Raw genomic sequence first — 57671 nt, 5'->3', positions numbered from 1 at the left:
AATTGCTTGGAGGGAAGATTCTGTTTTTATTTTTGATAGGAAGAGTTTCGATCTCTCATATTGAAAAGAAAGTAGAAGAATTGTTTGGAATAAAGGGCAAAGCCATAATTTCTGAATATCCTGAGATAGGGAATGACGTAGATAAGGAAGAAGATGTTAAAATGGCAATCAAGTATCTTTAAAATAGGCGAAAAGCCTATTTTTTTATTTTGCATATTTTTTTGTTTACTGTAAATGCTATATGAGAGAGAAAGGGTGAATGGGATGTGGCAGCTTCTTCATTTTATAAGGCAGTATTTTACTGTGTATATGTTTGCAATTGTCTTCATTGTGGGAATTTATGAGGCTTTTGTGGAGCCGAAATTTTTGAAGAGAAAAGGGCTTGACAGAGATTCAAGGATTTGCAAGGGAATAGGAATTTTTTACATATTGATAGGTGTAATTGCACTTATTCTAAGAATCCTTTTTCCAATGTGAGGGAGTGTTATGGGGATTTTTGATAAATTTTTTAAGAAGAAAGACCAGAAGAAAGAAGAAAAAGGCAGAGCTTCTTCACCAAGTTTAAAAGAAAATCTCAATTACATAAAGGAAAAGCTTAAAGATTGTGATGATGTTATATACAGAGACCTGTGGGTTGGAGAAAATCAGGAGTTTAACTTGGCAGTGGTTTTTATAGATGGGCTTATTGACAAAGCTCTGGTAAATGACCATGTGATTCATTCACTTCTTTTGGATTCGAGGCAAGCAGATCCCTCTATTGAGAAGATAAAAGGGAATCTGTACGAGGTAATAAAAAAGGGGACTATAAGCGGGGGAGATATAAAAGAGGTTAATGATTTAGACAAATGCATTCTTTCGATACTAAGCGGTGACACTGCGCTTTTGTTTGATGGCTCTCCTGATATTGTCATAATATCCAGCAAAGGATGGGAGAAGAGGTCTATCTCCCCGCCAGAGGCTGAAACAGTCATAAGAGGGGCAAGAGATGGCTTTACTGAAACTATAAGGGTAAATACTGCGATGGTTAGGAGGAGGATAAGAGATCCGAATTTAAAAATAAAACAGATACAAATAGGTGAAAGGACTCACACAGATGTCGCTGTGCTTTATATGGAAGATATTGTGGATAAAAATGTTTTGAATAAAGTGATGGAGAGGCTTAAAAATATAAAAATAGACGGCATTTTTGAAAGTGGGTATATAGAGCAGCTCATAGAAGAAGACTGGCATTCGCCTTTTCCGCAGGTTTTGAGTACAGAAAGGCCGGATAAGGTGGCGGCTTCTTTGCTGGAGGGAAGAGTGGCTATTTTGACGGATAACACTCCTTTTGCTTTGATACTTCCAACTACTTTAGCTACCCTTTTCCAGTCTGCAGAGGATTATTACGAGAGGTGGATGATATCATCTTTGCTAAGGGTCTTGAGATTTTTAGCGGCACTGGTGGCCTTAACAGCTCCAGCAGTTTACATAGCTTTTACTGCTTACCATCCCGGCTTAATACCGACAAAGCTAACTCTTTACGTGGCAGCTACTCGTCAGGGCATACCTTTTCCTGCATTTTTTGAGGCTTTGATAATGGAAGCTACTTTTGAGCTTTTAAGAGAGGCGGGAGTTAGACTTCCTGCGCCGATAGGGCAGACAATAGGCATTGTGGGAGGTCTCATCATAGGACAGGCTGCAGTTCAGGCGGGTATTGTGAGTCCGCTTATGGTCATTGTGGTGGCGGTAACAGCTGTGGCGTCTTTTGCTATACCCAGCTATTCAGCAGCAATTGCTTTTAGGATGTTGAGATTTGTTTTTATGATTCTGGCAGCAATCTTTGGGCTTTACGGGATAATGCTCGGGCTTATAATGGTTTTGACGCATCTTGTGGTGTTAAAAAGCTTTGGAGTGCCTTATCTTTCTCCTTTTGTGGAGATACATTTGAGTGACCTTGCGGATACTTTAATACGGGCTCCCCTTATGTATTTTAAGGAGAGGCCTGAGATACTGAACACGCCTGATAAAAGAAAAATGGTAGATTTGAGAGAAGAAAAAATAGAAAGCTTGGAAGAGGACAGGAGAGGGAGAGATGATAAAAAATAACGACAAAATTTCTTCAAATCAAGTGGCAATCTTGCTCTTTACTACAATGGTTGGAGCAGGGATACTGAGCCTTCCTGCAGATGTTTCAAAGGAAGTTGGTCCGAATGGACTTTTAGCTATTTTGGGGGGAGGACTTGCTTCTTTATTCTTCGCAAGGCTGATACTTTGGATTTCTTCTAAATTTCCTACAGAGACTTTTTCTGAATATGCTTCAAAGCTTGTAACAAAGCCTGTGGCAGTTGTATTAAGTATAGTCTTGATATTTTACTTAAGTGTCTTTGTGAGCCTCGATGTGAGAATTTTTGGCGAAGTGCTCAAGATATACTTGCTTCCCAGCACTCCCATTGAGACCATAATAATCACTATGCTTTTTGCTTCTGCGTACCTTGTGAGGTACGGTCTTGAGCCAATTGCGAGGATGTCAGAGATATTGTTTCCCATTATGGTAATACCTCTTTTGCTCCTCTTTTTGCCGGCTTTATCTGATGTGGATTTGACCAACTTTCTTCCCTTTATGAGAGTGTCACTTATGAAGTTTTTAAAAGGAGTTTTTGTAACTACTTATAGTTTTGTAGGTTTTGAGCTTCTTTACATGGTCTTTCCATATGTGATAGATCAAGAGAAACTTAAAAAAAGTGTGAATGCCTCTATAATTTCTACAACGCTTTTTTACATGTATATATGCTTTTTTGTCATAGGGATTTTTGGGTACAAGGAAACGAAAGAACAGCTGTGGCCTTTTTTGACTTTGATTAAATCCATAAACTTTCCAGTGTTTTTCATAGAAAATGTCGAAGGAATTGTGATGGCAATCTGGACATTTACAATTTTTACTTCTATTTATTCTTTTCATTATTTTGCAGTTTTGGTTTTATCAAAGCTCATAAAGGCAAGAGAACACTCGTACCTCGTTCTGCCGCTCATCCCTCCCATGTACTTAATGGCGTTAATTCCTGATTCTATAGTGACTCTCTACAAGTACGCTAATCTTGTATCTCAGTATTTATCTATATTTTTTATATCGTTTTTGCCTATCATCTTAGCTTTTTTTGTAAAACTTAAAGGGCTGGGTGATAAAAAGTGAAGCGCAAAACACTGCTTTTTATTTTACTAATTTTTCTAATTTTTGTTCTAACAGGATGCTGGGACAAAATTGAAATAGAGGACAGAGCTTTTGTGATGGCCATTGGCATAGATTTGTCCAACTCAAATAAAAAGTACGTGGTGACTTTTCAATTCCCCAACGTAGCTCAGCTGGCAAAGGGTTCCGGAGGCGGAGGCAGTGGTGGAAGTGAAAAGCCGAGCTTTGCCGTGTCTGAAGTGGCAGATACGATTTTTTCTGCCTCCCGCCACATAAGTACAAGACTGGACAAAGCCCTGTATCTTGGGCATACTCAGGCAATCATTTTTGGAAAAGAAGTAGTAGAAAACAAAACGAGGTTTCAAGAGGTTTTAGATTCGTTAGACAGAAGTTATGAGTTGAGTAGAAAAGTCTATCTTCTTGTCACACCTGGGAAAGCACAGGATATACTCTTAAAAAAATACGACCTCGAGCCCAATACAGGAGCCTATATAAGGGATATATTTAAGCATTACAACTTGACCTCAATTTTTCCTTCTGTTGACTATAATAAAATTACAAAATCTCTACATGAAACAAATGGAAATGCAATAATTCCCAGAATAGTGGCCGGGAAAAATGAGGTCAAAATTGCAGGTTCAGCTATTATCAAGGATTACAAGCTTGCCGGGTGGATGGAAGATGATGAAAACATGGGCTATATGTTTTTGACAGGCCTTGTAAAAGGTGGAGATGTGACTGTGAGTGTGCCAGCTGATGAAGAAGAAGTAAAAGTGCCTTTTAATGTGTCAAATGTGATAAGAAGAAGAGGAGTTAAAGTGGAGAATGGGAAGATTATTTACAGGGTAAAGTTGGATGTAGAAGGAGATGTGACAGAGTATACTTTTGAAAAGCATGGTGAGATGATAAAAGGAGATATTGTGAATTTAATAGAGAGAGAAACTAGCAGGAAAATAAAAAGTATGGCTTATAAAGCTGTAAATCGATTCCAAAAAGAACTAAAAGTCGACATGTTTGGAATTGGCGATTATATTGAGAAATTTTATCCCTCATTGTGGGATGAAGTTGGGAAAGATTGGGATGAAATATTTCCAGAAATAGAAATAAAAGTGGATGTGACTTCTCATGTGAGAAGAATAGGTCTTTTCAGGTAATACGTATATTTTCTCTGTAGGCTGTCAATACTTAAATTGTAAAGAATACGGTGAGAATTGGGGAGATGACAAGTTAAGATGAAAAAAATAATTGCGGTACTCTTAATTGCGATTATAAGTATTTTAGTAATTTCGGGTAAAACGTCAGAAAATAGGACAAATGTTGATAGCTGGTCAAAAAAGTTAATACGCTTTCATGTGATTGCCAACAGCGATTCTCCTGAAGACCAGGAGTTAAAGCTCAAGGTTAGAGATGCTATTCTCGTTGAGCTAGCTCCTAAGCTTGAAGGTTTAAAGACAAAAGAGGAATCGGAAAGGGTGATAAAGGAAAACCTGGTAAATATAGAAAAAGTGGCTGAAAAAATAATAAAAGAAGAGGGGAAAGATTATAAAGTCAGAGTGGACTACGGGGTTTTTTCTTTTCCAACTAGATATTATGGTGCTTTGACAGTCCCAGCAGGGAAGTATACCGCCCTTAAAGTTGTGATAGGAGAAGGTGAAGGTAAAAATTGGTGGTGTGTGGTTTTCCCGCCCCTTTGCATTGTAGATGCCAAGCACGGCTTTACTGACGAGAAGACGGCAGAAGAGATAATGAAATACCTTGTGAGCGAAGACAAAGAAAAATTTGATAGGAGCAAAGTGAAGTTTAAAATAGCGGAATTGATTGAAAAATATTACTCAAAATTAAAAATGGCTCTGGCGCCTTAAAGGCCTTGAAAAGGGCCTTTTATTTTTTAAGTGAATAATAGTTTTATTACTACAAAAAATATTTACAGACGCAAGAAAGGAGGCAAGAGAAAATTGAGCTTTAGAGTGCGCTTTAAGGTTATAATAGCCATTTTGGTCGTTTTTACGACAGCCGTCTTTGAGTATACAGCTATAAGCATGACCAAAACTGCTATGTCCAATTTGTACTGGGGAAACACAGGAAGTGATGTTGCTAAAGTGCAGGCAAGGCTTAAAGCCTGGGGATATTACGACGGCCCGGTGGACGGTTTTTTTGGCGTTAAGACATGGCTTGCTGTTAGAAAATTTCAGGCCTATAACGGCCTTGCAGTGACAGGCATTGTTGATGACGATACAAAAGTGGCATTGGGGTTTACGACTACTGCACAGGATTTGGCAGCCTATAGAGCTACTTCTTCTGCAGGCATAAGTGATGATGTCTATCTTCTGGCAATGCTCATAAATGGTGAAGCGAGAGGAGAACCCTACATAGGAAAGGTCGCTGTTGGGGCTGTTGTAATGAATAGGGTAAGAGACCCGAGATTTCCCAAAACTATTCCAGGAGTAATTTTTCAGCCTGGGGCTTTTTCTGCTGTAGAAGACGGGCAGATGTGGCTTCCTCCTACTGAGGAAAGCATAAAAGCAGCAATAGATGCCGTATCCGGCTGGGACCCGACAGGAGGAGCTCTCTATTACTACAATGCAGCGAGAGTGACGAATTACTGGATATTTACAAGACCCATATTGACTCAGATAGGACGTCACATATTTGCAAGGTGAGGTGGAGATTATGTTAAAACGATGGTTCACAGCTTTTGTGCTGATTTTGGTTTTAGCTTTGGGAGCCTGGGGCTACAGGCAATATTTAGAAAAAATTTCTTACCACCGGTATCTTCAGGCTCAGTATGACCGATCCTTCTATCAGCTCATTTCAAATGTGGAAAATATAGAAACTTCAATGGGGAAGCTGATGGTGGCCTCTTCTGATAAGACTACTATTTCTATTCTGGACGAAATATGGAGGGAGGCTTTTTCAGGTCAGGAACATTTGAGCCAGTTGCCTATTGGCCAGCCTGAAATAGACAACACATCAAAATTTCTAGTGCAGGTGGGGGATTACGCCTACAGCCTCACAAAAAAAATAGCATCAGGAGGAAAACTTTCAGATAAGGACCTAAAGACTATAACTACTTTGCACAACTATGCGGTTTTTTTGGGCAAGAATCTTCACGACCTCAGCAAGAAGGTACAGGGAGGGTATGAGCTGGGGAATCTGAGAAAACAGGGCACAAAGAAAATGGCCCAGATTGACAGCAAGATTTTAAATGTCAGGATGAACAGCGTAAATCAAACCATGACAAATTTCCCTACATTGATATACGATGGACCCTTTTCAGAAAGCCTTATGAAACTTACTCCTAAAGGGCTTACTGGTCCCGAGATTTCTTATGACAGGGCTTTGCAGATAGCGAGAGAATTTTACGGAAAGAACATAGAGTCTGAAAGTAAGTACAGCCCCAGCAATGGCAAGATAAAGACTTACGGAGTGGAACTGAAACCTTCTGGAAAGCCACCTGTTTACATAAATGTCAGCAGAAAAGGCGGCCATGTCGTATGGATGATGGATGAGAGAAGCCCTTCAAAAGTAAATATTTCAGCTTCTCAGGCTTTAAAACATGCAAAGAAATTTTTGGAAACCCATGGATTTAAAGACATGGAAAGCACCTATTCCATGAAAGCGCCAGGCTCCATTCAGTTTAACTTTGTACCTGTTGAAAATGAAGTCTATCTTTATCCAGATATTGTAAAAGTTAAAGTGGCTTTGGACAACGGAGACATAATAGGATTTGATGCCACAGCCTATTACATGAACCACGTAAAGAGAAAATTAGAAAAGCCAAAGCTCACATTAGAACAGGCAAGAGAAAAGGTCAATAAAAATCTAAAGATAGAGAGCACAAAATTGGCTTTAATTCCACTGGAGGGCGGGAGAGAAGTTTTAGCCTATGAATTTAAAGGAACTTACAGAGGAGATACTTTTTACGTATATATAAATGCTATAAATGGGAACGAGGAAAAGATATTGAAGGTGATAAAAACAGAACATGGGGATTTGACCATGTAGTTAATAACATAAAGGAGGTTTTGATGAGCAAAATAAGTGTGAGGGGTTAAAAAGGAGGGGATAAAAATGGGTAGACGCAGAGGGTTGATGTCAGACCAGCTCAAGTACGAGCTGGCGAAGGAACTCGGCGTTTACGACACAGTCATGAGGGAAGGTTGGGGAAGCGTAACCTCAAGGGACTGCGGTAACTTAGTGAAACTTGCAATTCAGAGAGCAGAGAAGATGCTAGTTGAAAACTACAACAACGGAAAAGTCACCCTCTAAACCCTCGGCCGGGAATGTTTCCCGGCTTTTTATGTAGAAATTTTTTTAAAAAGAAATTAATGTGGTATTATAATTGGCGCACAAATGCTATAATATATATTAGCAATTTTAGTACAGGAGTGAAAAAAGTGTACATCAATATAGACGGGATAAATATTTTCTACAAGAAAGAAGGGCAGGGCAAAAAAGTTTTATTTCTGCACGGATGGGGAGGAAATTCGAATAGCTTTTTACCCGTATTTAATGCTTTGTCAAAGGAATTCGAAGTGTACGCCGTAGATTTTCCGGGCTTTGGAAGGTCTGACTTTCCTGATGGAGATTGGGACGTCACAAGGTATATGGAAATTACATATAAGTTTTTAGAAAGATTAGGGCTTGAAAAGGTCAGTATAATAGCCCATTCATTTGGCGGACGTGTTGCTATAATGCTGGCAGCTCTCCACCCAGAGGTGGTAGATAAACTTGTCTTGGTAAATAGTGCAGGTTTAATTCCCAAAAGGGGATGGAAGTATTACTACAGAGTGTACAGGTTTAAGCTTATAAAAAGCCTGCTTTTGCTTTTGGGCAAAAAGGATGCGGTGGAAAAATTATACGAAAGATATGGTTCAAAGGACTACAAAGAGGCAGGCCGCTTAAGAGGTACTTTTGTTAAAGTGATAAATCAGGACTTAAGGGGATATTTAAAAAAGATAAAGGCACCTACACTTCTCATATGGGGCGATAAGGACAGGGAAACTCCCATTGAATTTGCAAAGATTATGGAAAAAGAAATTCCCGATGCTGGATTGGTGGTTTTTGAAAATGCAGGACACTTTTCTTATTTGGAGAGGCTAAATGATTTTATCATAATCGTAAGCTATTTCTTGAGGTGATAAGAGTGGCAAATTTGATTGGGATAGCTCTTGTAGTTTTATCTTTTATCTTGGTTGTGTTTTTCTACGGAAAGAAGGAGCTTCATATGGCACAGCTGGAAGGCTACAAGATAAAAAATTTTTTCAAGTGGCATTTTAGAAATTATGACAGGTGGGTAAAAGAGTCATTGCTTGCACTTTTGAGTGCGGGTATCGCCTTTATTATGAATATTTTTAGACTTCCTTCAGAAATTATCATTTTAGTACCTATAGCGCTGTTTTTTTATATAACTTACAAAGAAGTTACGACTAAAAAAAAGGCGAAAAAACCCTTGGTCTTTACTGCCAGAGCGACAAGGCTTTTTTTGACTTTCTGGCTTCTTATAGCTTTATCCTTTTACTTTTTGAAGAAGAATTTTCAAGCTCCAGAAGTTTTTTCTGCTGAGGTGCTAATTCTGACGGCTTTGTTGCCAGTTTATATGGCTTTGAGCTTAGTAATTACCTTCCCCTTAGAAAAATTTATTCAGTTTTTATATTATAAATCAGCTCAGCGCAAGATAAGGAATAGAAAAGATTTAATTACAATAGGTATAACTGGGAGCTACGGCAAAACAAGCACAAAGCATTTTATAACAGCTGTTCTTTCAGAAAAATTTTCTGTTTTAATGACTCCGGAAAGTTATAATACGCCTATGGGGGTCACAAAGGTCATCAGAAATGAGCTAAAAGATACCCATCAGATTTTTGTTTGTGAAATGGGGGCGAGACAGAGGGGAGATATAAAAGTTCTAGTAAAGCTTGCGAATCCCAAGATAGGAGTGATTACATCAATAGGGCCTCAGCATTTGGAGACTTTTGGAACGATAGAGAATGTTGCTAAAACTAAGTTTGAACTGGTAGAAGGTTTGCCAGAAGATGGGATTGCTGTACTAAATGGGGATAATTATTACTGCAGGACTTTTGGAGAAAAATTTGCTGTGCGAAAATTATTCTATGGCACAGAAAGTCCAATTGAAAGGAAATATTTTCTGTGGGCTGAGAATATCATTAATACTAGACAAGGCCTCAAGTTTGACGCGGTGACTGAAGATGGGATGAGAATAAAATGTGAGGTACCACTGCTTGGAAGGCACAATGTGAGTAACTTATTGGCTGCGATTTCTGTGGCACTGGCATTAGGACTAAACGAGGAAGAGATAAAAAGAGGCCTTTCCAGAATTGAACCTGTTCCCCACAGGCTTCAGCTTATATCCACTCCTCATGGCGTAACTGTTATTGACGACGCCTTTAACTCAAACCCTGAGGGGGCAAAAGAGGCCCTTGCCTGTCTTAAGGAGATGGATGCAAAGAGGAGGATAATCGTAACTCCAGGAATGGTGGAACTGGGGGAGAAAGAGTATGAAGAGAATAAAAATCTTGGGAAAAACATTGCAGAGGTCTGTGACTATGCAATTTTAGTCGGGAAAAAGAGAAGTAGACCTATTTTTGAAGGGTTGAAGGAAGCCAGTTTTCCCGAAGAAAAAGTGTTTGTTGTGGCTAACTTGGATGAGGCTACAAAAGTTTTACAGACGCTACTTCAACCGGGAGATGTGGTGCTTTTTGAAAATGACTTGCCTGATAATTATGAAGGATGAGGAGGATTTTTATGTTGAAAGTGGCTGTGATGTTTGGAGGAAAATCAGTGGAGCACGAGGTTTCTATAATTACAGGGCTCCAGGTCATTGAGAATATGAACAAGGAAAAGTATGAGCCAATACCGGTATACGTGGGAAGAGACGGGAGATGGTATACTGGCAAAGGCCTTTTGGACATTTCTAATTACAAAGACATACCTTCCCTTTTAAAGAAATGCGAACAGGTTGTGCTGCCTCCTGTGCCAGGGCTTAACAAATTGTATTACTACCCTTTCAGGAAGAAATTCATGTCAAAAGAGTATGATTACATAGACGTAGATGTCATTTTTCCTGCTTTTCACGGAACTCACGGCGAAGATGGCACTATGCAAGGATTATTTCAACTAGCAAATATACCCTATGTGGGGAGCGGAGTAGTAGGCTCAGCGACAGGAATGGATAAGGTGATAATGAAGGATATTTTCAAAGCGAATAATCTTCCCATAGTTAATTACCTGTGGTTTTTGAGAAAAGAATACGAAAAGAACAAAGAAGCTATGCTAGATTTGATTGAGAGCAAGCTAAAATATCCGATGTTTGTCAAGCCGGCTAATTTGGGTTCCAGTATAGGCATAAGCAAGGCCAAAAATAGGGATGAGCTTTTTGACGCTATAGAAATTGCCATTTATTACGACAGAAAGATAATAGTGGAGGAAGCTGTTAAAGATCCCATGGAAGTGAACTGCTCTGTTATGGGCATTGACAGGGATTTGGAGATATCTTTATGCGAAATGCCTGTACCCTGGGAAGAGTTTTTGAGTTACCAGGACAAATACATGAGAAAAGAAAAAGGCGGCAAAGGAAGTACTACGAGGCAGATTCCTGCCCCCATTCCTGAAGAAAAGACTAAAGAAATACAGGAACTGGCTAAAAAAGTGTTTCAAATTTTAGATTGCAGTGGATTAGCTAGAATAGACTTTTTGCTAGAAAAAGAGACCATGAAGGTGTATGTAAATGAAATAAATACAATTCCTGGTTCATTTGCCTTCTACTTGTGGAAACCTTTGGGGATTTCTTTTGAGAAATTGATTGATAGGCTTATTGAGTATGCCGTTGAAAGGCATAAAGAGTATGCCAGAAATATGTATACTTTTGAGACTACTTTGTTGCTTAAGGCGGCCGACAGAGGAACAAAAATGTAAAAATACCCCCTTTTTACTGGGGGTAGATAGTGTAAAATTTCAGTAGTAACGAAGCAGGAAAATATTGTATGATGGCATTGATTACGTACCAACCCATCCAATGATTCTTTTAGGGCACCATTTTTCCAGTATTGCAGGTGCAGGTCCCATAGTCGGACCTATTACAGCTGCTTCCATGTTTGGCTGGCTTCCTGCTTATTTATGGATTGTGATTGGTTTTATCTCATTTGGCCGGTATTTGGTTCAGCTAATCAATTAACTGCAGGTCTAGCATTATTAGGCATAACAGCCTTCATAATGAAGGGATTGAAGAAACCGGCTTGGTTTACTGGTTTACCCATGGTGTTTATGATTGTGACGACTTTGGCAGCATTAATACTGCTAGTCAAGGCTAATCTTAGCGGTCCTACACTTCCATTGGGAATTGTTTCTATAATCCTTATTGTGTTGGCTGTGTGGCTGGTTGTGGAAGCTTACGTAGCGTTAATTAAGAAAAAAACAGAGGAGGAGAAGGCATAAAGTAATTATGAATGATATTAAAAAAAGAGGCGCTAAACGGCGCCTCTTGGTCTTTGGTGAATTTTTTAGCAATACTACAGGATGTGTAAACGTAGATCTGAGAGAAATAAAAGACTTTAGTGTCCACCCATCGGCGGATGACCCTGTAAATTTATCATTAGTATTGAAATATCTTTACAAAAACCACCCAGAAATCGAGGTTGAGGTTGTAGATTCGAGGAATTTTTTCTTTTTTCTTTATCTCCTTAAATACAATATAAAAGGTGGTAAAATTGCCTGGATACTGGATGGTAAAAAAATTTTTGAAGGTATACCCACCATTGAACAACTTGAACAAATTTTGCAGGCGCATTAAAGTATTATTTCAGGTGAAGGAATTTCTACAAAAATGCTGACAGATGATAGTGCAAAATTTAAGAGGAGGTATATATATGGTAACAGCATTAGTTGTAATTTTAGTACTTATTCTGTTATTGCCATTTGTGGTAAAACAAGTAGAACACAATCTGGAATATTTTTTATTTACAATGGGAATTATATCTGTAATTGTGTCAAAACAATTTAGTGTAGAATTGTTTTTCCATATTTTCAAAAATCCACTCATTTACTATATAACTTTGGCAGTTTTGATTGCAGGGCTAATTTTTGCATTATTAAAAGAAAAATTGAAAATAGGTGTTGAAAAAGTTGCAGATAAAATATCTTTGAGGCTTTTCGCATTCATTATAATCGTGATACTTGGGCTCATGTCAAGCATTATTACAGCAATAATTGCCTCTTTGGTTTTGGTTGAAGTCGTAAACTACTTGCCTCTTACTAGAAAAAACAAAATAAATTTGATTGTCATTGCTTGTTTCTCCATAGGCCTTGGTGCTGCTTTAACACCTGTAGGGGAGCCACTGGCTACTATTGTTGTATCCAAGTTACATGCCGACTTTTTTTATCTTGCACGATTAATAGGTATAGAGATAATAATTGCAATTTTAGCTCTTGGATTAATAGGAACATTTTTTGCAAAAAGAGAAAGTGGGATAGGTGAGCCTACAGAAGATGTTGAGGCAGATGAGAATATAAGAGAAGTATTCATTAGAGCTTTTAAAGTATTTGTCTTTATTTTTGCATTAGAGCTACTGGGAACAGGTTTTAAGCCTATAATTGATTTATATATTGTTAAAATGAAAAGTGAGATTTTATACTGGGTAAATACAATTTCTGCAATTGTTGATAATGCTACGCTAGCAGCAGCAGAAATTTCTCCATCAATGACGCCGGAACAGATAAGAGCTATTTTAATGGGAATGCTTATTAGTGGAGGGATGTTAATTCCAGGTAATATTCCAAACATCATTTCAGCGGGTAAATTAAAAATAAAAAGTACAGAATGGGCACGAATTGCTGTTCCTCTAGGTGCAATACTTTTGATAGTGTATTATATTGTATTGTTTGTGATCTAAATAAGTCAAGGAGGATAGTGTAAAATTTCAGTAAGTAATGAAGCAGGAAAATGAGGTATAGATGTAGAAAAAAGGACCTCACCGCGAAAAAATCAAAAATCAAAAATCAAATAATTTGTCTGTTTTAAATTTTTTCTCTTCAGATAAATATTGATTTCAAGCACGTCAACAGAATTGAAATAACTACTCACTTTTATAGGAATTTTCTCAATGAGCTGTTGACACTTTCTACAACATTAGTTATACATTTACGAATATTTCTTTGAAGATGCACAAAACAGAGCTGGTGGTCAGCATAAGGATTAAAGCCTTGACTGTTTCAATTATACCTGGGAAATCATCACTTTTGCCTTCCATGTCGATACCGAGGACTATGTAACAGGCAGCTTTTTTAACTTTGAGCCATCTTTAATTTCACAATAGGAGGCATCAATTAGTAATGCAAAGACTGCCTCAGGCAATTCTCTTTGTTTAAAAAGGTCTAATTCACTTTTAAGGTCATTTTTAATTTTATTGAGTTCATCTTCAGAGTAGGGCAGTTGGAGGTTTTTGAGGGTATTCAAGAGAGAAGATTCTGAGTAGCCGTTAATAACTAGGGACATAAGAAGTTCAGTATATGATTCATCAACCCCCAATGGAGGTTACAAATTAGCGAAGAAGCAAATAAAAGAGGCAGTGAAGAAGGTTAAAACGTCTACAAATGAAAAGATAAATAATATTACCGGTTTTAAATATAGGTAAAGTAATACCAATATACAAAATTTTAAAAGCAATAAAATATGAAAGTGTGATATAAAAAAATAATGGATGGAAACCTAAAAAATATCTTACAGTATCTTGACACTATCAAATTCAGAAAAACACTTGATTTATTCATTTATATAAGGTATAATTTATTTTAAATGAATAAAAAACCAAAATAAAGCATAAAAATAACTATCAAATGAAATGAATACTTTAAATTTACTATTAGTAGACGGTTTCATTTGTGGAGCATACTCTTTGGTTTTTTCAATTCAACAGATAAATATCCCCATACTTTAAATGATATTGTATAACTTACAAATTGCAATAATAATGAAGAAAAAGGGGAAGGGTAACGTAATTGTAATTAGTTGATAATAGAAAAAGCAGTTTTAATTATAAGAATTGTAATCGTTTATCCAGAAGTAAGGGTAAATAAACCAAACAGGAGGAGGTCAAAACAGTTGAAATTAGTAGTAAAAAATGACATAATTTTAATTGGGTGGTGATAAATGTTATTAACTATAAAAAAGGTTAAAGAGCTGTATGATATAAGCAGAATTACATTAATAAACTGGGAAAAGGAAGGATTAATAACCCCCCGTTAGAACACCAAAAGGAAGAAGAAGGTACAAAAAAGAAGATATAGAGAAGTTATTAGGCATGCTGGAAGAAAAACCAAAACCTAAAGTAGTTTTGTATGCAAGAGTGTCCACAAAGAAACAAGAAGAATATCTTAAGAATCAAATTAGAAGGCTTGAAGAATACGCTAATTCCCAAGGATGGCAGTATGAAGTCATATCCGAAATAGCAAGTGGAGTAAATAAAATAAAGAACTAGCAGAAGACTTAATAGCAATAGTAACATCTTTCGCAGTAAGAATTTACGGACAAAGGGGCAAAAAGCATGATAGTGATACAGGCTAAACTCATTTTTCTAAATCAAGAAGACAAACAAATAGTATTAGACTTAATGAGAAGATGGTCATCATGTATGAGATTTGCATACCAAAGGCTTCTAGAAGGTTATGATAGAAAAACATTAAAAAGAGACCTTCAGGGGATGTTTGACTTAAACTCAAGATATGTAGATGATGCAATAATGAAAGCAAGAGGTGTATTAGAATCATCTAGACAATTAGACAACAATCCAAAGAAAGTCATTTTTGGAGGAAGAGACTTATTTAAAAAACTTCAAAATCGCCATATAAATGGGAAGGAATATCAAAAATTAAAAACAAAGTGGCAAGAAAAATGAAAAGGAAATCTATATTCAAGAGGGGATAAGAGCAAAAAAGGAAATCTCAACACAAGGATAAAAGTAAAAGAAAATGGCACTTTCTTAAGGATAAACGTGGGAGAAAGAAAATATGTATATGCAAAAATAGAAGCGGGATGGAGAAAGAATAAAGACAGAGAAGAACTCCTTCAGAAAATTGCGGAATCAAATATACCCTACTCTGTAGAATTAAAACTTAAAAATGGCAATATATACGCCTATTTTGCTATAGAAGAAGAATATCCGAAAATAAAAATAACAACTGACAAAGGAGTCATAGGAATAGATGTAAATGCATATCCAGACAACATATCATGGGCAGAAGTAGATGAAAAAGGTAATTTAATAAGCTATGGGAATATACCAATGCCAGAACTATCAAGTGGCAGTAAAGACAAAAGAGAATACTTCAGATGGCAGTATGCTCATGAGATAGTAAAAATAGCAAAAGAGAAAAGAAAGGCAATAGTGATTGAAGAATTAGACATAAAAGAAAAAGGCAAAAGAGGAGACTTTTCAGGGAGGAAATCAAGAAGGATAAGGCACAGCTTTAGCTATAAATCCCTTCTTTCAAAAATAAAAACTCTGGCAAAAAGAGAAGGGATAGAAGTAATAGAAGTAGACCCTTCTTACACATCAATAATAGGGATGTTAAAATATGCACCGCAGTACATGGTAACAAAAGATATATCAGCAGCCTATGTAATAGCAAGAAGAGGGTTGGGCAAAGAAGAAAAAATACCGAATAACTATATAAACTTTCTCAACACATTGACTGTAGAAGAATTAGAAGAATTAAAAAAGCATGTAAAAAATACTGTCAAAAACAAGTATTTGAAGAAAAGGCACTTAAAAGAGATAAACAGAGCAATAAAATTTTTACAAAGCCTTGAGAGTGAGTCAGGAAAGGTGCTAAGACCTCTGGATGGAACAAGTTTTAGTGCCTATGATTTCTGGCGAGTTCTCAAGGTAGCGGTGGTGACTCCACTCTCTCCTGAGAAGGTAAAAAGAGACTTCTCTACCCTGAAAGGATTGATAATTCAGGGTAAGTGGAGAGACCCGTAAGGGGCGCAAGTTCCTGCTTCTTGGGGCAGGGGCTATGGCTTTCCCAAATACCGCCTGCTGGGGCTGGGAAAGTCTGAAGGGCGGACTATAAATACCCCAGCTGTCTAAACTGTAGATTTTTGTACAGTTTGGGTAACCAGGTGAGTATGTAAAGAGAGAAAACTAAAGTAAGATTTTAGAAATTAAAAAATAATAAAAAAGAGAAAGAAAGGATGGTGTTATTAATGACAGAACTTCAAAAACGAATAAGCTTTATTGGTTTAGTTGCTCTTGGAGCAGCGGGCGTTATAGGAACAAGCTGGATATATACAAACAGTAAGTTTTTTGCAGCATACGGAGCAGGAGGGGAAATTTTTGGATTTGTTGTAGCGACAGTGATTGCTAGTTTAATTGCTTTGGCTTATGCCGAATTGTCTACTGTTTTCCCCAGAGCTGGAGGAGAAGTTGTTTACACGTATGTCGCATTTGGTAAGACAACCTCTTTTATAGCAGGATGGGCGTTAGTAGGCGCTTATTTAGCTTCTCTGGCATTTTATGTGACGGCATCAAGTTTGTTATTGGCATGGATTTTTCCTCAACTTGAACAAGGCCCATATTATGTTATTGCGGGGACTAAAATACATTTACCTGAACTTATAGTAGGTATTGCTATTACATTGTTAGTGTTTTTAGTAAATTATTATGGAGCTCATTTAGCATCAGGGATTCAAATTGTAATGTTTGGAACAATGATTGTACTAGGGTTACTGTTAGTAATTGTAGGATTTACTCACGGTCAAGCATCAAACTTTTGGCCTGCCTGGAGTAAAGATATGAATCCATTCCTTTCGACAATGAGATTTGTTTTACCCGCTATGACATATTTAACAGGGTTTGAGTTAGTTGCTGTACTAGCAGAAGAAGCAAATATGCCCGTAAGGAAAATTGGCATTAGTGTTATCTTATCAGTTGTTTTAGCGGGATTGTTTTATACGATAGTGTTGCTATCTTCTGCGTGGGTTATTCCGTGGCAAGAGACTGCTAAATTAAAATTAGGAACAATAGATGCTTTTAAAGTAGCTGGTTTTCCTGCATTAGGATGGGCGGCATATTTTATTTCTGTCCTAGGATTAGTTACAAGTTTTGTAGGTTTATTTGCAGCAACGCCTAGATTAATCTTGTCTTTGTCACGTGCAGGAGTTCTTCCCCAGACCTTCACTAAAACACATCCTAAATATGGAACACCTGTAAATGCTCTTTACTTAACTCTTGGATTTGCACTTGGTTTAGGATGGCTGGGAAAAGGAGCTATGGTATGGTTTTTAGATATGGGAGGATTTGCTATTGCAATTGCGTGGGTATTGGCTACTCTTAGTTTGATTAAAATAAGAAAAAAATATCCTAATCTTAGAGGTGCTTATAGGACTTCGGCTACTCTCTTACCTTTAATTGGAGGTATAGTAGCAATTATAATTGCAATAGCTACTTTGATTCCAGGAACGCCTTTGTCATTAGCTTGGCCATATGAATATATTGTTTTAGGTGTGTGGGCTATAGTGGGAGTTATACTATATGCTAAAGCTCCAAAAGGTAATGAGGAAGAAGCATTGAAAAATTTGTTAGGTGAGTATTATGAAGCTATAAAAAAGGCTAGTGATTAATTATGGATAAAATTGGGGTTTTCAAAGATACTCCTGCTCCTTTACCTAAAAAGGAATGGAAAAAGTGTCAAGTATGTTTTATCCCATTGTAGGTGCGATAATGGCGGGGCTTATTGCTATTTCTACGCTGATACCCGGCACGGATTTATCCTTAGAGTGGCCCTACGAGTAATATAATCCTAGTAGTATGGATATTAATAGGTGTAATACTTTACATGTATTCACCTCGTGAAGAGGACGAAAAGGCCTTGAAAGAATTGGTAGGAGAAGAATATTATAAAATTGCTGGAGAAAAGGGTGAAAAAATGAGTGATAAAAATTTTAAGGAAATACCTATTTCCACTCCAATCGAAAAGTGGAATTGGGAAGAGGTTAGAAAGATTCCGATAAGAGAAAATAATGAAAAGCTGGTTCCTTTAAGTTTATATCCCGAGAGGATAATAGTGCGCTCAGAGTACTTTCTTCAGGGGATAAAAGGTGCTCTTCCTGAATGTTACGTGAGAGAGAGTGTATATGAAAAATTACTAGAAGCGGCTGATTTATTGCCACCGGGATATAAGTTTGTGATTTTTGATACGTGGAGACCTATTCAGGTGCAGCAATCTCTGTTTGATACTTTAAAGGAACAGTTTAGGAAGCAATATCCTTCTGAATCGGAAGAAGAGATTACTAAAAGAACCTTGACATTTGTTGCATTACCTTCTACAGATCCTACGAGGCCTTCGCCCCACAACACCGGAGGGGCTGTTGACCTGACAATTGCAGATGACAAGGGAAGGCTGCTCAATATGGGAACAGAGTATGACGATCCTACGGAAAAGGCAAGGACTACTTATTTTGAAGAGTTGTTGAAAGAAGGCAAGGAGCTTTCAAAAGAGGAAAGGGAAGCCTTGGAAAATCGCAGGTTACTCTTTAATATCATGACATCAGTGGGTTTTACAAACTATTTAGATGAATGGTGGCACTACGACTACGGCAATCAAAATTGGGCGTGGGTGAGCAAGAAAGAATATGCTCTTTACGGTAGGGCCAAACCTTTCTTTGCTTGGAGAAGCGACATAGAATAAGAAAGGAAGCGGGTTTTAATCCGCTTCCTTTTTAAATATTTTGAATAGCGTACTTGAAAATAAGGGGATTGTATGTTAAAAAATAATAGAAAAGGATTTTTTGAAGGCAAAAAGGGGAGAGGCAGTTGAAAAAGGCCATTATTTCTGTAAAGGGCACTCAGAAGAACGACAGGGAAGAAGTTGACACTATAGAACTTGTTACAGAAGGGAATTTCTATGTCAAGGGCAATACTTTTTACGTGGTGTATGAAGAGAGCGAATTGTCAGGCATGGATGGCACCACTACCACTTTGAAAATAACTAGAGACAAGGTTACCTTGCTCAGATTTGGCACGAACAAGTCCAAAATGGTCTTTGAAAAAAATAAAAGGCATGAGACAGATTATCAGACACCTTATGGCAAAATTCTTTTAGGAGTTCTCTCTACAGACGTGAATGTAAATATGGGGGAGAGTGGAGGAGAGGTAAACATAAAGTATGTTCTCGACCTCAACAATAGAAAGGTAAGCAACAATGAACTATATCTAAAAGTGCGGGAGGTAAATTGAGTTGGAGAATATTGTTCAAAAAGCTAAAGAAGAGATAAAAGATGTTGTTTTAAAAGCATTAAATGAAGCTAAAAAAGAGGGATTGCTCAATTTTGAATCCATTCAAGATGTGGAAGTGGAAGAGCCAAAGGAAAAACAGCATGGGGACCTTGCTACCAATTTTGCAATGGTTATGGCAAGAGAGGCAAAGATGGCTCCTCGTAAAATTGCAGAGATTATAGCTTCAAAAATGAATACTTCTGGTACCTTTATAGAGAAGGTTGAAGTTGCTGGGCCAGGCTTTATCAACTTCTTTTTAAACCAAAATTTTTTGATTGAGACGCTTAAATTGATTCACAAAAGAGGAAAAGATTATGGAAGGGTTAACCTTGGAAAAGGCAAGAAGGTGCAGGTGGAATTTGTTTCTGCTAACCCTACAGGTCCGATGCACATGGGAAATGCTAGAGGGGGAGCGATAGGAGACGTTTTGGCTTCCATACTCGATTACGCGGGGTACAACGTTTCAAGGGAATTTTACATAAACGACGCGGGGAATCAGATAGAGAAGTTTGGATATTCCCTTGAGGCTAGGTATTTGCAACTTCTTGGAATAGATGCAGAGGTGCCAGAAGGGGGTTACCACGGAGAGGACATAATAGACAGAGCGAAAGAATTTTTAGAGATACACGGAGACAAGTATAAGGATGTGCCTTCTGAAGAGAGGAGAAAGGCTTTAATAGAATATGGGCTTAAAAAGAATATAGAGAAGATGAAAGAGGATTTGGTGCTTTACGGAATAGAGTATGACGTGTGGTTTTCTGAGCAGTCCCTTTATGACAGCGGAGAAGTGTATAAAGTGATAGAGGAGCTTACAGAAAAGGGCTATACCTATGAAAAAGATGGAGCATTGTGGTTTAAAATGACCCTTTTTGGCGCTGAGAAAGATGACGTTTTAGTGAGGTCAAATGGAGTTCCAACATATCTTGCCTCTGACATAGCTTATCACAAAAACAAGTTTGTGACGCGCGGATTTGACTGGGTGATAAATGTTTGGGGAGCTGACCACCATGGGCATGTCGCTCCTATGAAAGGGGCTATGAAGGCTTTGGGGATAGACCCCAACAGGCTGGATGTAGTTTTGATGCAGCTTGTCAAGCTTATAGAGGGCGGACAGGTAGTCAGGATGTCTAAAAGGACAGGAAAGATGATCACTTTAAGGGATTTGATAGAGGAAGTAGGTAAAGACGCAGCGAGATTTTTCTTCAATATGAGGTCTCCTGACAGCCCAATAGAGTTTGATTTGGATTTAGCTAAGCAGCAGACGAATGAAAATCCCGTCTTTTACGTGCAGTACGCTCATGCGAGAATCTGTTCTATAATAAGGCAGTTAGAGGAGATGGGGGTTAAGATAGAAAATATAGAAGATGTAGACCTTGGGCTTTTAAAAGAAGAGGAAGAGGTGGATTTGATTAAAAAACTTGCCTATTTTCCTGAAGAAATAACTATAGCTGCGAAGACCTTGGCTCCTCACAGGATTACAAGGTATGTCATAGACGTTGCTTCTCTTTTCCACTCTTTCTACAACAGCCATAGGGTGAAAGGAGCAGAGGAGAATTTAATGAAAGCACGCTTTGCTCTGATTTTAGCTGTAAAGACTGTTCTAAAGAACGCTCTTGACATACTTAAAGTCACTGCTCCTGAAAGAATGTAAAGAAGGCGGTTTTTGCTGCCTTTTTTGTGTTATAATAGGTTTTAGGAGGTGGTCTTTTATGAAAATAAAATGGTTAGGACACGCTTGCTTTAAATTGACTGCCGAAGACGGGACTACAATTGTGACAGACCCTTTTGACGATTCTGTAGGATACCCTATGCCGGATGTGAGGGCAGATATTGTCACTTCTTCTCATTCCCATTTTGACCACAATTACTTTAAAGCTGTAAAAGGGAAATTTGAAATAGTGGACAGGACAGGAGAACACAACATAAAAGGAATAAAAATAAAAGGAATAAGCACTTTCCACGACGAAGAGCAGGGGGCAAAGCGGGGGAAAAACATAGTTTTCATTTTTGAGATTGACGGTGTAAGAGTGTGCCACATGGGAGATTTAGGACATGTCTTGACGGAAAAGCAGGTCAATGAGATAGGGCCTGTGGATGTTTTGCTTATCCCTGTAGGAGGATATTATACCATCGACGCAAAACAGGCGGTAGAAGTGATGAAGCAGTTAAACCCAAAGATTACAATTCCAATGCACTACAAGACGGAGTACATAGATTTTCCAATAGACACAGTAGATAACTTTTTGAAACTTACAAATGGAGAACAAATCCCCTCTTCTGAGCTGGAAGTTAAGAAAGAAGACTTGGAAGGACAGGCAAGAGTTATTGCATTAACTTTCCAAAAATAGATAAAAATTCTTAGAATATTCCCTTAAAGTGCGGGAAACATAATAGTGTAAGGTTCGCGGTGGTTGAGCCAAGGTCATTTAGAGGCGTAAGCCTTAGATGGCCGGCCGAAGATTGATGTTCGGTATTGCGAATGTCAGTCAGAGGGCAGATTGCAATGTGTCTTGATAAAGCTATAAGCTAAAAAGGATGCATTGCAGTCGAGCTAAGACTGCTATGGGTGCCGCAGGTCAAAGTACGCGCCTTTGCAGTGTACTTAGACTGGAGGTCTTATGGAAGGTGCATAAGACTTCTAAGGTATCCATAGCAGTCGAGCATAGGTCAGTACAGGTTGTGAAGTGCTAAAGGGTGCCGAAGGACCTGTACTGGCTGAAGCGAAGACCATCGCGGACCTTACTTTTTTTATGTGATTATACTAGATAATTTCCACCATTTCTTTTATAATATTCCTAGAAAGGTAAATCAATTTCAATTAAGAGGGATATTTTCTTTTATCTGAAAATTTATATTCTAGGGAGAGGGATTTTATGAAAATAGTTAGAATGAAGGATTTGACAAAAAGGTTTGGCAATATTATAGCTTTAGATAATGTAAATTTGGAAATAGAAGAAGGGGAAATTTATGGACTTTTGGGTCCCAATGGTGCAGGAAAGACTACGGCTATAAGCATAATCTGCGGACTGATAAGTTTTGACAGAGGTGAAGTCTATGTTTTTGACAAAGACATACGTAAAGATGCTGAATTCATAAAGAAAAATATAGGTATTGTGCCTCAGGACGTTGCTATATATGGAGATTTAACAGCCTATGAAAATGTAAAGTTTTTTGCAAGCCTTTATGGACTTAAGGGGAAAGAGCTAAAAGAAAATGTAGAGATGGCATTAGAGTTTGTAGGTCTTTCAGATAAAGCGAAAGAAGTACCAAATAAATTTTCAGGTGGTATGAAAAGAAGGCTAAATATTGCCTGTGCCATTGCCTATAGACCTAAATTGATAATAATGGATGAACCTACAGTAGGTATAGACCCTCAATCGAGGAATCACATTTTGGAATCTGTTAAAAAGTTAAATGAAATGGGTAGTACAATTATTTACACAAGTCACTATATGGAGGAAGTAGAGGCTATCTGTACACGGATTTCTATAATGGACCATGGCAAGGTTATAGCTGAAGGAACAAAGGGAGAACTCATTTCAATGGTTACAGATGTGAATACAGTTTATATTGAAATTGGCTCAATTGATGGAATAAAAGAGGAGGAATTGAAAGGAATAAAGGGTGTAAAAGATGTTGAGATAAAAGACAGCACGATAAAGATAACAAGTTTAAAAGATGTGAGCAATTTTGATGATATAATCCATTATTTTATTTCAAAGAATATACCAATACGCAATCTGAGAAATGAAATTCCCGATTTGGAGACAGTTTTCCTCACGTTAACGGGCAGAAAATTGAGGGATTAGAGGTGGTAAAATGAGAATCCTTACTATAATGCTTAAAGAAATAAAGGAAATTCTTTATGACAAGAATGTAATGGCAATTATGATACTATTGCCAATAGTTCTTATTGGAATTTTAGGTTTTGCGTTTTCGTCAACATCAGATATAAAATTAGGGGATATAAAAGTGATATATACAGATGAAGGAGATACGGTACTTTCACAGGGTTTTGATATTTTCATTAAAGAAACTGATAAAATGGGAGTAAAATTTGTAGAAATAAAAGATATCAGCAAAGGAATAAGTGAAATAGAAAAACGCAAATATGATGGTTATGTTTTTTTAAAAGGTAAAGATATAACTTTTTATAAGAATGCACATGGAGATATAAAAACGGAGATTGCAGAAAGTATGATTGACTCTTTTGTTGATACTTTTAAGGGAATGACAGCTATAGCTTCACAAAATCCTGCCTTTCTTAAGAATAGCGGCGATATAAATTTAAATAGAGAATTTATAAATATAACCTCTATTGACAGAAAAGTTAAACAAACATCATTCGATTATTATTCTGTTACAATGCTTACTTTGATAATTTTATACGGTGCTATGAGTGGTGTATTTTCAATAGATATGGAAAGGACAAAAAAGACAGGGCGCAGAATATTAGCTTCTCCTGTTAAGAAATATGAAATATTGATAGGGAAGGTGTTAGGGGTAACTTTTTCTGTTTTTATACAGGCCTTGATTATTATTTTTTTTAGCAAATACATCTTCGGAACTAATTGGGGAAATGATATCATAACTGTTTTTGTGATTATAATTAGTGAGATAATTTTTGTGGTGGGCTTGGGAGTGAGTTTGGGGTTTATTATAAAAAATGGAGCAATGGCACAAGGTTTACTAAACGGTATAATTCCTTTTATAGCCTTTTTAGGTGGGTCATATTATCCTGTAAAAGAGATGGGAAGTCAGTTTATTGAGAGACTTTCAAATTTTTCTCCAATTACATGGACAAATACAGCCATATTTAACGTGATATGGGTAGGTAATTACCAATATGTACCTACAGCCCTCATGGTAAATTTAATTCCTGCAGCTTTTTTCATAGTGTTGTCGGCCTACTTATTCAGAAGGGAGGCTTTTTAAGTGAGAGAGCTATTTTTGGTTATGAACAATACTGTAAAGTTATTTTTTAGAAGGAAAGGGAATATTATTTTATTGATTTCTGGTATTATAATTCCACTTTTCTTTTTGCTTTTTACCTATGGTGGCAGCGGACAGCTTAGAATAGGTGTTGTAGATAAAGATAAAAGTCTGATTTCGGCAGATTTAATTAATTCATTGGAAAAAACGGATAAATTCAAGGTTGTTTTCTTAAAAGAAGATGAGATAAATGATAAAGTATCGAAAGGAAAAGTTGACAGCGCTATAGTGATTCCTCAAAGATTTGAAGAAGAAATTTTGAAGGGAAATCCAAAGGATGTAGAGATTGTATCAATAAAAGGGGAAGAAACCACCTTATTTTTGAAAAGTTATCTTGACCGCAAGATAAATGTTCTTTACAATTTGAGTAAGGCATCCGAAGGAAATAAAGAAAATTTTTATAAGATGTACAACCTTTATAAGAACAGTCCTTTTAGCTTGAAAACATATATTGTTGAAGATATAGGGAAGACGGCAGTGGCAACAACAAGAAGTTTAGGATTTTTTATAATGTTTTTGATGTTTAGTACTTTTAATATTTCTAATTTTATACTTGTGGAGAAGAGAGATAAAACTTTTTACAGAATTTTTGCTTCTCCTTTAAAGCCAAGAACTTATTTAGCGAGCAATTTTTTGGTAAATTTGATTTTGACAGTTTTTCAAATAGCTTTTATACTTGCGTTGATTACCTTTATATTAAACTTAAGCTTCACAAAAGCGACATTTGATGTTTTTTTAGTACTGGTTTCTTTTGGAATAACCTCTATTGGTTTAAGTTCAATGATAGTTGCTTTTTCACCCTCTACAAGTTATTCTAATGTCTTGTCTACTTTAATTATTACACCTACTTGTATGTTAGGGGGAACTTTCTGGCCATTATATTTAATGCCAAAATCATTTCAAAAGCTTTCTGATTTTATACCACAGAAATGGGCAATAGACGCTATAGAAAAAATTCAAATGGGTGGTAGTTTAAGCGATGTTTATATGAATATAATCATACTGTTGGCTTTTGCATTAACCTTTATCCTGTTAGGAATATATAAAATTAAAACTTCTGAAAAAATGGGAGATTTTATCTGATTTATATGTTATAATCAGACAAGGGGGACGGTTCCTTTTGTCTGAATTATTATTTTTGGAGTGGATATAAATGCCTAGAAAGTCAAGAGTTAAAAGCAAGAGTGGATATTATCATGTGATGTTGCGGGGAAATGAAAAGAAAAATATATTTAACAATGATGATGATAAAAAGCGCTTTATAGAAATATTGGCAGAGAAAAAGCTAGACGGGAAGTTTTATTTAACTGCTTTTTGTCTAATGAGTAACCATGTTCATTTGATGATCAAGGAAGGCAATGAAGATTTGTCAAGTTCTATTAAGAGGATTGCAGGAACTTATGTTTCTTATTTTAATAAAAAATACGATAGGACAGGGCATTTATTTCAAGATAGGTTTAGAAGTGAGCCAGTTGAAGATGAGAGTTACGTTATAGCATTAGTAAGATACATTCACCAGAATCCGGTAAAAGCGGGACTAGTGAAAGAAGTTTCTGATTATAAGTGGAGCAGTTATAGCTGTTATCTTAACGATAATGATAAAATGTGTCAAATTGTAGATACAGAGTTGATTTTAGGTATTTTCTCTGATGATAAAAAGAAAGCTATAGAACAGTTTAAGAAATATATGGAGCAGACAGAAGGCACTGAAATTTTTATCGACATTGAGGAAGAAAAAATGAGTACGGAAGAAGCCAAAGAGTTATTTAAAAAAATGGCAATGGAATTTGGGATTAAAGATATAGAAAATCTGGAAATTAAAAAACGTAAAGAATGGCATGACTTAATAAAAAAATACAGAGAAAAAACAGGACTTTCAATTAAAGATATTGCTTCTATTGCTGGGGTGACTAGGTATAGTATACATAAGATTTTGAAAGAAAAAGGCAAAGCCTGACTATATAGCCTGATTAAATTTAAAAGATCAGACGGAAGGAACCGTCCCCTTTGTCTGATTGTCTGGGAAGAAAGGAGAAAGTGTATGGGGCTTTTTGACCAGATAAAATTTCTGCCAAGGGAAGTAAAAATTTTTGTGGCAACAGAGGCATTTTTAGGGATAGGAATGGGTATTTTAGGGTTTGTGCTAAATTTCCACTTTTTAGCTTTGAATATTTCACCTGAAGAGATTGGCGCTTTAAACTCTATAGGCACTTTTGTCATGGGGCTTTTTTCACTGCCAGCAGGATTTATGGCAAGGCATTTTGGGAGGAAAAGGGTATTTATAACGGGGATTGTACTGATAGGATTGGGCTATTTGATGTTTGGAATTGGGACCACCCTTTATGCCTTTTATCCGGCCCAAATAATACAGTTTATAGGGGTTTCACTTTTGGTTTCTACAGAGATACAGCTTCTCTTTTCTTATGCCGGGACAAGTGAAGCAGAGACTTTAAGCTACAGTCTTCTCTTTGCAGTTTTTACCCTCTTCAGCGGGATAGGGACTCTTATGGGGGGATTTATCCCGCAGTTTCTCAAGTATGGTACCACTAAATATCAGTGGTCGATATACATATCTGCCTTGTCTATCTTTTTAGTGGCAATTTTGAGGGGATTATTTTTGCCCTGCCGCAATAACAATAAGCTTAATAGTGCAGAAAAGATTGAGACAAAAAATTTAACAGAGAATTTTAAAGAGCATTTGAACAGCAAAATAATAATTTTGACATTATATCTCTTTTTAATGGGAATGGTATTTTCAGTCGTTATACCTTTTCAGAATGTCATAATAAAATTTACCACAGGGTGGCATGATGAGGCTGTCTCTTACGTTTTGACTGCCAATGGTATAATTCTGTTCTTTGCCTCTATAATAATGCCTTGGCTTATAAATGAGCTGGGAGTAATTAGGTCTTATTACTACGTGTACGCTATAAATATAGGGCTGGCTTTCATTCTTTACTTTAAGATGCTTCCCATTGCTTTTGTGTTAATTTTCCTTTTAAGGAGTGGTAGCTTTACACTTTTTCTCAATATGGTGGACAGCCAAACGATGTCTGCTGTAGAGGAAGATAAGAGAGATTTTTTTGGAGGTGCCAGAACTTTTTTGAGGAGCATAGGAGGGGCTATTGGAAGCTTTATAGCAGGGTATGTAATTCAAAGAGGTAAGAGTACTCTTCCTTTTCTGATTACTTCTTTGGTTCTTTTGATTAGCTTTGTGTACTTCGAATTTTTGGTGAAACCCATTTTTATAAAAGAACTTGAAAAAAAGGAGGAGGGCATGTAGCTATACTAAGTGGCAAGCTACATAATGCCCTCCTCCTACATCTCTAAACTCAGGAACTTGTTCTTTACATATGTCCTTTGCAAAAGGACACCTTGTGTGGAATTTGCAGCCTTTTGGTGGATTTGCAGGGCTGGGTATATCACCCTCCAGTATTATTCTCTCTCTTTTTAGGTCCGGGTCGGGTATTGGCACCGCAGAAAGAAGTGCCTGCGTATAAGGATGCAATGGATGGTCAAAGAGCTCGTCTCTTGATGCCATCTCTACAATGTTGCCCAGATACATTACAGCAACTCTTGTGCTTATGTGTTCCACCACGCTCAAATCGTGAGAGATGAAGAGGTAAGTGAGGCCTTTTTGCTGCTGTAAATCCATCAAAAGGTTTATTATCTGTGCCTGTATTGACACGTCTAAGGAGGAAACAGGCTCGTCTAAGACTATAAATTCAGGGTCTAAAATGAGTGCGCGAGCTATTCCTATTCTCTGCCTTTGACCGCCAGAGAATTCATGGGGATATCTATCTATGTGATATGAAGCCAGTCCGCACATTTCTAATGCTTCTATTACTCTATCTCTTAATTCGTTTTTTGAGACAAGGCCGTGGTCTAATAAGGCTTCTCCTACTGCATCCCCTATTCTAAGCCTGGGATTTAAAGAGCTAAAGGGGTCCTGGAATACCATCTGCATTTTGGGGCGAAGTTTTCTAAGCTCGCTTTTTTTGAGGCTATGTATAGGAATACCTTTAAAAAGAACGTCTCCATCCGTCTTGTCGTAAAGCCTTATTATAGTACGGCCTACAGTGCTCTTCCCACAGCCAGATTCTCCTACAAGGCTTAAGGTTTCCCCTTTATTTATAGTGAAGCTTACTCCATCTACGGCTTTTACGTATCCTATTGTGCGCTGCAAAACTCCTCCTCTTATAGGAAAGTACTTTTTTAAATTTTTTACCTCAATCAAAGGTTCGCTCATTTTTTCCACTCTCCTTCGTACAGCCAGCAGGCTACTTTATGGCCATTTTCGTCAGCGACAAGAGGAGGCATCTTTTTGCGGCATACATCCATCGTGTATTCACATCTGTCGCTGAAATAACAGAAGTCTCCGAGGTCTATAGGGTTAGGCACCTGCCCAGGTATGGTGTACAGCCTTTCTTGCCTTCTTCCAATCACAGGCTTTGCTTTTAAAAGGCCTCTCGTGTATGGGTGTTTGGGGTTTTTGAAAAGCTCTCTCACTGGAGCTTCTTCTATGACTTTCCCTGCGTACATCACCACCACGTAATCCGCCATTTCAGCCACAATTCCTAAATCGTGGGTTATGAGCATGAGAGCCATTTTTTTCTCTTCTTTGAGCCTTCTTAAAAGGTCAAGTATCTGAGCCTGTATGGTAACATCCAGAGCGGTTGTAGGTTCATCAGCGATTAAAAGTTTGGGGTCGCAGCTTATGGCCATTGCTATCATTATGCGCTGCCTCATTCCGCCGCTTAGCTCATGGGGATAGCTTGTCATAATCTGTTCAGCGCGGGGAATTCCAACCTGCTTTATAAGTTCAATAGCTTTGTTCCAGGCTTCCTTTTTTGTCATGTGTTTGTGAAGCATTAAAGGTTCCATCAGCTGGTCTCCTATTGTGAGAACAGGGTTTAATGAGGTCATAGGCTCCTGGAATATCATTCCTATTTCATTTCCTCTGATCCTTCTCATTTCAGCATCGCTTAATTTAAGGATATCTCTCCCATCAAATATTATCTCTCCACCTACGATTTTACCAGGAGGAGATTGGATGAGTCTCATTAGAGAAAGAGCGGTTACACTTTTTCCACACCCTGATTCCCCAACGACGCAGACGGTTTCACCCTCGCGAATTGAAAAGCTGACGTCATTTACTGCTTTTACAACACCTTCTTCGGTGTAGAAGTAGGTTTTAAGATTGCGAAATTCTACAATATTTCTTGCCATTTCAACTCCTCCTAAATCTTTTGTCTTGGGTCAAAAGCGTCCCTCAAAGCGTCGCCTACGAAGTTAATAGCAAGGACAGTAAGCATTATGGCAACGCCTGGCGGAATCCATAGCCACGGGCGCTTTGCAAAGTCTATCATATTATTGGCGGCAGAAAGCATATAACCCCAAGAAGGTGTTGGAGGTACGACTCCTAAGCCTAAAAAGCTCAAAGCAGATTCTGAGATTATAGAACTTGCAACTCCCAGTGTTCCGGCGACAATAACTGTTGGCAGTACGTTGGGGAAAAGGTGTTTTATTATCTTCTTGCTATCTCTTAAACCCAAAACTTCTGTTGCCAGCATGAATTCCTGCTCTTTTAAGCTTAAAATCTGGCTTCTTACAAGCCTTGCAACTCCAACCCATGAGATAATACCCAATATGAACATGACGTAGTATATCCTATGAGCTGGAGGTATCTTCAAATCTGACATTATCGCACCCATCACTATCAATATTGGAAGTCCGGGCATAGCGTATATAATATCTGCAATTCTCATTATTATGACATCAAGCCATCCTCCGTAATATCCGGAGATAGACCCCAAAGTCACGCCAATTAATAGGAGTATCAAAGTAGCGGCTATACCTATTGTGAGAGATATCCTCCCTGCGAGCATAAGCCTTAAAAGGACATCTCTTCCAAGGTTATCTGTTCCAAGCCAGTGCTCTTTACTTGGGGGCTGATTTGCCTTTGTCACATCGGGTACGTCCTGATGCGGCGAAAAATAAGGTCCTATGAAGGCAAATAAAACCATAAAGGTCAGTATTACAAGACCTAAAATAGCGTATTTGTTCCTTATAAAGCGGCGAAAGGCATCTTGCCACAGTGAAGTACCGCCTTTTTTGCGATTTTTTCTATAGTCAAGTGTTGGAGTTAACCTCTCCAAACTTTATCCCTCCTTATTTAAGCCTTACCCTAGGATCGGCTATTCCGTATAATACGTCTGCCAGGATATTTGCCAGGATTGTAAGTACGGTTATTAACATGGTATAGCCTAAGAATAAAGGATAGTCCCTTACGTAAATCGCTTGGAGAACCACTTTACCAATTCCTGGCCAGTTGTATATTCTCTCTGTTATCATTGCACCTGCGAAGAGGCTTGGTATTTCAAGTGTGAAAAGTGTGATTAAAGGCAAAAGTGCATTTCTCAAAGCGTGTTTGAAAATAACAGTCCTTTCCTTTAATCCTTTCGCTCTCGCTGTCCTTATATAATCCTGTTTGATAACCTCTAGCATATTAGCTCTGAAGTAACGGCTCAATCCCCCTACACTTATCAAAGTCAAGGTTGCAACAGGAAGTACCATGTGTTTTGCTACATCCGTTATATGAGCCCATCCAGTGTAGTTTGAACCTGTGGTTATCATGCCACCTACTGGGAACCATCTCAAGTCCACAGCAAAGATTTTGAGGAGAAGTAGTCCCAGGAAGAAAGATGGCAGGGAATATAACATAAAAATTATCAAAGTAGCTATCGTGTCAAAGACAGAGTACTGTCGGACTGCCGAGTATATGCCTATTATTGAGGCGATCAACCATTCAAAAAACATTATGGCAACTCCTAAAAGGAAAGAGTTCCATATAAAGTCGTTTATCACGCTTATGACAGGCTTTTTAAACATTAAAGAGTCTCCCATTTCGCCTCTTAGCATGTTTCCAGCCCATCTTAAATATCTTTCTGGTAAGGGCTTGTCAAGGCCATATAGCGCTCTTAACTGTTCCATTCTCTCCGGAGTCATTTTAGGGTTTTCAAACTGCCTTGTTACGTAATCGCCAGGAGCAAGAGCAAAAATTAAAAATATTATTATGGATGCTCCTATCAATGTCGGAATGCTCTGCAAAAGCCTTCTTATTATAAACTGTGTCATCAAATCCCCTCCTAAAATGCATTGGAAAAGCCCGGCCCTAAGTCCGGGCTTTTCTTACTTAATTTAATACTGGAGAAGTTCTGCCTGATAGAGCGAGTAAGTGAAGTCTCTGAAGGATGAAATCTGGAATCCTACTACTCTCATGTTCTTGGCATTAAGATCATGTCTCTGGTACATGAAGATGTACGGCAGGTCTTCATTGAGCACTTTGTAAAGCTCATGGTAGAGCTCTTTGCGCTTATTCATATCTAGCTCTTCGCGAGCTTTTACAATAAGCTCATCGACCTTTGGATTGGAGTATCCGTTTCTGTTCTGTGACCCTTTGGAGTGGAATATGTTGTATGGATCTGGTTCAGCACTTAATCCCCAAGCCATGAAGTACATGTCAAAAGTCTTTTCTTTGGCTTTCTTAATTTTATCAACTATTAAGTTAAACTCCATGGGTTCTGCTATAAACTCAATACCTAATTGTTTATAGTTTTCAACAGCGATTGGCACTAATGCGTCGTTCACAGGGTTTGGTGTTGACTGCAGGAAGTGAATTGTGAACTTTTCACCATTCTTATAGCGATACCCGTCAGGTCCTAGCTTCCAGCCTGCCTCTTCAAGGAGCTGTTTTGCCTTTTCTGGATCGTAGTTATATGGATTTATTTCATCTTCCGGCGGATATGCCCAGGACACTTTTGACTGAGGAACGTTTCTCACTTCTGCTAGCCCCTGATATACTGCATCAACTATAGCTTTTCTGTTAAGACCGTATGTCAGAGCCTGGCGAACTCTTACATCCTGGAATTTTGGCTGATAGAAGTTAAAAGCGATATACCCATATCCGTTTGTGGGCAACAGTGCATAGTCTACAAATCCCAGGCTTTCGAGGAGCTCTACATTGTCCTTTTTAGCTGTGATGTTGGAAGTTTCATAGTCTGTTTCTCCTGCCTGCAACATCTGAACCGCTGTTTCGTCTGTAGTCGTTTTGAAGATGAGATTCTTTATTTTTGGAGCACCTTTCCAGTAGTGCTCATTTGCTACTAAGCGCACTTCCTGACCAGGTACAAATTTGTCAAATACATATGGACCCGAACCAAGTGGCTTTTGCATTAAAGCCTTTATGCCCTCAAGATTTCCCTTCTTAAAGTCTTTTCCATAGTAGTGCTTTGGAATTACAGGTATACCCAAATCTGACAAGCTAGTTCCCATGAGTTTTTCTAATTGAATTTGTATTGTGTAGTCATCTAAGACCTTTATACCTTCAATTTTATCTGCTTTGCCCTCCTGATACTCCTTAAATCCTATTATACCTGCAGGAGAGAGGTCAATTGGTCCATCGTAAGTTGGGTCTGCTAATACGTAGTAAGTAAATTCTACGTCATGGGCTGTTAAAGGTGTACCGTCACTGAATTGTACCCCTTTTCTTAAGTGGAACGTAACAGTGTTATTGTCCTTGTCCAAATCCCACTTCTCTGCAAGGCCAGGTATATATGTTCCGTCAAAGTTTACTTCTATTAAGCCATCAAATATAGCGCTTAAGACGTAATTGTCATAGGCTGTCTCATAGAAGAGTGGGTTAAATGTTCCTGCTGGCTCATGCAGACCTATTATGAGAGTGTCTGTACGAGATTTTGAAGCTTCTGGTATTTTTGAAGGGTCTTTTGCTTTTGTCCAGTTGTCGCTGTCCTGGACAGAAGCTGTTGGAGTTGTTTGTTCTTGCTTGGGCTGTTCGGATGGTTGTGTCTCCTGTGGTTTGCTGCAAGCAGATAGGACAACTGATAGGGCGAAGACGAGCACCACTAAAAGAGGAAGCCATTTCTTTCTTAGCATCTTCAAAAATCCCCCTTACCTTTAATTTTGTTTTTATTTTGTAGACGATTACTATTATAGCATATTTAATATTAGTTGGCAATATGGCTGTTAAAAATGTAAAACATTTATGAAGAAATTTAATTTTGTGCAACCAAAATTAAAAAATATTAAAAAATTGCAGTAAATTTTAGTGATTTTTAAATTACCTATTTAAATTTTATGCTGTATCACAAAAGTTTAGTACTGTTTATCATAAATTTTTACAAAAAATCAATAAGTCTTCAAAAAAAGTTGTAAATTATGCACACATGGTTAAACGTTTTTATATTTATGAGTGTGAAAATGGTTTTCAAAAAGAGTCCAATTTAAAAATACTAAACAAAAAACAAAGGGAACAAAACAGACAAAAGGGACGGTTCCTTACGACTGAATTTTTCAAGAGGTCTTTTAAATCAGACAAAAAGAACCGTCCCCTTTGTCTGATTCTTATCTGATTTTTTCACTGTTTTTTGGGAAAAACCTATTGAATTGGAGATATTTATTGGTTAATATAATACTATACCAGTAAATAAAGTGATGGTGATGAGTATGACTGATGATTTTGTTCCAGAGATAACTTCTCCCTTAAGGCAGAAAATGGTTTTAGTGCCTGAGATAATACATCAAAAGGCTTCCGGTATAAAGGTGTATGGGAAATTGATAAAATCTTTAGTTTTTACGACAGATGTGGCTTTGATTAAGAACACCAATGCTCATGCCGTTTTGGCTGTATATCCTTTTACACCACAACCTGTAATTACTCATGCTCTCATAATGGCAGCTGACATACCTGTTTTCTGCGGCGTAGGAGGAGGGCTTACACAGGGGAAAAGAGTTATAAATCTGGCTCTTGACGCTGAATTCTCTGGTGCCATGGGTGTTGTTGTAAATGCTCCGACGGCGAATGATATAATAAAAAAGATGAGAGCCACCATCGATATACCGATAGTTGTCACTATAGTGTCTGAGAAGGAAGACATAAAAGGAAGAATAGAGGCGGGCGCTACAATTCTTAATGTGTCGGGAGCACAAAAGACACCTGATATAGTGAAAAAGATAAAAGACATAGATCCTGATATACCAATTATAGCAACTGGTGGTCCTACTGAAGAGACAATTTTGAAGACCATAGAAGCAGGTGCCAATGCAATAACTTATACACCGCCAACAAATGCGGAGATTTTCTCAGAAATAATGGAAAAGTATAGGAAAGAAAGAGAGTGAATCTACATTAATAGGGCTTTTGCCCTTTTCTTTTTTATAAATTTTGTTCTCAAAAAAAGATGTGATATAATTACTTTACAACTTTGCAGGGAAAGGGGAGAGGATTATGCAATATAGAAAATTTGGAAAATTGGATGTGGCAGTGTCTGCATTAGGATTTGGATTGATGAGACTCCCTGTCATTGACAATGACAACAGCAGAATAGATGAGAAAGAAGCCATAAGGATGATAAGATATGCTATTGACAATGGAGTGAATTATCTCGATACTGCCTGGCCTTATCATGGAGGCAACAGCGAGATTGTCACAGGAAAAGCATTGAAAGAGGGATATAGAGAGAGGACTTTTCTTGCGACTAAGCTTCCCACATGGCTGATCAACGAGAAAGAAGACATGGACAAATATCTAAATGAACAGCTTAAAAAGCTTCAGACTGACCATATAGATTTTTACCTTTTACACGCTTTAGATAAAAACAAGTGGGAGAATATGAAAAGAGTTGATGCCTTAGCCTGGGCTGAAAAGAAAAAACAGGAAGGAAAAATAAGATACATAGGTTTTTCATTTCACGACGAGTTTCCTATTTTTAAAGAAATAATAGACTACTATGACAAGTGGGATTTTTGCCAGATACAGTACAATTACATGGACATAGATGTGCAGGCAGGAGAAAAGGGGTTAAAGTATGCTGCATCAAAAGGATTGGGAGTTGTGATAATGGAGCCCATAAGAGGAGGAAGACTTGCCAATCCTCCAAAAGCTGTGCAGGAGATATGGGATACAGCAAAAGTGAAGAGGAGTCCTGCTGAGTGGGCACTCCAGTGGCTTTGGAACCAGCCTGAAGTCTCTGTTGTTTTAAGTGGCATGAGCACTTTTGAGCAGTTGAAAGAAAATATAGAGAGCGCGAACAGGTCTGGGATTGGCACTTTGACTTCTGAAGAGCTGGAGATTGTGGCAAGAGTTAGAAATAAATATAAAGAGCTTTCCCCTATTGCTTGTACAGGATGTAATTACTGCATGCCCTGTCCAAATGGGGTCAACATACCGAGAAATTTCGAGCTTTACAATGAAGCGCATATGTACAATATTTATGAGGCGAATCGCAAAGCCTATGAGGATTTAGGGGATGCAAAGGCTAGTTCTTGTATAGAATGCGGCAATTGTGAGAGCGTATGCCCACAGCACCTTCCGATTATAGAGTATCTTAAAGAGGTTGCCAGCTATTTTGAGGGGTAGGTTTTTGCTACCCCTAAATTTTAGGGTAAAATGCTGTTATAAAAAGCATTATTCCAAGTAGAAGGCATAGAAGGCTTAATGCTAGAATAATAATTAAGTAAAACTTTCTTTCCATTTTTTATCTCTCCCTGACGAAATCTCCCCAATATTATAGACGCGGAGTAACACTATTTGGTTTCATTTTTATGTATTATTTTTTCTCGTGATTGTGAAGTTTTTTCTGTGCAAGTTTACTTTTTACTTTAAAAATGATAAAGGGGAATTTTATATGATTTACAAGAGATTTAACTCTCCGGTAGGTGTTCTTACAGTATTTTCTTCTGGCAAAGGTATATGCAAAATTGAGTTTGAAAATGAAAAATTTCCATTAGAGGATTTTGAAGAGGGAACCGATTTTTATATTGAAGAGTGCATTAAAGAGCTTGACCTGTATTTTCAAAAGAGGCTGAAGAATTTTGATGTGAAGCTGGATTTGCAAGGTACGAAGTTTCAGATGGCTGTGTGGGAGGAGACTTTGAAAATTCCCTATGGATCTGTTGTGACATACGGTGAAATTGCAAGAAGAATTGGGAAACCCAAAGCAGCGAGAGCAGTAGGGCAGGCTCTTAATAAAAATTCTATTCCCATTATAATTCCCTGTCACAGAGTTATTGGAAGCGACGGAAACTTGACAGGTTTTGGAGGGGGGATTGAGATAAAAAAGTTTTTACTTAAGCATGAAGGGGTTAAGATTGGTGGATGATAAGAAGAAGCCAGAGGGAATTGGATAAGAGATCACAATGGCGCAATTGATAATAATTTTGTCAATTGTGCCATTATTTTTCTTGACTTTGTCAGTTTGAAACCCAAAAGGCTTGGGAATACAGGTATTGACAAAAAATGGGCCTGAAATTTGTCACTACATTACTTTCTCATGCTAATTAATTCCATGCCTTCCTCATATGTAATGAAATTTTTTGGTGCTTTTATTTTCATCACCTTCAATATGTCTTCAGCTTCCTCCTCTATCTTTTGTTTAATTAAATATTTCTTCCCATTTATCTCTATCTCCACAAAATTCATTGAACCTATCGCTTCTTTTATTCTATCACTGCTTAATTCTTTCCACTTAGCCCTCAAGCTGTATTCTAAAGTTCTTTCCAGTAAAAATGCTAAATAGCACACAACAAAATGCCCTCTTATCCTTTTTTCCGTCCAGTGAAATATTGGTCTTACCTTAAGACAACTTTTCATTACTCTGAAAGACTGCTCTATCTTCCATAAATCATGATATGCATTCAAAACTTCTGTCACACTCATTTCTTTCTTGCTGGTCTGAATTGCATAAAAACCGTCAAATTTCTCATCTCTCTTTATTGCTTCTTCATCCAGTACATATTCTTCTGATTCGGAAATGCGTCTTAAATATTTCCTTCCTCCTCTCTTTTCTGCTGCCCTTACATTGCCGGGCCTTTCTAAAAGTTCTTTCGCTTTTTCTACTAGCCTTTGCCTGTCTTCTTTATCTTTTTTGGCCCTCTTGCTTGAATAGGTTATTATTAGATTCTCAGGTATCTTGAATATTTCCCCTTCTCCCGTTTTGATAATATTCTCTCTTTCTATGACCTTGAATCTAAACTCTTCACCAAATATTTCTCTGTCAAATCTCCACTTTTTCTCCTCAAGAACTTGATACCCCTCTTCATCAAATACTCTATCTAAAATCTCTTTACTCATGTTTTTCAGTCTGCTTGCCACAATGTAGTCGTATCCCGCTTCTTTTATCAGCTTTAAATTAAGTTTACTGTTAAGACCTTTGTCCGCTACTATTATTACCTGGTCTATGCAAAATTTATCTTTCAGTTTCCTTAAAACCTCTATCATGGTCTTGCTGTCAACAGTGTCTCCAGGAAATAGTTCATATCCAACTGGTCTTCCTTCTTTATCTACAAGCATGCCCATTACCACTTGTACCTCATTTACCTTGTTATCCTTGCTAAATCCAAAATCCCTTAAATCATCTTGCTTAATACTTTCAAAGTAAAATGTTGTCACATCATAAAAAACAACATCAACTACCATGTTAAATAAATCTCTATTCTTGTGATAAAGGTATAGCTCTAAATCCTCTTTTATCTGGGCCAGAATATCTAATCCCCTGTACAGCTGATTTAAATCAATATCTTCTTCAAATCCAAAGTATCTGTTTTTGCGGTAGTACGTCTGAAGTTTGCTTACTGGCTGAATTAATCTTTGTACTGTCATCAAAAATGCTACTTTATCAATGTCAAACTTTATCCTGGAATTTTGAGAAATATACTGTTTGAGAAATCTATCTATTTCAAGCTCTTCCCAAAGTTTTCTATACACAATATATCCCCAGTTTTTAATAATCCCTTCTGAAACATCTTCTGGAAAAAGCTTGATGGAACCTGTTTCTTCACTGGAGCTTAAAAATATTTTTTGCAATTTATCTACAAGATTAATGAAAGAGGGATCATTTTTGAGTTCATCAATTCTACCGAGATTAAACAAGACTTTTTGCTTTATTTTACCATTTTCGCGATAATTATGGACAATTTTGGCATACTCATAGCCACCAGCTTTAGTTATTTTGAGAAACATACGGCATCACCTTTATGTTAGTTTATTACATTATACTACAAAAAGTGAATATAGTCAAGTATTATGGCAATAATTAGGAGTAAAATTGTCCCTACAGTTTTGAAAAATTTTTTAACCCTAAAAACAAAAAACCCTTGAAAATCAAGGGTCTGATATTTTTTACCAGCCTAAAAATGACCTCCAACTGACAAAGTCAAGACGGAAACTTGACAGGTTTTGGAGGGGGGATTGAGATAAAAAAGTTTTTACTTAAGCATGAAGGGGTTAAGATTGGTGGATGATAAGAAGAAGCCAGAGGGAATTGGATAAGAGATCACAATGGCGCAATTGATAATAATTTTGTCAATTGTGCCATTATTTTTTATTGACCTTATGGTATAATGAGGATAGAAAGCGGGTGATGGGATGGATTATCTAGAAACTCTAAAAGAGTTTTTCAGGAATAAAGATAATATAGTTATGGCTTTTCTGTTTGGATCTGTTGCTAAGTGGAAAGCCACAAAAGAATCTGATATAGACATAGCGGTTTATTTAAAGGAATACGATGAGGGATTTGTATATAATTTATGGAATGAACTGGAGGATTTGCTTAAAAGGGATGTAGACCTTGTTGTTTTAAATATAGCTAATGCTACTGTTGCATGGGAAGCATTGAGAGGGAAAAAGATTATAATAAACGACCATAGTTTTTACATAAATTATATGCTTGAAGTATCTAGGGAAGCGGAAGACTTTAGAGAAGTCATTCGTGATATATATAGATACAGACAGGAAAGAAGGGAGAAAAATGCTTAAAGACTCTGACAAGGTTAGTGTAATAATTAAAGTGGATAAAAATAAATCAAAAAAAGAAGTGGTGGGTTATGGATAAAAAGACTGTTGTGGATATATTAAATGAGATTGGACTTTTGTTAGAGCTTAAAGGGGAAAATCCTTTTAAATCAAGAGCCTATTACAATGCTGCAAGGGTAATTGAGCTTCTCGATGAAGATTTGGAGACGCTTGTTAAAGAAGACAGGTTAAAAGATGTGAAAGGGATAGGAGAGGCGCTTAACAAGAAGCTTACAGAGCTTATCACCACCGGGCGAATGGAATATTACGAAAAATTAAAAGAGTCAGTACCGCCTGGCCTCATAGAAATGTTAAAAATTCCTGGTTTGGGGCCTAAAAAAATAAAGACGCTTTATGAGAAACTTGGTATAACCACGATTGGGGAATTAGAATACGCCTGCCTTGAAAATAGACTCTTGAAGCTTCCAGGTTTTGGAGAAAAAACACAGAAAAAGATATTGGAGGGAATACAGTTTGTGAAGCAATATAGCGGACACCATCTCTACTTTGAAGCCTATGAAGAGGCTACTAAGATTAAAGAATATATCGATGGCACGGGCCTTGCTATCAAATCTGAAATTGCCGGAAGTTTGAGAAGGAAAAAGGAGATAGTCAAAGACATAGACATACTCGCAACTTCAAAGGAAGCTTTAAAGCTCATGGATGCATTTGTTAATTATGATGGAGTGAGGGAAGTAATTGCAAAGGGAGAGACTAAAACTAGCGTAGTTTTAAAGTCAGGGATAAACGTGGACTTGAGGGTTGTGAAGGAAGAGGAGTTTCCTTATGCTCTTCACCATTTCACTGGAAGCAAAGAGCATAATACTGCAATGAGACACAGGGCAAAATCCATGGGTATAAAGATGAATGAATACGGACTTTTTAAGGGAGACCATCTCATAGAGTGTAAAGAGGAAGAAGAGATATTTTCTAAGCTTGGCCTTTTGTATATTCCCCCTGAATTGAGGGAGGACATGGGAGAGATTGAAGCAGCAGAAAAAGGGGAGATACCCGTCTTGGTAGAGGAAAAGGACATTAAAGGAGTTTTTCACGTGCATACGACTTACAGCGATGGGAGAAATTCTCTAGAAGACATGGTGAGAAAGGCAAGAGATCTGGGGTATAAGTATATAGCGATTACTGACCACAGCAAATCCGCCTTTTATGCAAATGGGCTTACTGAAGAGATGCTTTTAAGACAGTGGGAAGAGATAGATGAATTAAATAAAAAATATCCTGATATAGTTATTTTAAAAGGGATAGAATCTGATATTTTGCCTGACGGTTCACTGGATTATGAAGAAGAAATTTTAAAAAGGTTTGATATGGTAGTTGCTTCAATCCATTCTCACTTCAGAATGAGCAAAGAAGAAATGACTAAAAGGGTCATAAAAGCGTTGGAGAATAAATACACTAAAATTTTGGGGCATCCAACAGGTAGACTCTTGCTTGCCAGGGATAGTTACGAAATAGATGTATACGCAGTGATTGATGCAGCAGCTCACTATGGAAAGATAATAGAAATTAATTCGAATCCCTTTAGACTGGACCTTGACTGGAGGTATATAAAATACGCAAAAGAAAAAGGCGTAAAGTTTGCCATAAATCCTGATGCTCACAGTGTTGATGGACTTGAGGATGTCAAATATGGCGTGGGAATTGCGAGAAAAGGCTGGCTTGAAGCCAGGGATGTGATAAATACTTATGAAGTGGAGGAAGTTTTAACTATTTTGCGCAATATGTGAAACTCTTTAGACTGTGTTAGTTTTAAGGCAGTCTCGTTTGTTGATAAAGTCCCATTCAATTAAGTGGCATTTTGTGTTAATGCTCCGGAGTTGCAAAGCGACTAAACTAAAGCTCGCTTGAGGGCTCAGGCGGGGTACCGGCCAATTCGCCCTTCGGGCTCAAAGTGGCCGCTCACTTCGTTCGCCCTGCTTTCGCTCCTCAAGTTCGCCAAGTTTTGTTACCGCTTTGGCAACAAGTCGCATTTACACACAAAATGCCACTTCTCTATTTTGTCAACAGTTTTAGACTGTCTTAGTTTTAAGGCAGTCTTTATTTTTTTATGAAAAGCTTTAGAGAATATTGACATACTAGATTGGGAGGAGTAAAATATATTTTGTGTCAAAAATATTTGCATACGAAATATTCGTATACGAAATAATTTTAAATGCGGTGGTGAAAATGGAAGAGATAAGCAATGGTTTGAAAATATTAAAGCTTTTAAAACAAATAGGTAACACAATAAAGCAGATGATGAAATACGAATGCAAGGAGTATGACATAACAGGCCCTCAGGGAATGCTCATGGGGATTTTAGCCCATTATGGAGAGATGAAAGTGAGCGATTTAAGTCAAAAATTGGGGCTTTCTAACAGCACTGTTTCTGGCATTCTTGACAGACTTGAAAAACAAGGGTTGGTTAAAAGGGTGAGAAGCAAAGAAGACAGAAGAGTAGTTTATGTCAGTGTTACTCCAGAATTTAAGGAAAAGTTTCAAAGGCATTTTAAAGAAGCGGAAAGAAAATTTGAAGAGTTGATAAATAGAGCTAGTCAAGAGGACCTTAATAAGATAATAGAGGGACTAGAAGCGTTAAAAAAAGTGTTAGAAATGAAAGGTTAATGAGGATTTAAAAAGATGATGGAAATAAAGAAGGAAAAGATTACAAGATAACTAAATGTAGCAAAAATTTAAGGAGGAGAAGGTGACTATATGACAAAGCTGGCAAGATATCTGAAACCCTATGCAGTATTAATTTTACTTGCAGTATTCTTCATATTTGTTCAAGCCATGAGTGACCTGGCGCTACCTGATTACATGTCTAAAATAGTCAATAACGGTATACAGCAGGGTGGAATAACAAATGTAGTTCCTGAAGCAATAAGAAAAAGTGAAATGGATAAGCTAATGCTTTTTGTCACTCCCAGTGAAAAAGAGGAGATTTTGAAAAATTACACACTCGTAAACAAGATGAGCTCTGATTATGACAAGTATGTTAAAAAATATCCTATACTTTCAAAAGAACCTGTTTATGTTCTTAATAATATAGACAAATCAGAAATTGACAAGATAAATTTGCCCTTAGGAAAGGCATTTCTTGCTGTTTCGGGAATTGAAAAGGCTAAAGAGAATGCCAAAAATGGAGTAATAGAATTTAATGGGAAGAAAATACCTGCAAATATGGACCTGTTTGCGATAATTTCACGAATGCCAGAGGAACAGCTTCTTCAGATAAGAGATGAAATGAATAAAAAATTTGAAGTTTTAGGGGATGACATGATAATTCAGGCTGCCACAATGGCAGTTAAAAATGAGTATAAAGCAATTGGCATAAATACTGATAGGATTCAGATGAACTACATTTTACACACAGGACTTCTTATGCTTCTGATAACTGGCTTAAGTGCGGCAAGCACTATCATGGTAGCTTTTTTTGCCTCCCGCACAGCTGCAGGAGTAGCGAGAGATTTAAGGAAAGACCTGTTTATTAGAGTCCAGCACTTCTCTAATGCAGAGTTTGACAAATTTTCCACTGCTTCTTTGATAACGAGGACTACAAACGATATTACACAAATACAAATGCTCCTTGTAATCATGATAAGAATGGTATTTTACGCTCCTATAATGGGAATAGGTGGAGTTTTCAGAGCTTTGAGCAAGAGTGTTTCAATGTCATGGATTATAGCATTGGCGGTTATTGTACTTTTTGGGATAATATCAGTCCTGTATTCTATTGCCATGCCTAAATTCATGTTGATGCAAAAATTAATTGACAGGCTCAATTTAGTTACACGTGAAAATCTATCAGGGATAATGGTGGTAAGGGCTTTTAACAATCAAAAGTTTGAAGAAGAAAGATTTGACAAAGCAAACCAGGATGTGACCAAAGTGGGTCTTTTCGTAAACCGCGCTATGGCGATACTGTTTCCTTCAATGATGCTTGTGATGAATGGTGTAACTCTTTTGATAGTGTGGGTAGGGGCTCATCAAATAGAAAATTCCAGCATGAGAGTTGGAGACATGATGGCCTTTATGCAGTACGCTATACAGATAATATTTGCTTTCCTGATGTTTTCAATGCTTTTTATAATGATTCCGAGAGCTTCTGTTTCAGCAGAGCGTATTGCTGAGGTTTTAGAAACAGAGCCCTCTATAAAAGACCCAGAAAATCCAAAGCAGTTTGATGAAACACAAGCAGGAACAGTGGAATTTAGAAATGTGTCTTTCAAATACCCTGGAGCTGAAGATTATGCTCTAAAGGATGTGAGCTTCAAAGTTTTGCCTGGTCAGACAGTAGGCATAATAGGAAGAACTGGTTCTGGTAAAAGTACTTTAGTTAATTTGATACTGAGATTTTACGATGTTACAGAAGGGCAAGTGCTGGTGGATGGGGTGGATGTAAGAGAAGTGAAACAAGAGGACCTTCGCCGCAGAATAGGGTACGTGCCTCAGAAAAGCTGGCTTTTCAGCGGTACTATTAAGTCAAATTTGAAATATGGTAACGACCTGGCTACTGAGGAAGACTTAATAGAAGCAGCGGAAATTGCACAGGCGATGGAGTTTATAAATGAAAAGCCCAAAAAGTTTGACACAGAAATTGCTCAAGGGGGAACAAACGTATCAGGAGGTCAAAAGCAAAGGCTTTCCATTGCTCGTGCCCTTGTTAAAAAACCTGAGATATACATTTTTGATGAGAGTTTTTCTGCCCTTGACTTTAGGACAGAAGCAGCTTTAAGGAAAGCTATTAAGGAAAAGCTAAAAGGCAGCACTGTCATAATGGTATCTCAAAGAGTTTCTACCCTTTTTAATGCAGATCAGATAATTGTTTTGGAGGAAGGAAGAGTTGTTGGCATAGGTAAGCACAAAGATTTAATGAGGACTTGTCCAACCTATAGAGATATTGCTTTGTCGCAGCTTAAGGAGGAGGAATTAGCATGAGCGGAGACAGAAAAGTAGATTCCAAAATGCCGCCAATTCCACATATGGGTAGGGGTGGAGGACCTCGGGCTTTAGTACGTGGAGCAGAAAAAGCAAAAGATTTTAAGGGAACGATGAAAAAATTTATAAAGTATTTGTCTGAGTATAAAATCTCTATAATAACGGTAATTTTACTGGCAATATTAAGTACCTCCTTTTCCATTGCAGGACCTAAAATATTGAGTAAAGCTATCACCAAAATTTTTGAAGGTGTGATGAACAGAATAACAGGTCAGGGAAGCGGAATAGATTTTGAATATATTGGAAGGATAATTTTAATCCTCATTGGATTATACGGGCTAAGCGCTTTATTTGGCTATTTGCAGGGCTGGATAATGTCCGGTGTTGCAATGAAAGTTACCTACAAATTTAGAAGGGAAATTTCTGAGAAGATTAATCGACTTCCTTTGAAATATTTTGAAGGCACGAATCAAGGAGAAATACTTTCTCGTATCACAAATGACGTAGATACAATTACACAGACTCTCAATCAAAGCTTGACACAGATAATTACTTCTGTGACCACAGTTATTGGCGTTCTGATTATGATGCTTACAATAAACTGGCTTATGACGTTGGTTGCTCTTTTGATTATACCTCTGTCTTCTTTAGTAATTGCTTTTATTGTAAAGTATTCTCAAAAATATTTTAGAGAGCAGCAAGATTATTTAGGGCATGTAAATGGGCATGTGGAGGAAATGTATGGAGGACATCACATAGTAAAAGCGTTTAATGGAGAAAAAAAGAGTATAGCCAAATTTGATGAGCTTAATAGCACTTGGTATGATGCTGCTTGGAAGTCACAGTTTTTGACAGGTGTTATGATGCCCCTTATGAATGTGATAGGCAATCTAGGGTATGTCGCTGTTACAGTTTTAGGAAGTTGGTTGGTCATCAAAAATGCGATAGAAGTGGGAGATATACAGGCTTTTATACAGTACATTAGGTCTTTCACTCAGCCAATTGCGCAGATTGCAAATATTTCCAATATACTTCAGCAGACAGCAGCCTGTGCTGAGAGAGTTTTTGAGTTTTTGGAAGAAGAGGAGGAAGTGCCTGACAATCCTAAGCCGATAAAATTGGAGGATATAAAAGGAGACGTTGAATTTAGGAATGTCAAATTTGGCTATAGGCCAGATAAAATAGTCATAAATAACTTTTCTGCTAAGATTAAAGCAGGGCAAAAAGTTGCAATTGTTGGTCCTACTGGTGCAGGAAAAACTACAATTGTCAAGCTTTTAATGAGATTTTACGATGTAAATGAAGGTGCTATCTTAATTGACGGTCACGATATAAGAGAATTTTCAAGGGAAGATTTAAGGTCCCTCTTTGGAATGGTGCTTCAAGACACCTGGCTTTACAATGGAACTATCATGGACAATATAAGATATGGCAGACTTGACGCAACCGATGAGGAAGTGATTAAAGCTGCTAAAGCAGCACACGTTCACAGCTTTGTCAAGAGCCTGCCTGGTGGATATAACATGATGATAAATGAAGAGAGTACTAACATTTCTCAGGGACAAAAGCAGCTTATTACAATAGCAAGAGCCATATTAAAAGACCCAAAAATTCTCATACTGGATGAGGCTACAAGCTCTGTAGATACTTTAACTGAAATACAGATACAAAAAGCGATGGATTATCTCATGAAAGGGCGCACAAGCTTTATAATCGCTCACAGGCTTTCTACAATAAAAGATGCAGATTTAATACTCGTTATGGACCATGGAGATATAGTAGAACAGGGAACCCATGAAGAACTTCTCAAAAAAGGCGGCTTCTATGCTAAACTTTACAACAGCCAGTTTGAGAGAGAAGAGGAGCAGCTTGTAAGTTAAAAGTATTGACACATAGCATAAAAAGTGGTAAAGTTAAAAATAAGCAAAACAAAATACGGGTGGTTATGTCCGCTGGGGGAGCCTGAAAAGGCTGAGACGGCAGAAATGCCGAACCCTTGGAACCTGATGAGGGTAATGCCTCCGTAGGGAATGCGGGCTCAAAAGGCACCGCATGAGGCGGTGCCTTTTTTCAGCGAACATAACCTCCTAAAAATGGAGGTGTTTTTGTTTATGTCCTATATTTTAAGCATATTTTCTGATTTTGCAGAGATAAAACCAGTGACCCTTTCTGTAATCCTAGCAATTTTGCTGGCAGCTTTTCTCTTGTATCTTATGAGGAAAAGTGTCAAGTTTGACACAAAAATGCTTGTTTATGGGGCCCTCTCAATTGCTATAGCTTTTGTTCTATCTTATATAAGGTTTTACCACTGGCCCCAAGGGGGATCTATTACACCTGCCAGCATGCTTCCACTGTTTGTTTTTGCCTATTACTACGGTCCCGGTCCAGGAATTGTCGTTGGAATGGCCTATGGGTTTTTGCAGCTGATTCAAGATCCTTTTATAGTACAATGGGTACAGGTTCTTTTGGATTATCCTTTGGCTTTTGGCGCTTTAGGGCTTGCAGGCTTTTTTAGAAAAAATTTAAGTTTGGGAATTTTAGTCGGCGGTTTTGGAAGATTTTTCTCCCACTTTTTGTCTGGAATATTCTTTTTTGCAAGCTATGCTCCAAAAGGTATGAACCCCATAGTGTATTCACTTTTAGTTAATGGCAGTATCATAGGAACAGAGGTTTTAATTTGTTTTGTAGTTTCCTTAATTCCTCAAGTGAGAAATGCCATAGAAGAAGTTAAGAAAAGAGCTTTGGCTTAAAAAGGGGATAGGGCCCCTTTATTTTTTTAAAATTGTGAAATCAACATGGAGGAATTTGAGGGTGAGCTCATAAGAGAGACATTTTATAAAAATTATGATAAGATAGAAATGAAGACTTTTAAAGAGGTGGCCTGTCAATGGAATTAAGAAAAATACTGCAGGACAAGGACAGAAATATATTTTTCTACATCAATGAGAGGATAAAATGCAGCCTCTTGGATAAAATAATGCCCAAAATAACTCATGCGGGTGGCCCTGTTTTCACCGTGTTTGTGACAGTATTTTTGGCCCTTTTTGGTAAAAATAATGTCAAAACGTCTGCGATAGAGGCTTTGTTTTCCCTTATAAGTAGTCATCTTTTTGTGCAACTGTTGAAGAGAAAATACACAAGGCCTCGCCCTTATATGGTGCTTGCAAATGCTAACACTTTTCGTCAATTATTAAAAGATTATTCTTTTCCTTCTGGACATGCGACTGCCAGTTTTTCTCTCGCAATGACTTTTTCAATATTCTTTCCCAACCTTGCAATTATCTTTGTTTCTCTTGCAGTACTTGTTGGACTTTCTAGAATATACATGGGGCTTCACTATCCTTCCGATGTTTTAATGGGTTCTACAATAGGCATTGCTTTTGCTTATCTTACTCATTTTATGAGTGTAAGAATTTTTGTGTAAAAATTTTTGAAAATAAGTTGACATTGTGCAAGAAGAAGAATATAATGTAAAAGGGCGTGAAAATTTAATACCTCGTTAGGTGAGGCTCCTATACAGATACAGGCTGCTGCCCGGAAACATCGAGAGATGGTAACGGGTGAACAGGCATTACCGAATCAAGGTTTTGCCTAATGCAGCTGGAGTTTTCTCCAAAGCTGTATAGTGCCAAAGCTCAACGAAGGAAATTGGATGGAAAGCCTCTTTCTTTCGTTGAGAGAGGCTTTTTAAATTTTGCGGAAAAACGGAGGTGAGAAGAATGGACGGTGGAGGTAGTAGCATAAGTAAAAAGGGTATATGTAATGCGGCATTAAAGAAGGATGGGGAACTTTCTCCACTTCCATTCTTCTCACCGGTAATCATAGTATAGCCCTTTTTCTGGTTTCCCTCCCCTTCTTTTAATGCCCTGTTACATATACCTCCAAAACACTGTCTTCCTTTTAATTCCATCGTTTCTTTGTGAAAGATTTTTTCCAGAAAAACAAATACTGTAATTGGAAGGTTGTAGTAGCAGCAACCTATACCCTACTATTGTGTTTTGGAGGTGAGGAAAATGATAAAGATTGCAAAGAAAAACGGTGCAAGTGATGCAATTTTTGCTCAGCTAGTAAATTTTGCAAAAAAAGATATTGATGAGGTGCTTGCAAGCTTAGGGACTGATAGAGATGGATTGACTGTAGAAGAAGCAGAAGAAAGACTTGAAATGTACGGTCTAAATGAAGTAGCTCATGAAAAACCAGCTCCTTGGTATGTCCAGCTTGTGAAAGCTTTTATAAATCCATTTATAGGAATCCTCGTATTTCTGGCAATTGTATCATATATAACTGACGTCTTGTTCGTCTTACCTCAAGACAGGGACTGGAGCACCATCATAATAATTTCTATAATGGTCCTAGTTAGCGGACTTCTGCGCTTTGTGCAGGAGTATCGCTCTAACATAGAGGCTGAAAAACTAAAAGCTATGGTTCACACAACAGCAGCAGTTAAAAGGAAAGAAACAGGTGTAAAGGAAATAAAAATGGAAGAGATAGTTCCAGGAGACATAATACACCTTGCAGCAGGAGATATGGTACCGGCGGATTTGAGGGTCATTACTTCAAAAGACCTTTTCATAAACCAGGCTACTTTAACTGGTGAATCTGAACCTGTAGAGAAATATCCGAATTTGAAGGAAGAGAAGAGAAAAGCTGAAAGCTTATCTATATCCGATTTAGAAAATATATGTTTTATGGGGACGAGCGTTGTCAGCGGTTCTGCGATTGGGGTTGTGATTTCGACAGGGGAGCGCACTTACTTTGGTTCAATGGCAAAGACACTGGTCGGCCAAAGAGCTATGACGAGCTTTGAAAAGGGTATTGACAATGTGAGCAGACTCCTTATCAAATTCATGGCAGCTATGTTCCCAGTAGTTTTTATAGTCAATGGGCTGACAAAAGGAAACTGGCTTGACGCTTTGCTGTTTGCACTGGCGGTGGCAGTGGGATTGACACCTGAAATGCTCCCAATGATTGTGACTACAAACCTCGCCAAAGGTGCTGTAGCAATGGCAAAGCACAAGACTATAGTGAAAAGGCTTGATGCAATACAGAATTTTGGAGCGATGGATATACTCTGCACAGATAAAACTGGAACTTTGACTTTGAATAAAATAGTCTTAGAAAAGCACCTGGATATCCATGGGAATGAAGATGACAGAGTGCTAAGACATGCCTTTTTAAATAGTTACTACCAGACAGGCTTGAGAAACCTTCTTGACATAGCAATTTTAGAATACGGCGAAGAAAAGGGAATGAAAGGATCAGAGCTTGAGAAGATTTATAAAAAGGTCGATGAAATACCCTTTGATTTTGTAAGAAGAAGAATGTCTGTCGTGCTAGAGAGCGAAAATGGGGTTGGTGGTAAAAAGAGGCAATTAGTTACTAAAGGCGCTGTAGAGGAGATGCTTTCCATTTGTGATTGGGTTGAGTATAAAGGAGAAGTAGTGCCATTGACAGAAGAGATAAAAGAAGAGGCTTTAGAAATGGTGAGAAAGCTTAATGAAGATGGGATGAGAGTGCTGGCAGTGGCACAGAAGAACGAAGTTCCTCCAGAAGGCGTGTTCAGTGTGGCAGATGAGAGCAAGATGGTATTGATGGGATTTTTGGCATTTCTCGATCCGCCAAAAGAGACAGCCCCTCATGCTATAAAGGCTTTGAAAGAACACGGAGTTGAAGTGAAGATTCTGACAGGTGACAATGAAATAGTGACAAAGAAAGTTTGTAAAGAAGTTGGAATACCTGTGCAGAATGTACTTTTGGGTGAAGAGATAGAGAATATGACAGATGATGAGCTGGCTGAAATAGCAGAAAGAACCACAATTTTTGCAAAACTTACTCCAATGCAAAAGGCAAGGATAATCAAGGCATTGAGGACCAAAGGACATGTAGTAGGATTTTTGGGGGATGGAATAAATGATGCTCCTGCCATGAGAGAAGCAGATGTAGCAATTTCTGTTGATAACGCTGTTGATATTGCCAAAGAGTCTGCTGATATAATTCTCTTAGAGAAGAGCTTGATGGTTTTGGAAGAAGGGGTAGTAGAAGGGCGCAAAATCTTCGGCAATATCATGAAGTACATTGCAATTACGGCAAGCTCCAATTTTGGCAACGTATTTTCGGTGCTTGTAGCCAGCGCTTTCTTACCCTTCTTGCCAATGGCGCCGTTACAACTTTTGTTCCTCAATTTAACTTATGACCTTTCAATGGCATCAATACCTTGGGACAGAATGGATAGAGAGTATATAGAAAAGCCGAGAAAATGGGATGCTGCAAACATAGGGCATTTTATGATCTGGTTTGGACCTACCAGTTCCATTTTTGATATAACGACTTACGCCTTGATGTTCTTTGTGGTTGGTCCAATGGTAATAGGAGGCTCTTATTTCCTGTTGCCTGCTGAGTTAAAAGCCCAATTTGTTTCTCTTTTCCAGACTGGTTGGTTTGTAGAGAGCTTGTGGACACAGACTATGGTTGTGCATATGCTGAGAACAGAGAAAGTGCCATTTATACAGAGCATGCCAGCATGGCCTCTTTTCCTCTTTACAATGACAGCTATACTTGTTGGAACAGTTGTTCCGTTTACTACATTTGGAGCACAGCTTGGCATGAGACCTCTACCTTTAACATATTTTGGGATAGTATTGATACCAACAATACTGGCATATTTGACTTTGGCTCAGTACGTGAAAACCAGGTTTATAAAAAGATTTGGCACTTTATTATAAAGATACCCTTCAGACAAAGGGGACGGTTCCTTTTGTCTGAAATATAAAAAGCCCGGACAGAAAGCACTGTCTGGGCTTTTTATATTTAAATAAAAGGAATCGACATTTTTCTTTGATACAACATTACAGAAATATTACAATTTGGCAATCAAAGAAGGAATTTAGAGGTTAATGGAGAAATATTACAATAAGGAGCATATATGGAGGGAAAATATGGACAAGATTATAAAGTTTGAGACACATAAGGGTCTATTTGAACAGTCGTGGGGGAGATGCTTAAAAAGGGGCTTAACACCGGATAAAAAGTTAGTGGTGTTGAATAATGTAAAAATTGTTGAAGATAGCAAAAGATATTCATTAATTAAAGCTTTTCGCAAAAGCATTAAAGATTTGAAAGATATTAATGATTTTAAAAACTTTATATTTTTGTTAACTGATAAAGAAGGTGTAATACTGGAATTAAACTTACCCCATGCCGATATCGATTTTTACTTAAAAAAGGGTATGGTATTAAAAGAAGAAATTGCAGGTACAAATGCAGTATCACTGGCGATAAGAGAGAAGAATATAGCGGTTGTAAGAAAAGAACAGCACTATATTGAAGATTTAAAAAGGTTAAATTGTACTGCTGGGCCTATTTTTGATAAAGAAGGAAATTTGATAGGGATAGTAGACATATCTTCTGAAAATGAGTTTAATGATAATTTAGTAGCAGTAGTATTTTTACTGGCAAGATATATAGAAAGAAATTACCAGGAATTTGAGATGGAAAGAATAAAAAGAAAATTTGACGAAATAGATATAAAGATACTCAAGCTTACGGCAGAAGGGAAAACAGATAAAGAAATTGCAAAAACAATTAATATGTCACTAAGCAATATAAAGTATCATAAAAGGAAAATTTTCAAACTATTGGGAACAAAAAATGTAAAGGATTGTATATACAAGGCAACAAAGTTAGATTTAATATAAGTTTTTATTGTTTTTACATCACTAAATAAGGGATAAAAGATGTTAGATGTACTTTAGTACAAATTTTAAAGGAGAGAAACTCGGTTTTTATACTAAAGTACAAAAGTAAGGGCTATTTTAGTGAAAATTTATACTTTTGGTCAATTGACAAGATGCTGGGAATAAGATACCATGGATATAGAAGGAACTACCGGTAGTCCTTAGAATTATTAAAAAGACAGGTGGAGGAAAAAAGGTTTTAAAAGTTGTTCTATTAGAATGCTAAGAATATTTGAAATTAGGGGGATGAAATCAAATGAAAAGGATAGTATCATTTTTATTGTGTTTGACATTACTTTTATCAGCAACTGTTGTATTTGCTGCAACAGATAATACACAGGCAAAAGGTGTAATATCTAAAGCTGGAGACATGTCACAAAATATAGTCGAACCAGAATATATAGCTTATTGTCCTGCAAGTCCTGATGGCTATCATTTAATGAGGCCAAATACTGGTGGTTTATCAAATCTTTGCTGGATTGAGAATGGGAAAATAATATATTCAAAATACACTTTATGGAAATGCCAGTATTGTGGGACAGAACTGTATGAATCAACAGGTTATGATGTATGGGCATATCCCTCTGATATTTACAAGCAGGAAATACATTATAGTATTTTGGGGGTTTATTACGATATATATATTTATCCGAGATATGGTACTTTACCTGGGTTAAATGAAGGATACAAGTACCGATTGTACTGAACATAAAATGTTGATAGCAAAAGGTTAACTAAATAAAATTTAAAGTAATAAATGCATAAAATTTTCTATAAATAACTTATCCCAACTGTATAAACAAGGTAATCCTAAAAATTTGGGATTACCTTGTTGTCGGTTTTTATAACTTGAACTTCCAAAAAGCGAAAATAAAAAATATTACTGATTCTTTGGAAAAGAAAAATGCTGTTTTTAATTTGAAATATTACAGCAATATTGAAATATTACAATTTTGTAAACGTATGGGTGTAGAATATAAGTTAAAAATTTTACAAAGTATTTTTATGAGGTGAGGTTATGAAAAAGATGAGGTATTTTTTATTGGCAGTGTTAATGGTAGCGTCATTGATTTTGGTATCCTGCTCTAATGAATACGCAAATTTGGAGGAGTATCAATTCAATAAAAGTTCTGACCCCAAGTTAGTTTATGCAGATGAGAATAAAGTCATCATTAACGATGGAGAAGATATGGTTGTTGAATCGAGAGGGAATTTCTACAGGTTACCTATAAAATTAAATCTTGGGATAGAAAGTTTTATATTGACAAGCCCGAGTGGGAAGAATGCTTTAATAGGTACAATCGATAAAGATGGTTCTAACAATATAGCTATTGTAAATTTTTTTAAAGGATCTAAACTAACATTGGATCAGGGAGTTATACGATATGTAATTTCTAATTTTTATTCTATGCTGCCAAGTGACTATTATTTTGCTTATACTAATAAAGGTTCTGAAACAATTAAATTGGTTGATTTGGATGCTCTAAAAATTCGTGAAGTAAAAGTGAATGTGCCTGTTAATGATGCAATTGGTGTAAAGAGGAATACAGGGTACCAGATTTATTTTGAAAGTTCAGGAAAAATCTACAAAAAGCTAGAGCAAGAGGAACCTAAATTAGTTACAAATGGGTACTTGTTATCTGTAGATGAAAATAGCAATGTATATTTTTACAGAAATATAAACATAAAAACCACGAAAATATATAAGGTGGACAAAAATGGAAGAGAAAAAGAAATAGCTTTAATTGACAAACCTAATGAATTGATAAAGAGAGGGAGTGAAGCGGTTATTTTTATTACAGCAGCTACTGATAAACAATTTTTAGAAAACAATATAGAATTTATAAATTTGATAACGGGGAAACGTACTGCTTTATCAGGAAATCTCAACGACGTGGTTCCTTTACTGTATGATAGAGGAAATATTGCAATAGTTTTTTATAGAGATGGAAGAGCGCAAATAGTTGATACGAGGACAGGGAAAATAGAGCTTATAGAAAATTTTGACAAGTACGTGCTTTCAGATTTAAAAATGACATTAGGATTAAATGTTTATAAAAATTACCCTATAAAGTTTAATAAAATTGTGCAATTGAGAAAAGAAAATGATAACATTAGGCTTTTATTGGTGGATTCTCATAGCAAAATTTTAAAAATTTTGGCACAACAGCAGCTGAAGGATTAAAAGGATTGAATCGAAAGGGGATCCGAAAAATCTAGTAGAGAAAAAAGAGTTGTAATGCCAGACAAATTTGGAAGAGTGGAATTGAATGGAGGGTACATAGGCTTATCTTACGACTTTTCTCAAGTGAAGATATTAAAAATAGGTGATGATAGAATTGAAGTTATAGATAAAAAACAGGAAAGCTATTAGATGCCTATGGTGAAGAAATCAAATCTTTGGATAATGGTAGGAGCCAATATATAGTATATCGTGAAAAAGAAAATGATTTTGGAATTCTACGATTGTATACAATTTTTGAAACCCAAGAGGAAAATGGGAATAAAGAAATTGGCAAAGTAGTAGGTAAGTATTGGGATATAATGTCGCGAAGTGGTTGGTATATAGAAAATCAGCATGTAGTTACTATTTCTACAACGGGGAATTTTCCTACTACAGAAATAGAAACGGGTGGCACAGTTACTATTGTTAAAAATAGAGTATATAGAGATATAAATTCGCTTTTTTTTGAAAAAAACTATGAATTTATAAGAAAAAATATTGATTTAGGGTATCGTTATAGTTTGTATTAAGTTGTGGTGTATAGAACAAATGAGGACTCTTTTAAAAGAGCCCTCATATTGTTTTTATCTTCGTTATTGAGATTTTTCATCTTCTAAATTAATTTCTTCAGAGATTTCATGGAGCATTTGAGGTGTTAGTCTCATATCAAAATGAGTTAATTCATAATATTTTGTGGCTTTTCCATCACTGGAGATTTCCATACTTGCTTTTACAAGCCCTGCTTCTTCTAATTTGCGAAGATGCATATATAGAAGGGGTCTACTTATGCCTATTATTCTTGCAAGTTCGCTTATATACTGCCTATTTTCATACAAAATGCCTAATATTTTTATTCTTACAGGGTGGGATAGGGCGTCAAAAATTTTTATAATCTTTACCGGATCTAAATATTCTGAGAAGTGGTTATGTTCGGCCATTTTAATCAACTTCCTTTAATAGTTTTTCTATTTTCTCCAGCGTGTTTTTTACTGCATCTATCTCATTTAATAGATCGTTTGACATTTTTATATACAACTCATTTTGTTTTCGCATATTTGATATTTTTACAAAGACGAATATAGAGAAAACTGCAAAGATAACTGCTAAAATAAAAGGCGTAAAAAGTGTGATAATTGCAAATAACGATGCGCCTGATATACTCATATTAATCCTCCTTTTTATTCTATATTTTCAAGTAATTTCTCAATAGATTCTGCTTTTTGACGTAAAGATGACAGTTTTTCTTGTGTCTCTTGATTTAATTTAGAAAAAGCCTTAGATTGCGCTTGAAGCTTAGTTACTTCTAAGATAATTGCTATTAGAAAGACTATTGAAGTAATAGAGAGGGCGATTATGAGGTCAAGAAATCCCATTTTAAAAACCTCCTCAATTTTTTATTTCACATGTAATAATTATATTACACGTGAAATAAATTGTCAATATGTATTTGCTATTTGGAGTAAGTTTTTTTATAATTATGTAAAATCAAATTTCATCCACAAAAGAAAGAGGGAGATAAATGGGATATTCAGCTATTATCTATTATTATTTCATAATCTTTTACGCAGTATTTTTTATGGGTGGAGCTATTTATGGCACTTTTGTGCCGGTTTATCTGGACTACATAGGTTATAGTAAGAGTGAAATTGGAATTTTGATGTCTTTAGGTCCTTTTGTCGCTATAATAGCTCAGCCATTTTGGGGGATTACAAGCGACAGAGCGAGGTCTAAAAATTTTGTCTTGCAAATTTTATTTTTAGCCAGTATTTTCATTATGGCGTTGTTCCCTTTGTCGCGCAACTTTTACTATCTGGTAGCCGTTATAACACTTTTCACATTTTTTCAGACTTCTACTGGCCCCATAAGTGATGCCATAACATTGGAATATTTAAGTGGGACAGGTCAAAGTTTTGGACCAATTAGGATGGCAGGCACAATTGGATATGCAGTAATGTCAGTTATAGCAGGATGGTTTGCCCAAAGACATATTGGGAGTATTTTTATTTTGAACATTATAGTGATGTTCATAGCCTTTATGATTGTCTATAAACTTCCGGTCGTAAAAGGACATCAGTTTGGGAAAGAGAAAATTTCCATATGGAAACTTTTTTCAAATAGAAATTTAGTGGTGTTAATGCTTCTTAATTTTTTAATCCAGACTACTTTGGGGTTTTATTATACGTATTTTCCCATCTACTTTAGAAAGATAGGAGGGAGCAACGAACTTCTGGGATTAGCCTATTTTATTTCTGCAATGAGCGAAATACCGTTTTTGTTGTATGCTGACAAGATACTTAAACGAATAGGAACAAGGTGGGCATTAATAGGAGCAAGTGGAGTAGCGGCTTTAAGGTGGCTTATTATATCGTTTATTCCTAATGCATATTTAGTTTTGCCTTTTCAGCTTTTGCACGGATTGATTTTTATAGTATTGTACTATTCCATGGCAACTTATATTAATCAAGAAGTACCAAAAGAACTAAAAGCGTCGGGGCAGACTGTGAACAATCTAATAGGTATGGGAATTTCGAGAATTGTTGGAAGTTTATTGGGAGGGTTTTTAAGCGACCTTTATGGAATAAAAATGGTATTTCTTTATAATTCTGTATTAGCTTTTTGTATAGCATTAATTTTTGGGTACATCTTTTTAAAAAAAGCGTCAAAATAATTTGGCAAATTTTAGGAAGAAAATTTTTTTGAAAAAACTCTTGAAAAAATTTTTTTCGATGCTATAATGGTAATAAAGGCTGCATAAATATAAATTAAATAGTTTATTTATGCAGCAATTATTTTTTTACGAATTTTTGCATAAATATAAATTAAACTGTATATATATTTACAAGGGGAGGCAGCCGGATGATAAAAGTTGGGATATTTGGAGCAACTGGATACACTGGAGTAGAGCTTATGCGCCTTCTTTCAAAGCATGAAAAAGTAAAAATAGAGTACATTTCGTCTCAAAGTTATGCAGGAAAGTCAATAGCAGATGTCTATCCATCCCTTACAGGGTTTTATGACATTTCTCTCGATGATGTAGAGGTAGAGAAGGCGGTTTCAAAGTGCGATGTAGTTTTTACGGCGCTACCTGCAGGTTATGCTTCTAAAATTGCAAGGGAAGCGGTAAAAAAAGGGGTTAAAGTGATTGATTTGGGGGCAGATTTCAGATTTGACGATTATTCGACTTATAAAGAATGGTATGGCGGAGAATACGATGGGTATGATGGGATAAAAAGAGCGTATGGCTTACCTGAGATTTATAGAGATAGTATAAAAGAAGCCGATGTAGTGGGAAATCCAGGGTGCTATCCTACTAGTGTGATATTAGGGCTTGTTCCTCTTTTGAAAGAGAAGGTTATAGATGGAAACATAATTATTGATTCAAAATCGGGGATATCGGGAGCAGGCCACAGCCCGTCACAGAAGAATATATATGCAGAATGTAATGAAAGTATAAGAGCAT

At 37.0% G+C, this 57671-nt stretch carries 52 protein-coding genes, 5 pseudogenes and 2 riboswitches (2 of these 59 only partly in view); of the genes and pseudogenes, 47 read left to right on the top strand and 10 right to left on the bottom strand.

What is annotated here, in order from left to right:
- The 16 genes and pseudogenes from TTE_RS12225 to TTE_RS12155 all read left to right on the top strand — a co-directional run.
- On the top strand, nucleotides 1-182 hold the 3' portion of the coding sequence (locus TTE_RS12225) for a nucleotidyltransferase family protein (protein WP_009610893.1). 538 nt of this gene lie to the left of the window's left edge; only the last 182 of its 720 coding nucleotides appear in the window; its start codon lies beyond the left edge, outside the window; its stop codon occupies nucleotides 180-182.
- Nucleotides 183-264: 82 nt separating this feature from the next.
- Entirely contained in the window at nucleotides 265-477 is a 213-nt protein-coding gene (locus tag TTE_RS12220) for a CLC_0170 family protein (protein WP_031314280.1), read from the top strand.
- A gap of 9 nt (nucleotides 478-486) precedes the next feature.
- Nucleotides 487-2085, top strand: a complete 1599-nt coding sequence (locus tag TTE_RS12215) for a spore germination protein (RefSeq protein ID WP_011026557.1) — start codon at nucleotides 487-489, stop codon at nucleotides 2083-2085.
- Nucleotides 2072-3169 (top strand): GerAB/ArcD/ProY family transporter, encoded by a 1098-nt coding sequence (locus tag TTE_RS12210; protein WP_011026556.1) that lies wholly within the window; start codon nucleotides 2072-2074, stop codon nucleotides 3167-3169. Before TTE_RS12215 ends, TTE_RS12210 begins: the two co-directional genes overlap by 14 nt.
- A complete protein-coding gene (locus TTE_RS12205; RefSeq protein WP_009610902.1) occupies nucleotides 3166-4320 on the top strand; it encodes a Ger(x)C family spore germination protein in 1155 nt (384 codons plus the stop codon). Before TTE_RS12210 ends, TTE_RS12205 begins: the two co-directional genes overlap by 4 nt.
- 78 nt (nucleotides 4321-4398) lie before the next feature.
- Nucleotides 4399-5028, top strand: a complete 630-nt coding sequence (spoIIR, locus tag TTE_RS12200; protein ID WP_011026555.1) for a stage II sporulation protein R — start codon at nucleotides 4399-4401, stop codon at nucleotides 5026-5028.
- Between the two features lie 93 nt (nucleotides 5029-5121).
- Complete coding sequence (sleB, locus tag TTE_RS12195) at nucleotides 5122-5826, top strand: spore cortex-lytic enzyme (RefSeq protein WP_011026554.1); 705 nt, start codon at nucleotides 5122-5124, stop codon at nucleotides 5824-5826.
- 10 nt (nucleotides 5827-5836) lie between these two features.
- On the top strand, nucleotides 5837-7171 hold the full coding sequence (gene ypeB / locus TTE_RS12190) for a germination protein YpeB (protein WP_011026553.1): 1335 nt from the start codon (nucleotides 5837-5839) through the stop codon (nucleotides 7169-7171).
- Nucleotides 7172-7237: 66 nt separating this feature from the next.
- Complete coding sequence (locus TTE_RS12185; protein ID WP_009610892.1) at nucleotides 7238-7435, top strand: small, acid-soluble spore protein, alpha/beta type; 198 nt, start codon at nucleotides 7238-7240, stop codon at nucleotides 7433-7435.
- Between the two features lie 128 nt (nucleotides 7436-7563).
- Nucleotides 7564-8307 (top strand): alpha/beta fold hydrolase, encoded by a 744-nt coding sequence (locus tag TTE_RS12180; protein ID WP_041587233.1) that lies wholly within the window; start codon nucleotides 7564-7566, stop codon nucleotides 8305-8307.
- Between the two features lie 5 nt (nucleotides 8308-8312).
- A complete protein-coding gene (murF, locus tag TTE_RS12175; protein ID WP_050724084.1) occupies nucleotides 8313-9920 on the top strand; it encodes a UDP-N-acetylmuramoyl-tripeptide--D-alanyl-D-alanine ligase in 1608 nt (535 codons plus the stop codon).
- 11 nt (nucleotides 9921-9931) lie between these two features.
- Complete coding sequence (locus TTE_RS12170) at nucleotides 9932-11101, top strand: D-alanine--D-alanine ligase family protein (protein ID WP_011026551.1); 1170 nt, start codon at nucleotides 9932-9934, stop codon at nucleotides 11099-11101.
- A 67-nt stretch (nucleotides 11102-11168) separates the two neighbouring features.
- A pseudogene (locus TTE_RS13610) lies at nucleotides 11169-11333 on the top strand (carbon starvation CstA family protein); the annotation flags it as partial.
- Entirely contained in the window at nucleotides 11303-11620 is a 318-nt protein-coding gene (locus tag TTE_RS12165; RefSeq protein ID WP_041587232.1) for a carbon starvation CstA family protein, read from the top strand. The pseudogene TTE_RS13610 and the gene TTE_RS12165, both read left to right, overlap by 31 nt.
- 7 nt (nucleotides 11621-11627) lie before the next feature.
- A complete protein-coding gene (locus TTE_RS12160) occupies nucleotides 11628-11975 on the top strand; it encodes a hypothetical protein (protein WP_011026548.1) in 348 nt (115 codons plus the stop codon).
- Nucleotides 11976-12051: 76 nt separating this feature from the next.
- Nucleotides 12052-13074, top strand: coding sequence for a DUF1646 domain-containing protein (locus TTE_RS12155; protein WP_011026547.1), 1023 nt, complete (start codon nucleotides 12052-12054; stop codon nucleotides 13072-13074).
- A 92-nt stretch (nucleotides 13075-13166) separates the two neighbouring features.
- Here the strand turns inward: TTE_RS12155 and TTE_RS13605 are convergent.
- A pseudogene (locus TTE_RS13605) lies at nucleotides 13167-13703 on the bottom strand (transposase); the annotation flags it as partial.
- A 7-nt stretch (nucleotides 13704-13710) separates the two neighbouring features.
- On the opposite strand from TTE_RS13605, the pseudogene TTE_RS13845 reads away from it, so the two are divergent.
- The 13 genes and pseudogenes from TTE_RS13845 to TTE_RS12090 form a co-directional block, all read left to right on the top strand.
- Nucleotides 13711-13870, top strand: a pseudogene (locus TTE_RS13845) (ISLre2 family transposase); the annotation flags it as partial.
- 460 nt (nucleotides 13871-14330) lie between these two features.
- Nucleotides 14331-14744: pseudogene (locus TTE_RS12145) on the top strand (MerR family DNA-binding transcriptional regulator).
- Nucleotides 14725-16161, top strand: a pseudogene (locus tag TTE_RS12140) (IS200/IS605 family accessory protein TnpB-related protein). Before TTE_RS12145 ends, TTE_RS12140 begins: the two co-directional pseudogenes overlap by 20 nt.
- Nucleotides 16162-16373: 212 nt before the next feature.
- Entirely contained in the window at nucleotides 16374-17801 is a 1428-nt protein-coding gene (locus TTE_RS12135) for an APC family permease (RefSeq protein ID WP_011026546.1), read from the top strand.
- A gap of 305 nt (nucleotides 17802-18106) precedes the next feature.
- Nucleotides 18107-18868 carry a M15 family metallopeptidase gene (locus tag TTE_RS12130; protein ID WP_011026545.1) on the top strand — a complete coding sequence of 254 codons (762 nt, stop codon included), beginning with the start codon at nucleotides 18107-18109 and terminating at the stop codon, nucleotides 18866-18868.
- Nucleotides 18869-18993: 125 nt separating this feature from the next.
- Nucleotides 18994-19416: a DUF1934 domain-containing protein gene (locus TTE_RS12125; RefSeq protein WP_011026544.1), complete on the top strand. Its 423-nt coding sequence runs from the start codon at nucleotides 18994-18996 to the stop codon at nucleotides 19414-19416.
- A gap of 1 nt (nucleotide 19417) precedes the next feature.
- The gene (gene argS / locus TTE_RS12120) at nucleotides 19418-21106 is read left to right on the top strand and encodes an arginine--tRNA ligase (RefSeq protein WP_011026543.1); all 1689 of its coding nucleotides are present in this window, start codon (nucleotides 19418-19420) and stop codon (nucleotides 21104-21106) included.
- Between the two features lie 58 nt (nucleotides 21107-21164).
- The gene (locus TTE_RS12115) at nucleotides 21165-21803 is read left to right on the top strand and encodes an MBL fold metallo-hydrolase (RefSeq protein WP_011026542.1); all 639 of its coding nucleotides are present in this window, start codon (nucleotides 21165-21167) and stop codon (nucleotides 21801-21803) included.
- Between the two features lie 525 nt (nucleotides 21804-22328).
- Nucleotides 22329-23264 carry an ABC transporter ATP-binding protein gene (locus TTE_RS12110; protein WP_011026541.1) on the top strand — a complete coding sequence of 312 codons (936 nt, stop codon included), beginning with the start codon at nucleotides 22329-22331 and terminating at the stop codon, nucleotides 23262-23264.
- A gap of 10 nt (nucleotides 23265-23274) precedes the next feature.
- Entirely contained in the window at nucleotides 23275-24390 is a 1116-nt protein-coding gene (locus TTE_RS12105) for an ABC transporter permease (RefSeq protein ID WP_011026540.1), read from the top strand.
- Nucleotides 24391-25530, top strand: coding sequence for an ABC transporter permease (locus TTE_RS12100; RefSeq protein WP_011026539.1), 1140 nt, complete (start codon nucleotides 24391-24393; stop codon nucleotides 25528-25530).
- Between the two features lie 70 nt (nucleotides 25531-25600).
- The gene (locus TTE_RS12095; RefSeq protein WP_011026538.1) at nucleotides 25601-26404 is read left to right on the top strand and encodes an REP-associated tyrosine transposase; all 804 of its coding nucleotides are present in this window, start codon (nucleotides 25601-25603) and stop codon (nucleotides 26402-26404) included.
- An 84-nt stretch (nucleotides 26405-26488) separates the two neighbouring features.
- Nucleotides 26489-27730 (top strand): MFS transporter, encoded by a 1242-nt coding sequence (locus TTE_RS12090; protein WP_011026537.1) that lies wholly within the window; start codon nucleotides 26489-26491, stop codon nucleotides 27728-27730.
- On the opposite strand, the gene TTE_RS12085 is transcribed toward TTE_RS12090, so the two are convergent.
- The 5 genes from TTE_RS12085 to TTE_RS12065 form a co-directional block, all read right to left on the bottom strand.
- On the bottom strand, nucleotides 27731-28696 hold the full coding sequence (locus TTE_RS12085; RefSeq protein ID WP_011026536.1) for an ABC transporter ATP-binding protein: 966 nt from the start codon (nucleotides 28694-28696) through the stop codon (nucleotides 27731-27733).
- Entirely contained in the window at nucleotides 28693-29676 is a 984-nt protein-coding gene (locus TTE_RS12080; RefSeq protein ID WP_009610916.1) for an ABC transporter ATP-binding protein, read from the bottom strand. The genes TTE_RS12085 and TTE_RS12080 overlap by 4 nt, the downstream gene beginning before the upstream one ends.
- Before the next feature lie 11 nt (nucleotides 29677-29687).
- Complete coding sequence (gene opp4C / locus TTE_RS12075) at nucleotides 29688-30605, bottom strand: oligopeptide ABC transporter permease (RefSeq protein ID WP_011026535.1); 918 nt, start codon at nucleotides 30603-30605, stop codon at nucleotides 29688-29690.
- A 13-nt stretch (nucleotides 30606-30618) separates the two neighbouring features.
- Nucleotides 30619-31584 (bottom strand): ABC transporter permease, encoded by a 966-nt coding sequence (locus tag TTE_RS12070; RefSeq protein ID WP_011026534.1) that lies wholly within the window; start codon nucleotides 31582-31584, stop codon nucleotides 30619-30621.
- A 63-nt stretch (nucleotides 31585-31647) separates the two neighbouring features.
- On the bottom strand, nucleotides 31648-33402 hold the full coding sequence (locus TTE_RS12065; protein WP_041587231.1) for an ABC transporter substrate-binding protein: 1755 nt from the start codon (nucleotides 33400-33402) through the stop codon (nucleotides 31648-31650).
- Nucleotides 33403-33972: 570 nt separating this feature from the next.
- On the opposite strand from TTE_RS12065, the gene TTE_RS12060 reads away from it, so the two are divergent.
- The 3 genes from TTE_RS12060 to TTE_RS12050 all read left to right on the top strand — a co-directional run bounded on the left by TTE_RS12060 (nucleotide 33973) and on the right by TTE_RS12050 (nucleotide 36626).
- Nucleotides 33973-34647, top strand: a complete 675-nt coding sequence (locus TTE_RS12060) for a hydrolase (protein WP_009610908.1) — start codon at nucleotides 33973-33975, stop codon at nucleotides 34645-34647.
- Between the two features lie 106 nt (nucleotides 34648-34753).
- Nucleotides 34754-35884, top strand: coding sequence for an aldo/keto reductase (locus TTE_RS12055; RefSeq protein WP_011026531.1), 1131 nt, complete (start codon nucleotides 34754-34756; stop codon nucleotides 35882-35884).
- A gap of 268 nt (nucleotides 35885-36152) precedes the next feature.
- Nucleotides 36153-36626 (top strand): methylated-DNA--[protein]-cysteine S-methyltransferase, encoded by a 474-nt coding sequence (locus TTE_RS12050; RefSeq protein WP_041587230.1) that lies wholly within the window; start codon nucleotides 36153-36155, stop codon nucleotides 36624-36626.
- A gap of 161 nt (nucleotides 36627-36787) precedes the next feature.
- On the opposite strand, the gene TTE_RS12045 is transcribed toward TTE_RS12050, so the two are convergent.
- Nucleotides 36788-38485 (bottom strand): IS1634 family transposase, encoded by a 1698-nt coding sequence (locus TTE_RS12045; protein ID WP_011026204.1) that lies wholly within the window; start codon nucleotides 38483-38485, stop codon nucleotides 36788-36790.
- Nucleotides 38486-38890: 405 nt separating this feature from the next.
- On the opposite strand from TTE_RS12045, the gene mntA reads away from it, so the two are divergent.
- The 13 genes from mntA to TTE_RS11980 all read left to right on the top strand — a co-directional run bounded on the left by mntA (nucleotide 38891) and on the right by TTE_RS11980 (nucleotide 54741).
- A complete protein-coding gene (gene mntA / locus TTE_RS12040; RefSeq protein WP_011026529.1) occupies nucleotides 38891-39280 on the top strand; it encodes a type VII toxin-antitoxin system MntA family adenylyltransferase antitoxin in 390 nt (129 codons plus the stop codon).
- 68 nt (nucleotides 39281-39348) lie between these two features.
- Nucleotides 39349-41061 (top strand): DNA polymerase/3'-5' exonuclease PolX, encoded by a 1713-nt coding sequence (polX, locus tag TTE_RS12035; protein WP_011026528.1) that lies wholly within the window; start codon nucleotides 39349-39351, stop codon nucleotides 41059-41061.
- A gap of 439 nt (nucleotides 41062-41500) precedes the next feature.
- Nucleotides 41501-41938: a MarR family winged helix-turn-helix transcriptional regulator gene (locus TTE_RS12030; RefSeq protein ID WP_041587379.1), complete on the top strand. Its 438-nt coding sequence runs from the start codon at nucleotides 41501-41503 to the stop codon at nucleotides 41936-41938.
- A 90-nt stretch (nucleotides 41939-42028) separates the two neighbouring features.
- On the top strand, nucleotides 42029-44254 hold the full coding sequence (locus TTE_RS12025; RefSeq protein WP_011026526.1) for an ABC transporter ATP-binding protein: 2226 nt from the start codon (nucleotides 42029-42031) through the stop codon (nucleotides 44252-44254).
- A 26-nt stretch (nucleotides 44255-44280) separates the two neighbouring features.
- Nucleotides 44281-46134, top strand: a complete 1854-nt coding sequence (locus TTE_RS12020; protein WP_407636731.1) for an ABC transporter ATP-binding protein — start codon at nucleotides 44281-44283, stop codon at nucleotides 46132-46134.
- A gap of 64 nt (nucleotides 46135-46198) precedes the next feature.
- A riboswitch (TPP riboswitch) is annotated at nucleotides 46199-46302 on the top strand.
- Between the two features lie 63 nt (nucleotides 46303-46365).
- The gene (gene thiT, locus TTE_RS12015; RefSeq protein WP_011026524.1) at nucleotides 46366-47004 is read left to right on the top strand and encodes an energy-coupled thiamine transporter ThiT; all 639 of its coding nucleotides are present in this window, start codon (nucleotides 46366-46368) and stop codon (nucleotides 47002-47004) included.
- Between the two features lie 137 nt (nucleotides 47005-47141).
- A complete protein-coding gene (locus tag TTE_RS12010; protein ID WP_011026523.1) occupies nucleotides 47142-47678 on the top strand; it encodes a phosphatase PAP2 family protein in 537 nt (178 codons plus the stop codon).
- A gap of 64 nt (nucleotides 47679-47742) precedes the next feature.
- A riboswitch (M-box (ykoK) riboswitch) is annotated at nucleotides 47743-47908 on the top strand.
- A 359-nt stretch (nucleotides 47909-48267) separates the two neighbouring features.
- Nucleotides 48268-50976, top strand: a complete 2709-nt coding sequence (gene mgtA, locus TTE_RS12000; RefSeq protein ID WP_011026521.1) for a magnesium-translocating P-type ATPase — start codon at nucleotides 48268-48270, stop codon at nucleotides 50974-50976.
- A 213-nt stretch (nucleotides 50977-51189) separates the two neighbouring features.
- The gene (locus tag TTE_RS11995) at nucleotides 51190-51948 is read left to right on the top strand and encodes a LuxR C-terminal-related transcriptional regulator (RefSeq protein WP_011026520.1); all 759 of its coding nucleotides are present in this window, start codon (nucleotides 51190-51192) and stop codon (nucleotides 51946-51948) included.
- A gap of 295 nt (nucleotides 51949-52243) precedes the next feature.
- A complete protein-coding gene (locus TTE_RS11990; RefSeq protein ID WP_011026519.1) occupies nucleotides 52244-52693 on the top strand; it encodes a hypothetical protein in 450 nt (149 codons plus the stop codon).
- A gap of 312 nt (nucleotides 52694-53005) precedes the next feature.
- Nucleotides 53006-54172 (top strand): hypothetical protein, encoded by a 1167-nt coding sequence (locus TTE_RS11985; protein ID WP_011026517.1) that lies wholly within the window; start codon nucleotides 53006-53008, stop codon nucleotides 54170-54172.
- 54 nt (nucleotides 54173-54226) lie between these two features.
- On the top strand, nucleotides 54227-54361 hold the full coding sequence (locus tag TTE_RS14515; protein WP_259082458.1) for a hypothetical protein: 135 nt from the start codon (nucleotides 54227-54229) through the stop codon (nucleotides 54359-54361).
- A 26-nt stretch (nucleotides 54362-54387) separates the two neighbouring features.
- Nucleotides 54388-54741, top strand: coding sequence for a hypothetical protein (locus tag TTE_RS11980; protein ID WP_011026516.1), 354 nt, complete (start codon nucleotides 54388-54390; stop codon nucleotides 54739-54741).
- 63 nt (nucleotides 54742-54804) lie between these two features.
- Here the strand turns inward: TTE_RS11980 and TTE_RS13600 are convergent, their stop codons facing one another.
- From TTE_RS13600 to TTE_RS11965, 3 genes are read right to left on the bottom strand one after another with little or no spacing between them, the layout of a single operon-like run.
- The gene (locus tag TTE_RS13600; RefSeq protein ID WP_011026515.1) at nucleotides 54805-55149 is read right to left on the bottom strand and encodes an ArsR/SmtB family transcription factor; all 345 of its coding nucleotides are present in this window, start codon (nucleotides 55147-55149) and stop codon (nucleotides 54805-54807) included.
- Nucleotide 55150: 1 nt separating this feature from the next.
- Nucleotides 55151-55375, bottom strand: a complete 225-nt coding sequence (locus TTE_RS11970) for a hypothetical protein (RefSeq protein ID WP_011026514.1) — start codon at nucleotides 55373-55375, stop codon at nucleotides 55151-55153.
- A gap of 14 nt (nucleotides 55376-55389) precedes the next feature.
- Nucleotides 55390-55584, bottom strand: coding sequence for a hypothetical protein (locus TTE_RS11965; protein WP_011026513.1), 195 nt, complete (start codon nucleotides 55582-55584; stop codon nucleotides 55390-55392).
- Between the two features lie 146 nt (nucleotides 55585-55730).
- On the opposite strand from TTE_RS11965, the gene TTE_RS11960 reads away from it, so the two are divergent.
- Together TTE_RS11960 and argC are read left to right on the top strand one after the other, a co-directional pair.
- The gene (locus TTE_RS11960) at nucleotides 55731-56879 is read left to right on the top strand and encodes an MFS transporter (RefSeq protein ID WP_011026512.1); all 1149 of its coding nucleotides are present in this window, start codon (nucleotides 55731-55733) and stop codon (nucleotides 56877-56879) included.
- A 188-nt stretch (nucleotides 56880-57067) separates the two neighbouring features.
- On the top strand, nucleotides 57068-57671 hold the 5' portion of the coding sequence (gene argC / locus TTE_RS11955) for an N-acetyl-gamma-glutamyl-phosphate reductase (RefSeq protein ID WP_011026511.1). 431 nt of this gene lie beyond the right edge of the window; the window shows 604 of its 1035 coding nt (coding positions 1-604); its start codon is at nucleotides 57068-57070; its stop codon lies off the right edge, out of view.

The sequence above is a fragment of the Caldanaerobacter subterraneus subsp. tengcongensis MB4 genome, from assembly GCF_000007085.1.
Classification (GTDB): domain Bacteria; phylum Bacillota; class Thermoanaerobacteria; order Thermoanaerobacterales; family Thermoanaerobacteraceae; genus Thermoanaerobacter; species Thermoanaerobacter subterraneus.
The sequence above is the reverse complement of the archived record's forward strand: the minus strand, read 5'-3'. Positions and strand labels throughout refer to the sequence as shown.

Coding starts and splice junctions, on each gene's coding strand:
- TTE_RS12220 (WP_031314280.1), top strand. CDS start 265: ATGTGGCAGCTTCTTCATTTTATAAGGCAGTATTTTACTGTGTATATG.
- TTE_RS12215 (WP_011026557.1), top strand. CDS start 487: ATGGGGATTTTTGATAAATTTTTTAAGAAGAAAGACCAGAAGAAAGAA.
- TTE_RS12210 (WP_011026556.1), top strand. CDS start 2,072: ATGATAAAAAATAACGACAAAATTTCTTCAAATCAAGTGGCAATCTTG.
- spoIIR (WP_011026555.1), top strand. CDS start 4,399: ATGAAAAAAATAATTGCGGTACTCTTAATTGCGATTATAAGTATTTTA.
- ypeB (WP_011026553.1), top strand. CDS start 5,837: ATGTTAAAACGATGGTTCACAGCTTTTGTGCTGATTTTGGTTTTAGCT.
- TTE_RS12185 (WP_009610892.1), top strand. CDS start 7,238: ATGGGTAGACGCAGAGGGTTGATGTCAGACCAGCTCAAGTACGAGCTG.
- TTE_RS12170 (WP_011026551.1), top strand. CDS start 9,932: ATGTTGAAAGTGGCTGTGATGTTTGGAGGAAAATCAGTGGAGCACGAG.
- TTE_RS12165 (WP_041587232.1), top strand. CDS start 11,303: ATGGATTGTGATTGGTTTTATCTCATTTGGCCGGTATTTGGTTCAGCT.
- TTE_RS12160 (WP_011026548.1), top strand. CDS start 11,628: ATGAATGATATTAAAAAAAGAGGCGCTAAACGGCGCCTCTTGGTCTTT.
- TTE_RS12155 (WP_011026547.1), top strand. CDS start 12,052: ATGGTAACAGCATTAGTTGTAATTTTAGTACTTATTCTGTTATTGCCA.
- TTE_RS12135 (WP_011026546.1), top strand. CDS start 16,374: ATGGTGTTATTAATGACAGAACTTCAAAAACGAATAAGCTTTATTGGT.
- TTE_RS12130 (WP_011026545.1), top strand. CDS start 18,107: ATGAGTGATAAAAATTTTAAGGAAATACCTATTTCCACTCCAATCGAA.
- TTE_RS12115 (WP_011026542.1), top strand. CDS start 21,165: ATGAAAATAAAATGGTTAGGACACGCTTGCTTTAAATTGACTGCCGAA.
- TTE_RS12110 (WP_011026541.1), top strand. CDS start 22,329: ATGAAAATAGTTAGAATGAAGGATTTGACAAAAAGGTTTGGCAATATT.
- TTE_RS12105 (WP_011026540.1), top strand. CDS start 23,275: ATGAGAATCCTTACTATAATGCTTAAAGAAATAAAGGAAATTCTTTAT.
- TTE_RS12095 (WP_011026538.1), top strand. CDS start 25,601: ATGCCTAGAAAGTCAAGAGTTAAAAGCAAGAGTGGATATTATCATGTG.
- TTE_RS12090 (WP_011026537.1), top strand. CDS start 26,489: ATGGGGCTTTTTGACCAGATAAAATTTCTGCCAAGGGAAGTAAAAATT.
- TTE_RS12085 (WP_011026536.1), bottom strand. CDS start 28,696: ATGAGCGAACCTTTGATTGAGGTAAAAAATTTAAAAAAGTACTTTCCT.
- TTE_RS12080 (WP_009610916.1), bottom strand. CDS start 29,676: ATGGCAAGAAATATTGTAGAATTTCGCAATCTTAAAACCTACTTCTAC.
- TTE_RS12070 (WP_011026534.1), bottom strand. CDS start 31,584: ATGACACAGTTTATAATAAGAAGGCTTTTGCAGAGCATTCCGACATTG.
- TTE_RS12065 (WP_041587231.1), bottom strand. CDS start 33,402: ATGCTAAGAAAGAAATGGCTTCCTCTTTTAGTGGTGCTCGTCTTCGCC.
- TTE_RS12060 (WP_009610908.1), top strand. CDS start 33,973: ATGACTGATGATTTTGTTCCAGAGATAACTTCTCCCTTAAGGCAGAAA.
- TTE_RS12055 (WP_011026531.1), top strand. CDS start 34,754: ATGCAATATAGAAAATTTGGAAAATTGGATGTGGCAGTGTCTGCATTA.
- TTE_RS12050 (WP_041587230.1), top strand. CDS start 36,153: ATGATTTACAAGAGATTTAACTCTCCGGTAGGTGTTCTTACAGTATTT.
- TTE_RS12045 (WP_011026204.1), bottom strand. CDS start 38,485: ATGTTTCTCAAAATAACTAAAGCTGGTGGCTATGAGTATGCCAAAATT.
- mntA (WP_011026529.1), top strand. CDS start 38,891: ATGGATTATCTAGAAACTCTAAAAGAGTTTTTCAGGAATAAAGATAAT.
- polX (WP_011026528.1), top strand. CDS start 39,349: ATGGATAAAAAGACTGTTGTGGATATATTAAATGAGATTGGACTTTTG.
- TTE_RS12030 (WP_041587379.1), top strand. CDS start 41,501: ATGGAAGAGATAAGCAATGGTTTGAAAATATTAAAGCTTTTAAAACAA.
- TTE_RS12025 (WP_011026526.1), top strand. CDS start 42,029: ATGACAAAGCTGGCAAGATATCTGAAACCCTATGCAGTATTAATTTTA.
- TTE_RS12020 (WP_407636731.1), top strand. CDS start 44,281: ATGCCGCCAATTCCACATATGGGTAGGGGTGGAGGACCTCGGGCTTTA.
- thiT (WP_011026524.1), top strand. CDS start 46,366: ATGTCCTATATTTTAAGCATATTTTCTGATTTTGCAGAGATAAAACCA.
- TTE_RS12010 (WP_011026523.1), top strand. CDS start 47,142: ATGGAATTAAGAAAAATACTGCAGGACAAGGACAGAAATATATTTTTC.
- mgtA (WP_011026521.1), top strand. CDS start 48,268: ATGATAAAGATTGCAAAGAAAAACGGTGCAAGTGATGCAATTTTTGCT.
- TTE_RS11995 (WP_011026520.1), top strand. CDS start 51,190: ATGGACAAGATTATAAAGTTTGAGACACATAAGGGTCTATTTGAACAG.
- TTE_RS11990 (WP_011026519.1), top strand. CDS start 52,244: ATGAAAAGGATAGTATCATTTTTATTGTGTTTGACATTACTTTTATCA.
- TTE_RS11985 (WP_011026517.1), top strand. CDS start 53,006: ATGAAAAAGATGAGGTATTTTTTATTGGCAGTGTTAATGGTAGCGTCA.
- TTE_RS14515 (WP_259082458.1), top strand. CDS start 54,227: ATGCCAGACAAATTTGGAAGAGTGGAATTGAATGGAGGGTACATAGGC.
- TTE_RS13600 (WP_011026515.1), bottom strand. CDS start 55,149: ATGGCCGAACATAACCACTTCTCAGAATATTTAGATCCGGTAAAGATT.
- TTE_RS11970 (WP_011026514.1), bottom strand. CDS start 55,375: ATGAGTATATCAGGCGCATCGTTATTTGCAATTATCACACTTTTTACG.
- TTE_RS11965 (WP_011026513.1), bottom strand. CDS start 55,584: ATGGGATTTCTTGACCTCATAATCGCCCTCTCTATTACTTCAATAGTC.
- TTE_RS11960 (WP_011026512.1), top strand. CDS start 55,731: ATGGGATATTCAGCTATTATCTATTATTATTTCATAATCTTTTACGCA.